50 protein-coding genes and 1 pseudogene (1 of these 51 running past the window's edge) are annotated in these 57,671 nt (G+C 69.9%); 16 read left to right on the top strand and 35 right to left on the bottom strand.

The annotated features are described in order from the left end of the window. Positions 1 to 68: 68 nt before the first annotated feature. A complete protein-coding gene (locus R4I43_RS09395) occupies positions 69 to 926 on the bottom strand; it encodes an SDR family oxidoreductase (RefSeq protein WP_324265175.1) in 858 nt (285 codons plus the stop codon). A gap of 96 nt (positions 927 to 1,022) precedes the next feature. On the opposite strand from R4I43_RS09395, the gene R4I43_RS09400 reads away from it, so the two are divergent. From R4I43_RS09400 to R4I43_RS09410, 3 genes are read left to right on the top strand one after another with little or no spacing between them, the layout of a single operon-like run. Next, on the top strand, positions 1,023 to 1,409 hold the full coding sequence (locus tag R4I43_RS09400; RefSeq protein WP_324265176.1) for a winged helix-turn-helix transcriptional regulator: 387 nt from the start codon (positions 1,023 to 1,025) through the stop codon (positions 1,407 to 1,409). A gap of 47 nt (positions 1,410 to 1,456) precedes the next feature. Next, positions 1,457 to 2,962 (top strand): YibE/F family protein, encoded by a 1,506-nt coding sequence (locus tag R4I43_RS09405; RefSeq protein ID WP_324265177.1) that lies wholly within the window; start codon positions 1,457 to 1,459, stop codon positions 2,960 to 2,962. Between the two features lie 39 nt (positions 2,963 to 3,001). Then, a complete protein-coding gene (locus R4I43_RS09410; RefSeq protein WP_324265178.1) occupies positions 3,002 to 3,391 on the top strand; it encodes a hypothetical protein in 390 nt (129 codons plus the stop codon). Between the two features lie 176 nt (positions 3,392 to 3,567). Here R4I43_RS09410 and R4I43_RS09415 read toward each other — a convergent pair whose 3' ends face one another. The 3 genes from R4I43_RS09415 to R4I43_RS09425 are packed head-to-tail and all read right to left on the bottom strand — an operon-like array spanning position 3,568 to position 6,167. Next, complete coding sequence (locus R4I43_RS09415; RefSeq protein ID WP_324265179.1) at positions 3,568 to 4,200, bottom strand: hypothetical protein; 633 nt, start codon at positions 4,198 to 4,200, stop codon at positions 3,568 to 3,570. Next, positions 4,197 to 5,465 carry a histidine--tRNA ligase gene (gene hisS / locus R4I43_RS09420; protein ID WP_324265180.1) on the bottom strand — a complete coding sequence of 423 codons (1,269 nt, stop codon included), beginning with the start codon at positions 5,463 to 5,465 and terminating at the stop codon, positions 4,197 to 4,199. The genes R4I43_RS09415 and hisS overlap by 4 nt, the downstream gene beginning before the upstream one ends. A 21-nt stretch (positions 5,466 to 5,486) precedes the next feature. Continuing rightward, complete coding sequence (locus R4I43_RS09425) at positions 5,487 to 6,167, bottom strand: MBL fold metallo-hydrolase (protein ID WP_324265181.1); 681 nt, start codon at positions 6,165 to 6,167, stop codon at positions 5,487 to 5,489. A gap of 156 nt (positions 6,168 to 6,323) precedes the next feature. Here R4I43_RS09425 and R4I43_RS09430 point away from each other — a divergent pair, with 156 nt between their 5' ends. Then, positions 6,324 to 7,151 (top strand): peptidylprolyl isomerase, encoded by an 828-nt coding sequence (locus R4I43_RS09430; protein WP_324265182.1) that lies wholly within the window; start codon positions 6,324 to 6,326, stop codon positions 7,149 to 7,151. Between the two features lie 299 nt (positions 7,152 to 7,450). On the opposite strand, the gene R4I43_RS09435 is transcribed toward R4I43_RS09430, so the two are convergent. The 12 genes from R4I43_RS09435 to pdxS form a co-directional block, all read right to left on the bottom strand. Next, positions 7,451 to 9,763: a RelA/SpoT family protein gene (locus R4I43_RS09435; RefSeq protein WP_324265183.1), complete on the bottom strand. Its 2,313-nt coding sequence runs from the start codon at positions 9,761 to 9,763 to the stop codon at positions 7,451 to 7,453. Between the two features lie 189 nt (positions 9,764 to 9,952). After that, complete coding sequence (locus tag R4I43_RS09440) at positions 9,953 to 10,501, bottom strand: adenine phosphoribosyltransferase (RefSeq protein ID WP_324265184.1); 549 nt, start codon at positions 10,499 to 10,501, stop codon at positions 9,953 to 9,955. Then, positions 10,501 to 11,673, bottom strand: coding sequence for a protein translocase subunit SecF (secF, locus tag R4I43_RS09445; protein ID WP_324265185.1), 1,173 nt, complete (start codon positions 11,671 to 11,673; stop codon positions 10,501 to 10,503). Before secF ends, R4I43_RS09440 begins: the two co-directional genes overlap by 1 nt. Next, a complete protein-coding gene (gene secD / locus R4I43_RS09450) occupies positions 11,670 to 13,223 on the bottom strand; it encodes a protein translocase subunit SecD (protein WP_324265186.1) in 1,554 nt (517 codons plus the stop codon). Before secD ends, secF begins: the two co-directional genes overlap by 4 nt. A gap of 341 nt (positions 13,224 to 13,564) precedes the next feature. Further along, entirely contained in the window at positions 13,565 to 13,942 is a 378-nt protein-coding gene (gene yajC / locus R4I43_RS09455; RefSeq protein ID WP_324265187.1) for a preprotein translocase subunit YajC, read from the bottom strand. Between the two features lie 163 nt (positions 13,943 to 14,105). Next, positions 14,106 to 15,176 (bottom strand): Holliday junction branch migration DNA helicase RuvB, encoded by a 1,071-nt coding sequence (gene ruvB / locus R4I43_RS09460; protein ID WP_324265188.1) that lies wholly within the window; start codon positions 15,174 to 15,176, stop codon positions 14,106 to 14,108. 8 nt (positions 15,177 to 15,184) lie between these two features. Further along, entirely contained in the window at positions 15,185 to 15,784 is a 600-nt protein-coding gene (ruvA, locus tag R4I43_RS09465; protein WP_324265189.1) for a Holliday junction branch migration protein RuvA, read from the bottom strand. Further along, on the bottom strand, positions 15,781 to 16,374 hold the full coding sequence (gene ruvC / locus R4I43_RS09470; RefSeq protein ID WP_324265190.1) for a crossover junction endodeoxyribonuclease RuvC: 594 nt from the start codon (positions 16,372 to 16,374) through the stop codon (positions 15,781 to 15,783). The genes ruvA and ruvC overlap by 4 nt, the downstream gene beginning before the upstream one ends. Positions 16,375 to 16,588: 214 nt before the next feature. Further along, positions 16,589 to 17,056: a DUF4262 domain-containing protein gene (locus R4I43_RS09475; RefSeq protein WP_324265334.1), complete on the bottom strand. Its 468-nt coding sequence runs from the start codon at positions 17,054 to 17,056 to the stop codon at positions 16,589 to 16,591. Between the two features lie 346 nt (positions 17,057 to 17,402). After that, positions 17,403 to 18,155 carry a YebC/PmpR family DNA-binding transcriptional regulator gene (locus R4I43_RS09480; protein ID WP_324265191.1) on the bottom strand — a complete coding sequence of 251 codons (753 nt, stop codon included), beginning with the start codon at positions 18,153 to 18,155 and terminating at the stop codon, positions 17,403 to 17,405. 34 nt (positions 18,156 to 18,189) lie between these two features. Continuing rightward, positions 18,190 to 18,834, bottom strand: a complete 645-nt coding sequence (pdxT, locus tag R4I43_RS09485; RefSeq protein ID WP_324265192.1) for a pyridoxal 5'-phosphate synthase glutaminase subunit PdxT — start codon at positions 18,832 to 18,834, stop codon at positions 18,190 to 18,192. A 69-nt stretch (positions 18,835 to 18,903) separates the two neighbouring features. Then, entirely contained in the window at positions 18,904 to 19,806 is a 903-nt protein-coding gene (gene pdxS, locus R4I43_RS09490; RefSeq protein ID WP_324265193.1) for a pyridoxal 5'-phosphate synthase lyase subunit PdxS, read from the bottom strand. Between the two features lie 199 nt (positions 19,807 to 20,005). Between pdxS and R4I43_RS09495 the strand changes: the two genes are divergently transcribed. After that, on the top strand, positions 20,006 to 22,114 hold the full coding sequence (locus tag R4I43_RS09495; RefSeq protein WP_324265194.1) for an elongation factor G-like protein EF-G2: 2,109 nt from the start codon (positions 20,006 to 20,008) through the stop codon (positions 22,112 to 22,114). 61 nt (positions 22,115 to 22,175) lie between these two features. Here R4I43_RS09495 and pgsA read toward each other — a convergent pair whose 3' ends face one another. Next, positions 22,176 to 22,778 carry a phosphatidylinositol phosphate synthase gene (gene pgsA, locus R4I43_RS09500; RefSeq protein ID WP_324265195.1) on the bottom strand — a complete coding sequence of 201 codons (603 nt, stop codon included), beginning with the start codon at positions 22,776 to 22,778 and terminating at the stop codon, positions 22,176 to 22,178. A 216-nt stretch (positions 22,779 to 22,994) separates the two neighbouring features. On the opposite strand from pgsA, the gene R4I43_RS09505 reads away from it, so the two are divergent. Continuing rightward, positions 22,995 to 23,519: a YceI family protein gene (locus tag R4I43_RS09505; protein WP_324265196.1), complete on the top strand. Its 525-nt coding sequence runs from the start codon at positions 22,995 to 22,997 to the stop codon at positions 23,517 to 23,519. 66 nt (positions 23,520 to 23,585) lie between these two features. Here the strand turns inward: R4I43_RS09505 and R4I43_RS09510 are convergent, their stop codons facing one another. From R4I43_RS09510 to R4I43_RS09530, 5 genes are all read right to left on the bottom strand, one after another. After that, positions 23,586 to 24,065, bottom strand: coding sequence for an HIT family protein (locus tag R4I43_RS09510; protein WP_324265335.1), 480 nt, complete (start codon positions 24,063 to 24,065; stop codon positions 23,586 to 23,588). An 83-nt stretch (positions 24,066 to 24,148) separates the two neighbouring features. Further along, complete coding sequence (gene thrS / locus R4I43_RS09515; protein ID WP_324265336.1) at positions 24,149 to 26,173, bottom strand: threonine--tRNA ligase; 2,025 nt, start codon at positions 26,171 to 26,173, stop codon at positions 24,149 to 24,151. 158 nt (positions 26,174 to 26,331) lie between these two features. After that, entirely contained in the window at positions 26,332 to 28,446 is a 2,115-nt protein-coding gene (locus tag R4I43_RS09520; protein WP_324265197.1) for a putative bifunctional diguanylate cyclase/phosphodiesterase, read from the bottom strand. Between the two features lie 163 nt (positions 28,447 to 28,609). Then, positions 28,610 to 29,419, bottom strand: a complete 810-nt coding sequence (locus R4I43_RS09525; RefSeq protein ID WP_324265198.1) for an SAM-dependent methyltransferase — start codon at positions 29,417 to 29,419, stop codon at positions 28,610 to 28,612. A 181-nt stretch (positions 29,420 to 29,600) separates the two neighbouring features. Beyond that, positions 29,601 to 31,649, bottom strand: a complete 2,049-nt coding sequence (locus R4I43_RS09530; RefSeq protein ID WP_324265199.1) for a putative bifunctional diguanylate cyclase/phosphodiesterase — start codon at positions 31,647 to 31,649, stop codon at positions 29,601 to 29,603. 421 nt (positions 31,650 to 32,070) lie between these two features. On the opposite strand from R4I43_RS09530, the gene R4I43_RS09535 reads away from it, so the two are divergent. Next, positions 32,071 to 33,420: an FAD-dependent oxidoreductase gene (locus tag R4I43_RS09535; RefSeq protein ID WP_324265200.1), complete on the top strand. Its 1,350-nt coding sequence runs from the start codon at positions 32,071 to 32,073 to the stop codon at positions 33,418 to 33,420. A gap of 343 nt (positions 33,421 to 33,763) precedes the next feature. Continuing rightward, entirely contained in the window at positions 33,764 to 34,270 is a 507-nt protein-coding gene (locus R4I43_RS09540; RefSeq protein WP_324265201.1) for a hypothetical protein, read from the top strand. Between the two features lie 433 nt (positions 34,271 to 34,703). Here R4I43_RS09540 and R4I43_RS09545 read toward each other — a convergent pair. Further along, positions 34,704 to 35,699, bottom strand: a pseudogene (locus R4I43_RS09545) (IS481 family transposase); the annotation flags it as partial. Then, positions 35,696 to 36,880, bottom strand: coding sequence for a Cmx/CmrA family chloramphenicol efflux MFS transporter (locus tag R4I43_RS09550; RefSeq protein WP_324265202.1), 1,185 nt, complete (start codon positions 36,878 to 36,880; stop codon positions 35,696 to 35,698). The pseudogene R4I43_RS09545 and the gene R4I43_RS09550, both read right to left, overlap by 4 nt. A 273-nt stretch (positions 36,881 to 37,153) precedes the next feature. On the opposite strand from R4I43_RS09550, the gene R4I43_RS09555 reads away from it, so the two are divergent. The 3 genes from R4I43_RS09555 (at position 37,154) to R4I43_RS09565 (ending at position 38,451) form a co-directional block, all read left to right on the top strand. Then, a complete protein-coding gene (locus R4I43_RS09555; protein ID WP_324265203.1) occupies positions 37,154 to 37,690 on the top strand; it encodes a WXG100 family type VII secretion target in 537 nt (178 codons plus the stop codon). 296 nt (positions 37,691 to 37,986) lie between these two features. After that, the gene (locus R4I43_RS09560) at positions 37,987 to 38,244 is read left to right on the top strand and encodes a hypothetical protein (protein ID WP_324265204.1); all 258 of its coding nucleotides are present in this window, start codon (positions 37,987 to 37,989) and stop codon (positions 38,242 to 38,244) included. Next, positions 38,245 to 38,451, top strand: a complete 207-nt coding sequence (locus tag R4I43_RS09565; protein ID WP_324265205.1) for a hypothetical protein — start codon at positions 38,245 to 38,247, stop codon at positions 38,449 to 38,451. A 141-nt stretch (positions 38,452 to 38,592) separates the two neighbouring features. On the opposite strand, the gene R4I43_RS09570 is transcribed toward R4I43_RS09565, so the two are convergent. From R4I43_RS09570 to ureA, 4 genes are read right to left on the bottom strand one after another with little or no spacing between them, the layout of a single operon-like run. Next, complete coding sequence (locus R4I43_RS09570) at positions 38,593 to 39,879, bottom strand: MFS transporter (RefSeq protein WP_324265206.1); 1,287 nt, start codon at positions 39,877 to 39,879, stop codon at positions 38,593 to 38,595. A gap of 22 nt (positions 39,880 to 39,901) precedes the next feature. After that, positions 39,902 to 41,530 carry an amidohydrolase gene (locus tag R4I43_RS09575; RefSeq protein WP_324265207.1) on the bottom strand — a complete coding sequence of 543 codons (1,629 nt, stop codon included), beginning with the start codon at positions 41,528 to 41,530 and terminating at the stop codon, positions 39,902 to 39,904. Positions 41,531 to 41,546: 16 nt separating this feature from the next. Then, positions 41,547 to 43,220 (bottom strand): urease subunit alpha, encoded by a 1,674-nt coding sequence (locus tag R4I43_RS09580; RefSeq protein ID WP_324265208.1) that lies wholly within the window; start codon positions 43,218 to 43,220, stop codon positions 41,547 to 41,549. Beyond that, entirely contained in the window at positions 43,217 to 43,792 is a 576-nt protein-coding gene (gene ureA, locus R4I43_RS09585) for an urease subunit gamma (RefSeq protein ID WP_324265209.1), read from the bottom strand. Before ureA ends, R4I43_RS09580 begins: the two co-directional genes overlap by 4 nt. Positions 43,793 to 43,866: 74 nt before the next feature. Between ureA and R4I43_RS09590 the strand changes: the two genes are divergently transcribed. Further along, the gene (locus tag R4I43_RS09590) at positions 43,867 to 45,027 is read left to right on the top strand and encodes a PucR family transcriptional regulator (protein WP_324265210.1); all 1,161 of its coding nucleotides are present in this window, start codon (positions 43,867 to 43,869) and stop codon (positions 45,025 to 45,027) included. A gap of 99 nt (positions 45,028 to 45,126) precedes the next feature. Continuing rightward, complete coding sequence (locus R4I43_RS09595; protein ID WP_324265211.1) at positions 45,127 to 46,602, top strand: aldehyde dehydrogenase (NADP(+)); 1,476 nt, start codon at positions 45,127 to 45,129, stop codon at positions 46,600 to 46,602. A 111-nt stretch (positions 46,603 to 46,713) separates the two neighbouring features. Here R4I43_RS09595 and R4I43_RS09600 read toward each other — a convergent pair whose 3' ends face one another. After that, positions 46,714 to 47,529, bottom strand: coding sequence for a putative RNA methyltransferase (locus tag R4I43_RS09600; RefSeq protein ID WP_324265212.1), 816 nt, complete (start codon positions 47,527 to 47,529; stop codon positions 46,714 to 46,716). An 83-nt stretch (positions 47,530 to 47,612) separates the two neighbouring features. Here R4I43_RS09600 and R4I43_RS09605 point away from each other — a divergent pair, with 83 nt between their 5' ends. Further along, positions 47,613 to 48,998, top strand: a complete 1,386-nt coding sequence (locus tag R4I43_RS09605) for a lipase maturation factor family protein (RefSeq protein WP_324265213.1) — start codon at positions 47,613 to 47,615, stop codon at positions 48,996 to 48,998. On the opposite strand, the gene R4I43_RS09610 is transcribed toward R4I43_RS09605, so the two are convergent. The 5 genes from R4I43_RS09610 to R4I43_RS09630 form a co-directional block, all read right to left on the bottom strand. Continuing rightward, positions 48,999 to 49,481 (bottom strand): VOC family protein, encoded by a 483-nt coding sequence (locus R4I43_RS09610; protein WP_324265214.1) that lies wholly within the window; start codon positions 49,479 to 49,481, stop codon positions 48,999 to 49,001. A gap of 67 nt (positions 49,482 to 49,548) precedes the next feature. Then, complete coding sequence (locus tag R4I43_RS09615; RefSeq protein WP_324265215.1) at positions 49,549 to 50,778, bottom strand: cyclopropane-fatty-acyl-phospholipid synthase family protein; 1,230 nt, start codon at positions 50,776 to 50,778, stop codon at positions 49,549 to 49,551. Between the two features lie 43 nt (positions 50,779 to 50,821). Beyond that, positions 50,822 to 52,201: an FAD-binding protein gene (locus R4I43_RS09620; RefSeq protein ID WP_324265216.1), complete on the bottom strand. Its 1,380-nt coding sequence runs from the start codon at positions 52,199 to 52,201 to the stop codon at positions 50,822 to 50,824. Between the two features lie 238 nt (positions 52,202 to 52,439). Continuing rightward, on the bottom strand, positions 52,440 to 53,405 hold the full coding sequence (locus R4I43_RS09625; RefSeq protein WP_324265217.1) for an adenylate/guanylate cyclase domain-containing protein: 966 nt from the start codon (positions 53,403 to 53,405) through the stop codon (positions 52,440 to 52,442). Next, positions 53,386 to 53,838 (bottom strand): universal stress protein, encoded by a 453-nt coding sequence (locus R4I43_RS09630; RefSeq protein WP_324265218.1) that lies wholly within the window; start codon positions 53,836 to 53,838, stop codon positions 53,386 to 53,388. Before R4I43_RS09630 ends, R4I43_RS09625 begins: the two co-directional genes overlap by 20 nt. A 363-nt stretch (positions 53,839 to 54,201) precedes the next feature. On the opposite strand from R4I43_RS09630, the gene R4I43_RS09635 reads away from it, so the two are divergent. Together R4I43_RS09635 and coaA are read left to right on the top strand one after the other, a co-directional pair. Beyond that, entirely contained in the window at positions 54,202 to 55,596 is a 1,395-nt protein-coding gene (locus R4I43_RS09635; protein WP_407691222.1) for an amino acid permease, read from the top strand. Positions 55,597 to 55,786: 190 nt separating this feature from the next. Then, complete coding sequence (gene coaA, locus R4I43_RS09640; protein ID WP_324265220.1) at positions 55,787 to 56,719, top strand: type I pantothenate kinase; 933 nt, start codon at positions 55,787 to 55,789, stop codon at positions 56,717 to 56,719. Between the two features lie 224 nt (positions 56,720 to 56,943). On the opposite strand, the gene R4I43_RS09645 is transcribed toward coaA, so the two are convergent. Beyond that, positions 56,944 to 57,671: the 3' portion of a PucR family transcriptional regulator gene (locus tag R4I43_RS09645; RefSeq protein WP_324265221.1), read on the bottom strand. Its footprint extends 928 nt past the window's final position; only the last 728 of its 1,656 coding nucleotides appear in the window; its start codon lies off the right edge, out of view; it ends in the stop codon at positions 56,944 to 56,946.

A 57,671-nucleotide genomic window follows, 5' to 3' on the forward strand; every position in this document is an offset into this window, starting at 1 on the left:
CCCCCCACGCCCCACCGCGCCCCGCGGGGGGGCCCCCCGCGGGCGGCGGGGCGGCCCCCACCGCGGGCTCACCGCTCCAGCGCGGCCGAGATCGACCGGGCGATCGGTGTCGTGGGACGGCCGATGAGGCGGGCGAGGTCGCCGCTGCCGCCCTCGAGGAGGCCCTGGGCGATCGCCGAGGTGTCCACGTCGACGAGGATGTCGGCGAAGGCCTCCGGGACTCCCGCGCCGGTGAGGATCCCCTTGAGGGTGTCCGGCGGGACGTCGGTGTAGCTGACCTCGGTGCCGGACTGGCGGGAGAGCTCCTCCGCGTACTCCGGCAGCGTCCAGGCCTGATCACCGCTGAGCTCGTAGCTGCGGTTCTCGTGCCCCGGCTCGGTCAGGACCGCGACCGCGGCCTCGGCGTAGTCCTCGCGCGCCGCCGAGCCGATCTTGCCGTCGCCGGCGCTGCCGACCACGCCGTGCTCGAGCTGGGTGGGGATCTGCTCGGTGTAGTTCTCGCTGTACCAGCCGTTGCGCAGGAATGTCCAGGGCAGGCCGGAGTCGAGGATGGCCTGCTCGGTGCCCTTGTGGTCCTCGGCGAGCGCGAAGTTCGCCTCCGGGCCGCCGAGCACGCCCGTGTAGACCAGCCGGGCCACTCCCGCTTCCTTCGCCGCGTCGATCACCGCGCGGTGCTGCGGGACCCGCCTGCCCGCATCGGGGCTGGAGACCAGCAGGACCACGTCTCCGTCGTTGAACGCCTCGCTGAAGGTGTCCGGCGTGTCGTAGTCGGCGATGCGCAGCTCCACGCCGCGCGCCGCCAGCGGAGCGGCCTTGGCCGCGTCCCGGACCACCGCGGCGACCTCGTCCGCGGGCACCTTTCGCAGCAGGCCCTCCACGACCAGCAACCCCAGCTTCCCGGTGGCCCCGGTGACGACGATGCTCATCTTCTCTGCCCTCCAGCCGATTGCGAACCGCTTCGGACCGACCGTAGCTACGCCACTAACTCCTGGTTAGTACCCACTTTGAAGTAAGGTAGTGGCATGCCGGTAAGCAACCAGGTCACCACCACCGAGCGACCCGATGTGAATGCGGCCACCTGCCCCTCGCGCAGCGTTCTCGAGCACATCACGAGTCGCTGGGGTGTGCTCGTCCTCGCCGCACTGCTGGATGACGGCCGCCGGTTCAGCGAACTGCGCCGGACCATCGGCGGGGTCAGCGAGAAGATGCTGGCCCAGACGCTGCAGACGCTCGAACGGGACGGTTTCGTGCACCGCGAGGCCCACCCGGTGATCCCCCCTCGCGTGGACTACTCGTTGACCGAGCTGGGTGAGCAGGCCGCGCGTCTGGTCTCCGGACTCGCCCGGTGGTCCGAGGCGCACGTGGACGACGTGCTGGCCTCGCGGGACGCCTACGACGCGCGAGCCTGAGCTGACGGGGTCCCGGACGCCGCAGGAGCGACCCGCATAATGCTCGGGTGACCGAGCCACCCGAGATTCCCGGACGTCGGCCTCGCCATCGGCAGCCGGGACAGGGCGCGTGGCAACCGCCGCCTCCGCAGCAGCCCGGCCGCCGGCCACCCCAGCCCGGGGACAACCAGACTCCCCGCGAGAACCCACCGCCCCGGCAGGGGCCGCCGCAGCGGCCGGAACCGCAGCGCACCCGGCCACCGCGCCCGCAGCCCGCCCCGACGCCGGAATCGCCGGAGGAACCGCGCTCGCACCGGCGTCGCGACGAACCCGCCGGGCACGGCCACGGGCACGGTCACGGACCAGCGACTCCGGCGTCGAAGCAGGTCAAGCGCCTGCTGGCGGCCCTGCTGATCCCGTTCGCGCTCGCCGCGATCGTCGGGGTCCTCGTGCTCTACCCGTGGGGGCACCACCAGAAGACCGGCGCCGACCTCGGCTTCGGCCAGTACCCGGTCAACGGCGAGGTCGTCTCCGCCGGAGCGACCTCGTGCAACGAAGGCGAGACCGGTCAGGGCTGCGTCCAGCTCGCCGTGAAGATGCAGGACGGGCCGCGGCCGAACCAGACCATCGAGCAGGTCATGCCCACCGATCCGGGCACGCCGCGCTTCGCCGTCGGCGACCAGGTCGTGCTCTCCTACGCCGGGGACAACCCCGACGAGCCCACGTCGTTCCAGGTCGTGGACTTCCAGCGCGGCACGCCGCTGACGGTGCTGGCGCTGGTGTTCGCCGCCGCCGTGCTCGTGCTCGGCCGCTGGCAAGGACTGGCCGCGTTGGTCGGGCTCGGGCTGAGCCTGGTGATGCTGGTCGGCTTCGTGCTGCCCGCGATCCTCGCCGGGGAGGACCCGCTGCTGGTCGCGGTCGTCGGCGCGGGACTGATCATGTTCATCGTCCTGTACCTCACGCACGGGTTCTCCGCGCGGACCTCCACCGCCGTGCTCGGCACCCTGCTGAGCCTGGCCCTGATCGGGCTGCTCAGCAGCGCGTTCTCCGCCGCCACCAGCCTGACCGGGCTCGACGAGAACACCTCCAGCCTGATGGGTGCGCTGGGCGCGCCCATCGACGCGCGCGGGCTGCTGCTGGCCGGGATCGTCATCGGCGCGCTCGGCGTCCTCGACGACGTCACCGTCACCCAGACCAGCGCGGTGTGGGAGCTGCGGGCGGCGAACCCGACGCTGTCCTGGCGGCAGCTCTACGGAGCCGGTCTGCGCATCGGACGCGACCACGTGTCCTCCGCCGTCAACACCCTGGTGCTGGCCTACGCGGGCGCGGCGCTGCCGATGCTGCTGGCCTACACCCTGTCGGGTCGGACCTTCGGCCAGATCGTCAGCTCGCAGGCCGTGGCGCAGGAGGTCGTGCGCACCCTCGTCGGCAGCGTCGGCCTGGTCGCGGCCGTGCCCATCACGACGGCCATCGCGGCGCTGGTGGCCGTTCAGGAACCGGCCGAACGGTCCGGCGACGGCGGTGCCGAACGGGCGAAAAGGCGGCGACGTCCGGGTAAACCAGGTGGCAGGTAGGGCTGCGCGGCACGCCCGACCTGCAGCAGACTGGCGGACATGTCCACGCCGTTACCCGCGTTCGGCAGCGTCCTGAGCGTCCCCGGCCGCCTGCTCGGCGGCCTGACGTTCCTCGGCGGAGCGGTGCTCCGCGAGGCGACGGCCGTCCTCGCCGCGATCCACGCCCTGCCCCGCCTGGTGGTCGCGCTGGAGCAGCTCGGCCCGCTCGCCGACACCCTCGGCGAGACCCGGGACGCCCTGCGGGAACTCGCCGACAGCACCCAGGACCTGGGGCCGACGAACCTCCAGCTGCGAGCCCTGCACGAGCAGGTCGTCCAGCTGGCCTGCGACCTGCGCGCCTTCGAACCCGACCTGGAAACCCTCACCAAGACCACCGCCCAGCTCGACCAGACGGCCCAGCTCCTCATCACGGCCCTCAACCGAGCTTGAACGTCACCCCGCCGAGTGAGGGATTCGAATTTCGCGCGAAATTCGAGGCCGGGCCCGGGACCTGGCAGGTAGCGCCCCAAATAAAAAACACCCGTGTGTGGTCTCCAATTCTCGCGCACATTCCGCGCCGGGGGCGGGCCGGTCGAATTTCGCGCGAAATTCGAATCCCCCTGGGGTCAGAGGGCGGCGACGAACTTGGCGACGGCTTCCGGTTGGAGGCGCTGGGCCATGCGGCCCTGGGGCGCGAGGGACGCGATCTGGTAGAGCGGGCGGTTCGGCGGCGCCTCGCCGCGGGCTTCCGCGCGGAGCTGGGCGACGATGAGCTGGGAGAGCACCAGGCCGCGGGTGTCCTCGTTGCCGGCGAGGGCGTCGGCGAGGCGCCGCAGCGCGTAGATGCTCAGCTCGCGGCCACCGGTACCGGCGTACATGGCCAGCGAGACGCTGATCGCCTTGCCCTTGGGCGCACCACCGATGAGGACGTTGATGGTGCGGGCGCCGCGCAGGTCGGTGACGAACAGCTCCAGCCGCGTCGCCCGGTGCACGTCGACCACCCGGCTGCCCAAGGCGCGGGCCACGACCTCGTTCCCGCGCAGCGTGATGGTCTTGCGGGACTCGGTCCAGGCCAGCAGCAGCAGCGGCACGGCGACGATCACCAGCGTCGTGACGAACCCGACCGGACCGGCGAAGAGGCTGACGACACCGCCGAACGCGGCGGCCACGATGACCGCCGCGATCGCCACGTTGCGGGCCCGGACCCGCACGGTGCGCCGATCCAGCAGATCCAGCGGCACCGCCTCGGCTTCGCTCATCGGCTCTCCGCGACCGCCGCGCGCACGTCGTCGACCAGCGACTCCAGCGACACCTCGCGCTGCTCGCCGGTGGCCAGCTCCTTGAGCTGCGCGCTGCCCGACTCCAGGTCGCGCTCGCCCAGGACCAGCGCGAACCGGGCGCCGGAGCGGTCGGCGGCCTTCATCGCGCCCTTGAGGCCCTTGCCGCCGTAGGCGAGGTCGACGCGAACCCCGTGCGCCCGCAGCCCACCGGCGGCGGCGACCAGCTTGCGCTTGGCGGTCTCGCCCATCGGCACGCAGTAGACGTCGCAGCGGGCCGGGTCGCCGACCGGCAGGCCCTCGGCCTGGCAGGCCAGCAGGGTGCGGTCCACGCCGAGGCCGAAGCCGATGCCCGACAGCTCCTGGCCGCCCAGCTCGGCCATCAGCCCGTCGTAGCGGCCACCGCCGCCGATGCCGGACTGCGCGCCGAGCCCGTCGTGGACGAACTCGAAGGTCGTCTTGGTGTAGTAGTCGAGGCCGCGCACCAGCCGCGGGTTCTCCACGAACGCCACGCCCAGGTCCACCAGGTGCGCCTTGACGGCCTCGTAGTGCTCCTTGGCCTCGGCCGAGAGGTGGTCGACCATCAGCGGCGCGTCGGCGACCAGCTCGCGGACCTCGGGGCGCTTGTCGTCGAGCACCCGCAGCGGGTTGAGCTCAGCGCGGCGCTGGGTGTCCTCGTCCAGCGGCAGCCCGCGCAGGAACTCCTGCAGCTTCGCGCGGTAGGCCGGGCGGCAGGCGGCATCGCCCAGCGAGGTCAGCTCGATGCGGTGCCCGGTCAGCCCCAGCCGCCGGTAGCCCTCGTCGGCGATGGCGATGACCTCGGCGTCCAGCGCCGGGTCGTCCACGCCGATGGCCTCGACGCCGACCTGCTGCAGCTGGCGGTAGCGGCCCGCCTGCGGGCGCTCGTAGCGGAAGAACGCGCCGCTGTAGTAGAGCTTCACCGGCAACTGGCCGCGGTCGAGGCCGTTCTCGATGACCGAGCGCATCACGCCGGCCGTGCCCTCCGGGCGCAGCGTCACCGAACGCCCGCCGCGGTCGGCGAAGGTGTACATCTCCTTGCTGACCACGTCGGTCGACTCGCCGACACCGCGCGCGAACAGCGAGGTGTCCTCGAACAGCGGCAGCTCGACGTAGCCGTAGCCGGCGCGACGCGCCGCGTCGGACAGGGTCTCGCGGACCGCGAGGAAGCCCGCCGAGTCCGGCGGGAAGTACTCCGGGATGCCCTTGGGGGCGTTGAACGTGCTCATCAGGTGTGCGACTCGTCCTCGTCAGTGGGCGTCGGAAGCGCGCAGTTCCTGCAGGAACGGGTTGCCCGCGCGCTCGCGCCCGATGGTGGTGGTGGGTCCGTGGCCCGGCAGCACGACGGTCTCGTCGTCCAGCGGCAGCACCTGGTTGCTCAGCGACTCGAGCATCCGGCCGTGGTCGCCGCCGGGCAGATCGGTGCGCCCGATGGCGCCGGCGAAGAGGGTGTCGCCGGACAGCAGCAGCCGTCCGCCCTCCTCGGTGCCGACGCCGAACAGCACCGATCCGCCGGTATGGCCCGGGGTGTGGGTGACGTCGAAGCTCAGCCCCGCCAGTTCCAGCACGTCGCCGTCGGCGATCTCGCGGACCTCGGCCGGTTCTTCGCCCGCGATGCCGTCGCCGAACAGCTGGCGGCCCGCGGGGCCGAGCGCGGCGCCCGGGTCGGCGAGCATGAACCGGTCGTCGGGGTGGATGTGGGCGGGCACGTCGTGCTCGGCGCAGATCGCCGCGGCCGAGAGCACGTGGTCGAAGTGCCCGTGCGTGAGCAGCACGGCGGCGGGCGTGAGCCGGTGCTTGACCAGCTGCTCGGTCAGCGGCTCGACGGCGTCCTGACCCGGATCGACGATCACGCAGGGTTCGCCCTCGCCGCGCGCGAGCACGTAGCAGTTCGCCTGCAGCGGTCCTACCGGGAACCCGAGGACAAGCACGTCAGAAGGGCCTTTCGTCGAGGATTGGCGTCCCCAGGTTATCGTCCGCCGTCGATCGGCCTGCGCACACCGGTGCGGGCTCTCAGGAAGCGGTCTCGGGGCACCTCATAAACTCGCCGCACAACATCAGATCATGGAGTGCGGGGAGGGGAGCAAGTGCCCAGCAACGAGCAGCGTCGCCAGGCGGCCAAACGGAAGCTCGAACGCCAGATGCAGCGCCGTGCGGAACAGGCCAAGCGACGCCGGGTGATCACCATCGGCGCGACGATCGTCGTGGTCATCGCGATCGTGATCGGTGTCTTCTACTTCAGCCGCAGCGGCAGCGAGCCCGCGGCTCAGCAGCCGCCGCAGCCGCAGGTCAACATCCCGACCGAGCTGGCACCACCGCCCGCGCGCCCGGCCCCGCTGGCCGACCCCGTCTCGTGCACCTACCGGCCGGACGGGCAGGCGAGCAAGCCGGTGCAGCCGCCGGCCAACGGCGAGGTGTCGTCGAAGGGCACCGTGCAGGCCACCATCGAGACCAACCAGGGCAACATCCCGCTGACCCTGGACCGCTCGCTGGCCCCGTGCACCGTCAACAGCTTCGTCAACCTGGCCAAGCAGTCGTTCTACGACGGCACCAACTGCCACCGGATCAGCACCGACGGCCTGCAGATGCTGCAGTGCGGCGACCCGACCGGGCAGGGCTCCGGCGGTCCCGGCTACGCCTTCGACGACGAAACGTTCCCGGAGCTGAAGTACGGTCGCGGCTACCTGGCGATGGCGAACTCGGGCCCGAACACCAACGGCAGCCAGTTCTTCATGGTCTTCGGCGACGCCCAGCTCTCGCCGGACTACACGGTCTTCGGCACGATCTCGCCGGAGGGCCTGAAGGTCATCGACGACGTCGCCCGCGCGGGCCACGACGGCGCCTTCGACTCCTCCGCAGGCGGCGGCCACCCCAAGAAGCAGGTCACCTTCAACAAGGTCAACGTCCAGGCCTGACCCGGACCTGACCCACGCGATCAGGGGCACCGTTCCACCCGGAACGGTGCCCCTCTTCGCTGCCGCGACCGGATTGCTCCAGTAATCCGAACCCCGATTACGGCAGTAATCCGTCCCTCCCCCAGCCACTCCCGATCCGAAGACGGAATTCCGCAGTAATCGGAACCCCGAAAACCGGAGTAATCCGTCCCCTCCCCGGCCCCTCCCGACCCGGAGACGGAATACCGCAGTAATCAGGACCCCGAAAACCGGAGTAATCCGGGTGGGACGGGAGCGAGGGCGGGGGTGGGTGGACCTGGTCAGGTGGCGGAGGTGACTCGGTAGACGTCGTAGACGCCTTCGATGTTGCGGACGGCCTTGAGGACGTGGCCGAGGTGCTTGGGGTCGCCCATCTCGAAGGAGAAGCGGCTGACCGCGACCCGGTCCTTGGACGTGGTCACCGAGGCGGAGAGGATGTTGACCCGCTCGTCGGCGAGGACCTTGGTGACGTCGGAGAGCAGGCGGTGCCGGTCGAGGGCCTCGACCTGGATGGCGACCAGGAACACCGAGGACGACGACGGGGCCCAGTGCACCTCCACCAGGCGCTCCGGGGTCTTGCGCAGGTCGTCGGCGTTGGTGCAGTCGGTGCGGTGCACGCTGACCCAGCCGCCGCGGGTGACGAAACCGAGGATCTCGTCGCCTGGGACCGGCGTGCAGCAGCGGGCGAGCTTGGCCCACACGTCCCCGGCGTCCTTGACGACCACACCGGAATCGCCGCTGCTGCGCCGCTTCCCGCCGCCCTCCAAGGTGGACGGGGTCGAGCGCTCGGCGATCTGGTCGGCGGCCTGCTCCGGCCCGCCGATGTGCTGCACCAGCTGCTGCACCAGGTGCTGCGCGGAGAGCTGCTTCTCCCCCACCGCCGCGTACAGGGCGGTGACGTCGACGTAGTGCAGCTCGCGGGCCACCGCGCCCAGCGCCTCCGCGGAGACCAGCCGCTGCACCGGCAGGCCGAGCCGGCGGATCTCCTTGGTGATCAGTTCCTTGCCGGACTCGATGGCCTCTTCGCGGCGTTCCTTGGCGAACCACTGCTTGATCTTGGCCTTCGCGCGCGGCGAGGCGACGAACGACAGCCAGTCGCGGCTCGGCCCGGACCCCTCCGCCTTGGAGGTGAAGATCTCGACGACCTCGCCGTTCTCCAGCTTGCGCTCGAGCGCCACCAGCCGGCCGTTGACCCGCGCGCCGATGCAGCGGTGCCCGACCTCGGTGTGCACGGCGTAGGCGAAGTCCACCGGAGTCGAACCGGACGGCAGCGTGATCACGTCGCCCTTGGGCGTGAACACGAAGATCTCGCGGGTGGCCAGGTCGTAGCGCAGCGACTCCAGGAACTCGCCCGGGTCGGCCGCCTCCCGCTGCCAGTCCAGCAGCTGGCGCATCCAGGCCATCTCGTCGACCTCGACGCCGCCGCCGCTGTTGCGGCCCTTGGTCTCCTTGTACCGCCAGTGCGCGGCGATGCCGTACTCGGCGGTGCGGTGCATCTCGTGGGTGCGGATCTGCACCTCGAGGGGCTTGCCCTCCGGGCCGATGACCGTGGTGTGCAGCGACTGGTAGACGCCGAAGCGCGGCTGGGCGATGTAGTCCTTGAAGCGGCCGGGCATCGGCTGCCAGAGGGCGTGCACCACGCCCATCGCGGCGTAGCAGTCGCGGATCTCGTCGACCAGGATCCGCACGCCCACCAGGTCGTGGATGTCGTCGAAGTCGCGACCCCGCACGATCATCTTCTGGTGGATCGAGTAGTAGTGCTTCGGCCTGCCCTCGACCTTGGCGGCCAGCCGGGCGGCGTCGAGCTGCGTGGACAGCTCGTCGATCACCGTGCGCAGGTAGGTGTCGCGGGACGGCGCGCGGTTGGCGACCAGGCGCACGATCTCGTCGTACTTCTTGGGCTGCAGGATGGCGAAGGCCAGATCCTCCAGCTCCCACTTGATCGTGGCCATCCCGAGCCGGTGCGCCAGCGGTGCGAGCACCTCGAGGGTCTCGCGGGCCTTGCGGGCCTGCTTCTCCGGCGGCAGGAAGCGCATGGTGCGCATGTTGTGCAGCCGGTCCGACAGCTTGATCACCAGCACCCGGGGGTCGCGGGCCATCGCGATGATCATCTTGCGGATGGTCTCGGCCTCGGCCGCCGCGCCCAGCTTGACCTTGTCCAGCTTGGTGACGCCGTCGACCAGGTGGGCCACCTCGTCGCCGAAGTCGGAGCCCAGCCGCTCCAGTGAGTAGTCGGTGTCCTCGACGGTGTCGTGCAGCAGCCCGGCGACCAGCGTGGTGGTGTCCATGCCCAGCTCGGCCAGGATCGTGGCCACCGCCAGCGGGTGCGTGATGTAGGGGTCGCCCGACTTGCGCTTCTGGCTGCGGTGCTTCTCCTCGGCGACGTCGTAGGCACGCTGCAGCAGCGTCAGATCGGCCTGCGGGTGCAGTTCGCGGTGGACCGCGGCCAACGGCTCCAGGACCTGCTTGACCTGGGCGGCGCGCTGGGCGGTGATCCTCCTGGCCAGTCTGGCGCGCACTCGGCGCGTGGCCGAGGTCGCACGCGGCTCGGCAACCGGATCGGTTGCCGAAGGAGAATCAACGTGGTGGCTCACCGCACGCTCCCGGGCTCAGGCGTTGCTTAGTCCCAGGTCCGGGGGACCCGGACACTGAGAATAACGCCGACGGGTCATCGACCCATCCCTAGTGTGGTCGTTGATACGCCCAGCGGTCACCTCATGCGGTCGAGATGACCTTGGAAGTTCGGCCGAACCGATCACCGATCGTTGTGACGCTGCTGGTTGTCAGGACCGCAGCAGGGCTCGGACGTGCTCGCCGACGATCTTGTCGCGGCCCTCCAGGGCCGTCAGCTCCATCACCACGGTGGCCGTGGTGACCTCGGCACCCGCCTGGCGGATCAGCCGGCACGCCGCGCCGAGGGTGCCGCCGGTGGCCAGCACGTCGTCCACGACGAGGACGCGCTGACCGGTGCGCAGCGTGTCGGCCGGCAGCTCCAGGGTCGCGCGGCCGTACTCGAGTTCGTAGGAGATCCGGTCGGCGACCTCGGGGAGCTTGCCGGGCTTGCGCAGGCCGATCACGCCGGTGCCGAAGGCCTGGGCGACGGCGGCGCCGAGCAGGAAGCCGCGGGCCTCCACGCCGGCGACGACGTCGAACTCCAGGCCCCGGCCCAGCGCATCGGTGATCGCCCGCAGCGCTGCCGGGTCGGCCAGCATCGGGCTGATGTCGCGGAACAGCACGCCCGGCTCCGGGAAGTCCGGGACTTCCCGGATCAGCCGGATCGAATCCTTGAGCGCGAGGTCGTCGCCGTCGGTGACTTCGATTCCAGGAGCCATCAACGACGTCGCTTCCCGCTCGGACGCGCGGCCTTGCCGGCCGGGCGCGCCGCGGGCTGCTGGCGCGTGGCACCGGCGGGGACCGGGCTCTTGGGCTCCTCCGGGACCTCCTCGCCGGCCTCGCGGGCGGCGGCCCTGGCGCGGCGCTGCTCGACCTTCTTGGCGTGCGAGCGGTACTTCGACTCGCGCATCTTGAAGTCCACCAGCAGCGGCGTCGCCAGGTAGATCGACGAGACGACACCGGCGATCATGCCGACCAGCTGCACCAGCGCCAGGTCGCGCAGCACGCCGACGCCCAGCAGACCGGCACCGACCACGAGCAGGCCGAGCACCGGCAGCAGCGCGATGATCGAGGTGTTGATCGAGCGCATCAGCGTCTGGTTGACCGCCAGGTTCGCCGCCTCCGGGTAGGTGCGTCGGGTCATGCTCAGCAGACCCCGGGTGTTCTCCTTGACCTTGTCGAAGACCACCACGGTGTCGTACAGCGAGAAGCCGAGGATCGTCAGCAGACCGATCACGGTGCTCGGCGTGACCTCGAAGCCCACCAGCGAGTAGATGCCCGCGGTGACCACGACGTCGTGCAGCAGCGCGATCAGCGCCGCCACCGCCATCCACTTCTCGAAGTAGAACGCCAGGAAGATCGTCACCAGCACCAGGAACACCGCCAGCGCGATCAGCGCCTGGGTGGTGATCTCCTCGCCCCAGGTGCCGGAGACCGCGCTGTCGCTGATCACCTGCTGGCTGGGCTTGCCGGTGGCGTCCAGCGGCTGGGTCTCGGTGAAGATCTGCTGCTTGGCCTCGAGGACCTGGTCCACGGTCAGCGACGAGGACCTGATCTGGATGCTCTGGTTCGCACCGGCACCCACGACCTGGACCGTCTCGGCCGGGTGCCCGATCGCCTCGCTGAAGGCGGACTGCACCTGGTCGGTCTCGATCGGGCCCTGCGCGCCGACCGCGGGCATGGAGATCTTGGTGCCGCCCTCGAAGTCGATGCCGAGGTTGAACCCCTTGAACCCGATCGCGCCGATGCACACCAGCACCAGCAGACCGAGCGCGATGTACCAGCGGGAACGCTTGCCGATGATGTCGAAGGCACCAGTACCGGTGTAGAGCCGGTGGAAGACGCTCTCGCGCTTCTGGGCCCCTTCGGTGGCAGGAGTCGTCACCTTCACGCCTCCTTGGAGGTGGTCGCGGCGGCCTTGCGCGCGGCGCGGTTCCGGTTGCCGATGCGCTGCACGGCGCCCAGCCCGGAGACCGACGGCTTGGACAGGAACTTGTTCTTCGAGGCCATCGCCACCAGCGGGTGGGTGACCAGGAAGACCACCACGAGGTCGAGCACGGTGGACATGCCGAGGGTGAACGCGAAGCCCTTCACCTGGCCGACGGCCAGCACGTAGAGCACCGCGGCTGCCAGGAAGCTGACCGCGTCGGCCGACAGGATCGTGCGCCGCGCCCGGACCCACGCCCGGGGCACCGACGAGCGGAAGGTGCGGCCCTCGCGGATCTCGTCCTTGAGCCTCTCGAAGAACACGATGAACGAGTCGGCGGTGATGCCGATGGCGACGATGAACCCGGCGACACCGGCGAGGTCGAGGGTGAAGCCGATCCACCGCCCGAGCAGCACCAGCACGCCGTAGACCACGCCGCCGGACAGGACCAGCGACAGGATCGTCAGGAGGCCCAGCACCCGGTAGTAGGCCAGGCAGTACAGGCCCACCAGCAGCAGACCGATGCCGCCTGCGATCAGACCCGCCTCCAGCGAGGCCACGCCCAGGGTCGCCGAGACCGTCTCGGCCTCGGACTGGTCGAAGGCCAGCGGCAGCGAACCGTACTTGAGGATGTTGGCCAGGTCCGTGGCGGACTGCTGGTTGAACTGGCCGCTGATGCTGGCGTTGCCGCCCAGCAGCGGCTCGTTGATCGAGGGCGCGGAAACGACCTCGCCGTCCAGCACGAACGCGGCTTGTTGGCCGACGTTGGCCGAGGTGAAGTCCGCCCAGGTCTTGGCGCCGACCGACTTGAAGTTCAGGTTGACCGTCCAGCCCTGCTGCCCGGCCTGCGGGTTCGGCGGCTGGGCCATCGAGTCGGCGATCTCCTTGCCTTCGAGGAACACCGGCTCGAGGACGTACTTCGCGGTGCCCTCCCGGTCGCAGGCGACCAGCGGCAGGCTCGGGTCGTCGTTGCCGCGCAGCGGGTCCTCGGCCTTGCAGTCCAGCGCCTGGGCGGCCTGCATCAGCACGTTCGGGTCGTTGCTCTGGCGGGTCGCCTTCGCGGCCTCGATCGCCTGCTGCGCATCGCCCGGCGGCTGCGCCTGCTGCGGCGTCGTCGGCGCCGGGGGCTGCGTGGCGGGGAGCTGCTGGACGACCTTGCGGAAGTTCAGCTCCGCGGTCTGGCCCAGCTGCTTGGCCTGCTCGCCGCCCTCACCGGGCACCGTGATGACCAGGTTCGAGCCGTCCAGGGCGACCTCGGAACCACCGATGCCCATGCCGTTGACCCGGGTCTCGATGATCTGCCGCGCCTGGTCGAGCGATTCCTTGCTGGGAGGCTGCCCGTCCGGGGTGCGCGCGGTCAGCGTGACGCGCGTTCCTCCCTGCAGGTCGATTCCCAGTTTCGGGTTGGGCTTGCCATCACCGGTGAAGAACACCAGTGCGTACAGCGCCACCACGATCAGCGCGAAGATCGCGAGATAACGCCCTGGGCGCAGCTGCCCGGCCGGAGGTGCCACGGTGCGTCGGTCTCCTGTTCAGGGTCTGTTCGGATGCGCGACCCGGCCGAGGCCGAGAGCGCGAGCGGCGAGCGGCGAGCGGTTTCGCCCTCGACAACGTACCGCCGGTTGTACCGCGTTCCGCCGATCGATGCGATCTTGTGGCGATCTTCGCCACCACCGCCTGCCACGTACGGCAATCCAGTCTCGCAGGCCCGGGACGGGCCACGACTACGTGGGGTGGCCGAAACGCAGCGACGCGGGACCGGAGCGGTTCGGCCCCGGTGCCCGCGTCGCGGTGACGGCATGCGGTCCCCCGGCGGGCCGCCTGCGGCGCCGTCGTCGGGGTCGACCCAGCTGCGTCAGCTGGTCTTCTGCTTCTCGGCCGACTCGGTGGCCTCGGTCTTGTCCTCGACCTTGGTCTCCTCGGCCGCGGTCTCCTCGGCGGGGGCCTCCACAGCCGGGGCCTCGGCGGCCTCGGTGTTGACCTTCTCGCGGACCGCCTGACGCACCCAGGTGGTGGTCGTGCCCGGGGCGATCTCGATGTCGATGGTGTCGTCGCTGGTCGACACGACCGTGCCGAAGACACCCGAGGTCGTCATCACCCGGTCGCCGGCGGTGATCGAGTTCTGCAGCTTCTGCTGCTCGGCCATCGCGCGCTTCTGCTTGCGGGCCTGCAGGAACAGCGGCACCGCCAGCAGGACGATCAACAGCGGCAGGATCAGGGATTGGAGTTGCATCATGCTCCGTTCAGCGGGCGCACGACAGGACCAACCACGCAGTCCGCGCCCGGTTTGTTCGGATGTTCTAAGCCCCAGTCTGCCAGGTCAACGAAAGTGCCAGGTTGACGCGTGGCATTCGGCTGGTCCGCCGCCACCGTAACGGCGGATTGTCACCATTTGGTCACTCCGCGAAGAGCGATGGCGGTCCATCGCCGGGGGCGTTCGCAGGTGGCGTCATGCCCAGGTGGAACCAGGCGGCAGCGGTGGCCACCCGACCTCGGGGCGTGCGGGCCAGCATCCCGGCTCTGACCAGGTACGGCTCGCACACCTCCTCCACCGTACTGGGTTCCTCGCCCACCGCGACGGCCAACGTGGAGATGCCCACCGGCCCGCCGTGGAAGGACTTGATCAGCGCCCGCAGCACCGCCCGGTCCAGCCGGTCCAGGCCCATCTCGTCGACGTCGTAGACCTGCAGCGCGGCCCGGGCGACCTCGCGGGTCACCGCTCCGTCGGCGCGGACCTCGGCGTAGTCGCGAACCCGGCGAAGCAGCCGGTTGGCGATGCGCGGCGTGCCGCGGGATCGGGCCGCGATCTCGGCCGCGCCGTCGTCGCGCAGGTCGACCCCGAGGATCCCGGCCGAGCGGCGAACCACCTGATCGAGTTCGTCGGGCGTGTAGAACTCCATGTGCGCGGTGAAGCCGAAGCGGTCGCGCAGCGGCCCGGTCAGCGCTCCTGACCTGGTCGTGGCCCCGACCAGCGTGAACGGCGCGAGCTCCAGCGGGATGCTGGTGGCACCCGGGCCCTTGCCGACGACGATGTCGACGCGGAAGTCCTCCATCGCCAGGTACAGCATCTCCTCGGCCGGGCGGGCGATGCGGTGGATCTCGTCGATGAACAGCACGTCGCCCTCGGTGAGGTTGGACAGCATCGCCGCCAGGTCGCCAGGCTTCTCCAGCGCGGGCCCGGAGGTGACGCGGATGGCCGAGCCCAGCTCGGCCGCGATGATCATCGACAAGCTCGTCTTGCCCAGCCCGGGCGGACCGGAGAACAGCACGTGATCGGGTTGATCACCGCGCCGCAGGGCGCCGTGCAGCACGAGTTCGAGCTGTTCGCGCACGCGCGCCTGGCCGACGAACTCGCTGAGCTTGCGCGGGCGCAGCGTCATCTCGACGTCGCTGTCGCCCTCGTCTTCGTGCGGCGCCAGCGAGACGGAGTCCGCCGGCACCGACGACCAGTCCTCTTCCTCGTACATCGGCTACCTCACTTGGGCCCGAGGATGGCCAGGGCCTTGCGCAGCACCGCCGAGGTGTCCAGGTCGCCGCCGCCGTTGGCCAGCACGGCTTCGACGCTCTGGTCGGCCTGCTTGGCGGAGAAGCCCAGGCCGACCAGCGCCTCGGAGACCTCGCTGCGGACGCGGCCCCGATCGACGGTGGCCGTCGGCTCGATCGTGGTGCCCGCGACGACGCCGACCTTGTCGCGCAGCTCGAGGATCAGCCGCTCGGCGCTCTTCTTGCCGATGCCCGGGACCTGGGTGAGCACCGTGAGGTTGCCGTCGGCCAGGGCCGTGCACAGCTGGTCCGGCGAGAGCACCGCGAGCGTGGCCAGGGCGAGCCGGGGGCCGACGCCGGAGGCGGTCTGCAGCAGGCCGAACAGGTCGCGGGCCTCGGCGTCGGCGAATCCGTAGAGGGTCAGCGAGTCCTCGCGCACGATCAGCGAGGTCCACAGCCGGGTCTCCTCGCCGCGGCGCAGCCCGGCCAGCGTGGCCGGGGTGGCGTGCACCGCCATGCCGACGCCGCCGACCTCGACGACGGCGTGGTCGAGGCCGATCGACAACACCGGTCCGCGCACCGTGGAGATCATCGCGTCTTGCCTCCTGTCCTGGGGGTGGCCTGCTTCTGCTGGGCGGCCTTGAGCTTGGCGCGGTGGTTGCGCGCGAGTTCGGCGGCCCGCGCCTCGGCCTGCGCCAGCCGGTCCATCATCGGCGCCCGCCACAGGTGGCAGACGGCCAGGGCCAGCGCGTCGGCGGCGTCGGCCGGTTTCGGCGCTTCGGCCAGCCCGAGGATCTTGGTGATCATCGTGGTGACCTGCTTCTTGTCGGCGCGGCCGGAGCCGCTGATGGCGGCCTTGACCTCGCTCGGCGTGTGGAAGACGACCGGCAGGCCGCGGCGCGCGGCCGCGAGCGCGACCACGCCGGAGACCTGGGCGGTGCCCATCACGGTGCGCACGTTGTGCTGGCTGAACACCCGCTCGATGGCCACGACCTGCGGCTGGTGGACGTCCATCCAGCGCTCGACCTCGGTGGACACGGCCATCAGCCGGGAGGCGAGCTCGTCCTCCTGCGGACTGCGCGCCACCCCCACGGCCACGCAGGCCACGGTGCGCCCCTTGCCGCCGTCGACCACGCCGAGCCCGCAGCGGGTCAGCCCCGGGTCGACTCCCAACACGCGCACGACGCCACCCACCAAGCCGAAGCCACCAAGAACACTCGTTCGAACCCTAACGAACCCCGCCCCAGGAGCCACACCCGACACGCCCTCCCCGTCACCCAGGAGGGTGGGGCATTCGAATTTCGCGCGAAGTTCGAGTCCCGAAGTTCCCAGTCGAATTTCGCGCGAAATTCGAATTCCCGGCGCGCCCGGCCTCGAGGTGCGGGGGCGTCCGAGGTCAGGGGCCGTCGACTCCGGGGGTCCAGGACTCGGGGAGGCCGGAGTCGGTGAGGACCGGCTGGTACTCGCGGAAGCCGCCGGGGGCGTCGGGCTGCCAGGGGAACTTGGCGTCGTCCGGGCTGGAGGCGATGAGCTGCAGCGCCGGGAAGTCCGGCCCGTTGTAGACCAGGAACGCCGAGCCGAGGTACTCCGGGTAGTGCTGCAGCGCGATCTTCTCGAAGGTCACCGGGCAGCCCTGCAGGAAGCCCTCGTAGAGCTGCCCGGGCTGGAAGCGCTCGCCCTGCCCGGAGCGCTGCACGTAGGTGTTGACCACCGAGTGCGCGACCTCCTGCGGGAGCCCGATCACCACGACCTCGGGCTTGCCGAAGCGGCGCCACGCACCCACCGAGAAGGCGTAGGCAGGGCCGCTGTCGTCCCCGGCCACGTGCATGACCGCGGCGCCGTGCTGCTCCGCGGTGTTGACCATCCACTTGCGCAGTGATTCATCGGTGTCGACCACGGCGTCATTCTGCACGTCGAAGCAAGAACCGCTCCCGCCGACGCCCGATTTCACGAGCGCGAGCAGGAGCGGTTGGTCCGACCTCGCGCTCGATGATCCCGTGCAAGCGGCGCAGCCGCGAGCCGTGAGGACCACCCTCGCAGCCCGCGCCGCCGCGGGTTCTGACACGTCTTCTGGCGAGTACGCCGCGACGCCGATGTCCACCCCTGGGGTAAGCGGCATGCATAAGTCGTGGCGCACGGAGTCCAGAAGGCGTGTCAGGTTCCGCTACCCGCACCGCCGAGCAAAAGGACCACGAACATCGTGGTCCGGATCAGGCGTTGACTTCCGCCATCACGGAGTCGCTGACGTCGAAGGCCGCGTAGACGTTCTGGACGTCGTCGCAGTCCTCGAGGGCGTCGATCAGCTTGAAGATCTTGCGCGCGCCCTCGGCGTCGAGCTCGACGTTGACCGAGGCCAGGAAGTTGGTCTCGGCCGAGTCGTACTCGATGCCCTCGGCCTGCAGCGCCTTGCGGACGTCGACCACGTCGGAGGCGTCGCACAGGATCTCGTAGCTCTCGCCGAGGTCGCTGATCTCCTCGGCACCCGCCTCCAGGACGGCCGCGAGAACGTCGTCCTCGCTGAGGCCGTTCTTCGGCAGCAGCACCACGCCGCGACGGGTGAACAGGTACGCGACCGAGCCGGCGTCGGCCATCGAACCGCCGTTGCGGGTCATGGCCGTGCGGACCTCGCCCGCGGCACGGTTGCGGTTGTCGGTCAGGCACTCCACCAGCACGGCGACGCCGTTGGGGCCGTAGCCCTCGTACATGATCGTCTGCCAGTCGGCGCCGCCGGCCTCTTCGCCAGCTCCGCGCTTGCGCGCGCGTTCGACGTTGTCCATCGGGACCGAGTTCTTCTTGGCCTTCTGGATCGCGTCGTAGAGGGTCGGGTTGCCCTCCGGGTCACCACCGCCGGTGCGGGCGGCGACCTCGATGTTCTTGATCAGCTTCGCGAAGAGCTTGCCGCGCTTGGCATCGACGGCGGCCTTCTTGTGCTTGGTGGTGGCCCACTTGGAGTGGCCGCTCATCTCTCCTCCGTCTTTCCACGCCCGCGGCGGGGTGTCACCGCCCGCGGACGATCCGTACGAAATAGCGGTGCACTCGCTCGTCCCCCTCGACCAGTTCCGGGTGGAAGGCCGTGGCGAGCACCGCTCCCTGCTGAACCGCGACGATCCTACCGGCGAGCCCTTCGCGCTCGGTGGCGTCGGGGGTGGTGGCCCCGTCGGGACCCTCGGGCACCGTGGCCAGGACGGACACCCCGCCGCCGATTTTCTCCACCCAGGGCGCGCGGATGAACACCGCGTGCACCGGCTCGTCGATCCCCTGGAAGTCGAGGTCGGTCTCGAAGGAGTCGACCTGCCGCCCGAAGGCGTTGCGGCGCACGACCACGTCCAGCGCTCCCAGCGGCCGGACGCCCGCGGTCCCGGCATCGTCAACGCTGCTGGCCAGCATGATCATTCCCGCGCAGGAACCGTAGGCGGGCAGCCCGCCGGCCAGCCGCGCGCGCAGCGGTTCGTACAGCTCGAAGACGTCCAGCAGCCGGGTCATGGTGGTCGACTCGCCGCCGGGCAGCACGATGCCGTCGACCGCGTCGAGCTCCTCGACCCGCCGCACGGGCAGCGCCCGCGCACCGCAGCGCTCCAGCGCGGCGAGGTGCTCGGCCACTCCGCCCTGCAGCGCCAGCACGCCGATGACCGGCTCACCCATCAGTTGCTCCTCCTACCCGTGGTGAAGCCGGGTGGTGCGCCGCCACGCACCACCCGGCCGCGAAAGACGTCACCAGCCGCGGCTGGCCAGGCGGTCCTTGTCCGGCAGATCGTCGAGGTTGATGCCGACCATCGCCTCGCCGAGACCGCGGGAGACCTTGGCGATCACGTCCGGGTCGTCGTAGAAGGTGGTGGCCTTGACGATGGCCTCGGCGCGCTTGGCGGGGTCGCCGGACTTGAAGATGCCGGAGCCGACGAAGACTCCCTCGGCGCCGAGCTGGCGCATCATGGCCGCGTCCGCCGGGGTGGCGATGCCGCCCGCGGTGAACAGCACGACGGGCAGCTCACCGGTGCGCGCGACCTCGCGGACCAAGTCGACCGGGGCGCGCAGCTCCTTGGCAGCGACGTAGAGCTCGTCGGCCTCCAGGGTGGACAGGCGGCGCATGTCGGCGCGGATCTGGCGCATGTGCCGGGTGGCCTCGACGACGTTGCCGGTGCCGGCCTCGCCCTTGGAGCGGATCATCGACGCGCCCTCGGCGATCCGGCGCAGGGCCTCGCCGAGGTTGGTGGCGCCGCAGACGAACGGGACCGTGAAGGCCCACTTGTTGATGTGGTTGGCCTCGTCGGCGGGCGTGAGGACCTCGGACTCGTCGATGTAGTCCACGCCGAGCGACTGCAGCACCTGGGCTTCGACGAAGTGGCCGATGCGGGCCTTGGCCATCACCGGGATGGACACCGAGTTGACGATGCCCTCGATCATGTCCGGGTCGGACATCCGGGCCACGCCGCCCTGCGCGCGGATGTCGGCGGGCACCCGCTCCAGGGCCATGACCGCGACCGCGCCCGACTGCTCGGCGATCTTGGCCTGCTCGGGGGTGACGACGTCCATGATCACGCCGCCCTTGAGCATCTCGGCCATGCCCCGCTTCACGCCGTCGGTGCCGGTGGGAGCGGTGTCCGCTGCGGTAGTCAACTTTGATCTTCCTTCACATTCCGGTGCTGTTCCCGTAACCAACCTAGACGCGAACTGGACCACCGACACGGTCCACTGAACCCCGATTTCAGTAGTCCACTTCGTCCGCGCTTCCCCCGGGCGCGGCCTTGCACGAGGAAAACTCCGGGTGTGTGATCGGAGACACATCTCGTCCTCACGGGTAGCGCAGGAGCTCGTCATGGGAAGCAAACAAGCCGGCACAGCAGGCGGGCCGGGAATCCCGGCCCCGTCAGATCCCGCTCAGATCCGCAACGTCGTCCTGGTCGGCCCCTCCTCGGCCGGCAAGACCACCCTCGTCGAAGCGCTGCTGGAGGCGACCTCGGCCATCCCGCGCACCGGTGCGGTCACCGAAGGCACCACGGTCTGCGACCACGAACCGGCCTCGATCGAGCAGCAGCGCTCCATCGCCCTGTCGATCGCCCCGGTCCAGCACGGCGACATCAAGATCAACCTGATCGACACGCCCGGCTACGCCGATTTCGTCGGCGAGCTGCGCGCGGGCCTGCGCGCCGCCGACGCCGCGCTGTTCGTGGTGGCCGCCACCGAGGGCGTCGACGCCGCGACCCGCGCGATCTGGCACGAGTGCGCGACCGTGGGGATGCCCCGCGCGGTGGTCATCTCACGGCTGGACCAGCCGCGCGCGGACTTCGACACCGCGCTGCTGACCTGCCAGGACGCCTTCGGAGGAGGCGTCCTTCCGCTGTACGTGCCGCACCTCGAGGGCGGCGAGGTGACGGGCCTGCTCGGGCTGGTCACCGAGAGCGTCTACCGCGGCGGCGAGACCGAGCCCGCCGGCGAGGCGCTGCGCGCGGACGTCGAGCAGCAGCGCGGCGAGCTCATCGAGGCGATCATCGCCGAGAGCGAGGACGAGACGCTGATGGACCGCTACCTCGCCGGCGAGCGGATCGACGAGGACACCCTCATCAGCGACCTGGAGACCGCGGTGGCGCGTGGCGGGCTGCACCCGGTGCTGCCGGTGTCGGCGCTGACCGGGGTGGGGATCCCCGAGGTGCTCGACGGGATCCGGCGCGGCTTCCCGTCGCCGCTGGAGCACGAGCTGCCCGAGTTCACCGATCCGCACGGCCGCGACCCCCGGCTGCTCACGCCCGATCCGGACGGGCCGCTGGCGGCCGAGGTCGTGCACACCTCGGTGGACTCCTACGTCGGTCGCGTCTCGCTGGCCAGGGTCTTCTCCGGCACGATGCGGCCGGAGCGGCCGGTGCACGTCTCCGGGCACGGCATGGCCGAGCGCGGGCACCCCGACCACGACGAGGACGAACGCGTGGCCCACCTGTACTCGCCGCTGGGGGCCAACCTGCGCGAGGTGCCGCACTGCGTGGCGGGCGACCTGTGCGCGCTGACCAAGATCGGTTCGGCGGAGACCGGTGACACGCTGTCGGACCCGTCCGACCCGCTGCTGCTCACGCCGTGGCCGATGCCCGAGCCACTGCTGCCGATCGCCGTGACCGCGCACAACCGCAGCGACGAGGACGCGCTGGCCCGCAACCTCAACCGGCTCATCGCCGCCGACCCGAGCCTGCGGCTGGAACGCGACAGCGAGACCCACCAGCTGGTCCTGTGGTGCATGGGCGAGGCGCACGCCGACGTCGTGCTGCAGCGGTTGCGCGAAGGCGGCGCCGAGGTGGACACGGTGCCGGTCCGGGTCCCGCTGCGGCAGACCTTCACCAAGCGCGCCAAGGGGCACGGTCGGCACGTCAAGCAGTCCGGCGGGCACGGCCAGTACGCGGTCTGCGACCTGGAGGTCGAGCCGCTGCCGGCGGGCTCTGGCGTGGAGTTCACCGAGAAGGTGGTGGGCGGTGCGGTGCCGCGCCAGTTCATCCCCAGCGTCGAGAAGGGCGTGCGCGCCCAGCTGGAGAAGGGCATCACCGAGGGCTGCCCGGTGGTGGACGTCCGGGTGACGCTGGTGGACGGCAAGGCGCACAGCGTCGACTCCTCCGACGCGGCGTTCCAGGCGGCCGGCGCGCTGGGCGTGAAGGCCGCGGCCGAGCAGGCGGGGCTGACCACGCTGGAACCGGTGGACGAGGTCGCGGTGCACATCCCGGACGAGCACCTCGGCGCGATCCTCGGCGACCTCTCGGGGCGGCGCGGCAAGGTCGTCGGCACCGAGCCCGAGGACGGCGGGTGGACCGTCGTGCGCGCGCACGTGCCCGCCAGCGAGCTGATCCGCTACACGGTCAACGTGCGGTCGCTGACCTCCGGCAGCGCCACGTTCACCCGGCACTTCGAGAGCTACGAGCCGATGCCGGAGAACCTCGTGCCCAAGTGAGCGGCGAGAACTGCCCCCATGCCGAGGCCGACGCTCGCGCTGAGCCGTCGGCGCCTCGGCGTCACCGCCGAGCCGAGGCGTGCACCGAGCCGAGGCGCTGGGCGATGGTGGCGAGGGTGAGGACCACCAGGACCCAGATGGCCACGTCGAGGACGTGCGGCACGCCGAGCCCGTGCAGGCCCGCCCCGGTGAGGACGATCAGGAAGCGCTCGGCTCGCTCGGCGAGGCCGCCGTCGGCGTGCAGGCCGTTGGCCTCGGCGCGGGCCTTGACGTAGGAGATGACCTGCGCGCCGACCAGGCAGATCAGCAGGCCGAGGCCGCGATCGCGGTCGCCGTCGACGATCAGCGCCCACCACATCAGCGAACCGAACAGGACGCCGTCGACGATGCGGTCGCAGCTGGCGTCCAGCACCGCCCCGAAGCGGGTGACGCGGCCGCCGACGCGGGCCATCGCGCCGTCGAGGATGTCGAAGAGCAGGAACAACGCGGTCACCACGGTGCCGATGAACAGCTCACCGCGCGGGAAGAACCACAGCGCCGACGCGGCGGAGGCGACGGTGCCGATGACCGTCACCGCGTTCGGCGTCAGACCGATGCGGACCAGGCCGAGCCCGATCGGATTGGTCAGCCGGGACAGGGACGCCCGCGCGAAGATGTTGAGCATGTGCCTTCAGGTGCCAGCCGTGGGTTGCAGTGGTGTCCGCGCACGCGACGCGTTCTTGCAGATTAACCGGGTCTGGATCGCCCGCGTTCCGCTGGTGCGACGATCACGCGACCGGGGAGTGATCCAGCGCACACCCAGGAATGGTTGAAGCTTCAACGTAGTTGGTCCAGGGTGAAAGCAACACACCAAACCCGCTCCCCCTGGAGGTACGCGATCATGACGGCCACCGCGCAGATCCCCGGCTACACCGTCGGAACCTGGGACATCGACCCGGTGCACTCGGACGTCACCTTCTCCGTGCGCCACATGGGCGTCGGCAAGTCCCGGGGCCGCTTCGGCTCCTTCTCCGCCGAGATCGTCACCGCCGAGGACCCGCTGCAGTCCTCGGTGAGCGCGACCATCGACATCTCGTCGATCGACACCCGCAACGCCGACCGCGACGCCCACGTGCGCAGCGCCGACTTCTTCGACGCCGAGTCCCACCCGACCGCGACGTTCCGCTCCACCGGCATCCGCCAGGACGGCGAGGACTACCTGATCGACGGCGAGTTCACCCTCAAGGGCGTCACCAAGCCGGTCACGCTGACCGCCGAGGTCAACGGCTTCTCCGAGAACCTGCTGGGCATCTCGGCCACCACCACGATCAACCGCACCGACTTCGGCATCGGCCAGGCCGGCGGCGCCGTCATCGGCGAGAAGGTCTCCATCACGCTGGACATCGAGGCCCAGCTGCGCAGCTGACCCCCGCGACGAGAAGAGGGGCAGGACCGGCACCACGCCGGCCCTGCCCCTCTTTCCGCGTTCGAATCAGTCCACTTCAGACCACGCCGTGGCCAGCATCTTCCAGGTGTCCCCCAGCAGCTGCGGGAGGACCTTGGTGTGGCCGATGACCGGCATGAAGTTGGAATCGCCGCCCCAGCGCGGCACCACGTGCTGGTGCAGGTGCGCAGCGATGCCCGCACCGGCCACCGGCCCCTGGTTGAGGCCGATGTTGAAGCCGTGCGGCGCCGAGATCGTGCGGATCACCCGCATCGCGCGCTGCGTGTACTCGGCCACCGCCACCGTCTCCTCGGGCGTGAGCTCGGTGTAGTCCGCGACGTGCCGGTACGGCAGCACCATCAGGTGCCCCGGGTTGTACGGGTACAGGTTCAGGATCGCGAACACCAGGTCGTCGCGGGCCACGATCAGCGAATCCTCGTCGGGCTGACCGGAATCCAGCAGCCGGCAGAACGGGCAGCCGTCGCTGTCGTCGCCGACCGGCTTGTTCTCGCCCTGGATGTAGGCCATCCGGTGCGGGGTCCACAACCGCTGCAACGCGTCGTCGACCCCGACCCCCTCCTGCTGCGTCAGCTCAACGCCCTCGGGACCGCTCACGCCTGCCCCGTCCGGAAGTTCTCCGCCGTCGGCGAAGCGTTCTCGCGCCGCTGCACCCAGTCGACCATCGCGCTGACCGCCTCGTCGACCGGAACGCCGTTGACCTGCGAGCCGTCGCGGAACCGGAACGACACCGCGTCGGCCTCGACGTCCTTGCCGCCGGCCAGCAGCAGGAACGGGACCTTCTGCGTGGTGTGGTTGCGGATCTTCTTCTGCATCCGGTCGTCGCTGGTGTCGATGTCGACCCGGATCCCCTTGGCGCGCAACGCCTTGCGCACCTTCTCCAGGTGCTCGACGTGCTCGTCGGCGATCGGGATGCCCACCGCCTGCACCGGCGACAGCCAGGCCGGGAACGCGCCCGCGTAGTGCTCGGTGAGCACGCCGAAGAACCGCTCGATCGAGCCGAACAGCGCGCGGTGGATCTTGATCGGCCGCTGCTTGCCGCCGTCCGGGCCGGTGTACTCCAGGTTGAAGCGCTCCGGCAGGTGGTAGTCGACCTGGATGGTCGACATCTGCCAGCTGCGGCCCAGCGCGTCCTTGGCCTGCACGGAGATCTTCGGGCCGTAGAAGGCCGCGCCGCCCGGGTCCGGGACCAGTTCCAGGCCGGAGGACTCGGCGGCCTCGCGCAGCGCGTTGGTGGCGACCTCCCAGCTCTCGTCGTCACCCACGTACTTCTCCTCGTTGCGGGTGGACAGCTCGAGGTAGAAGTCGTCGAGGCCGTAGTCGCGCAGCAGGTCCAGCACGAAGCCCAGCAGCGACTTGAGCTCGTCCTGCAGCTGGTCGGGCATGCAGTAGATGTGCGCGTCGTCCTGCGTCATGCCGCGCACGCGGGTCAGGCCGTGCACCACGCCCGACTTCTCGTAGCGGTAGACCGACCCGAACTCGAACAACCGCAGCGGCAGCTCGCGGTAGGACCGACCGCGCGAGCGGAAGATCAGGTTGTGGAACGGGCAGTTCATCGGCTTGAGGTAGTAGTCCACCCCGGGCTTGCGCAGCTCACCGTTGGCGTCGCGCTCCTCGTCGAGGTGCATCGCCGGGAACATGCCGTCCTTGTACCAGTCGAGGTGACCGGAGGTCTGGAACAGCGTCTCCTTGGTGATGTGCGGGGTGTTGACGAACTCGTAGTCCGCCTCCTCGTGCCGCTTGCGGGAGTAGTCCTCCAGCTCGCGGCGGATGACGCCGCCCTTGGGGTGGAACACCGGAAGACCGGAACCGATCTCGTCCGGGAAGGAGAACAGGTCCAGCTCGGCGCCGAGGCGGCGGTGGTCGCGGCGCTCGGCCTCGGCGAGCCACTCCAGGTGCTCGTCGAGCTTCTCCTTGGACTCCCACGCGGTGCCGTAGACCCGCTGCAGCTGCTGGTTGTTCTGGTCGCCGCGCCAGTAGGCGGCGGCCACCCGCATCAGCTTGAACGCCGGGATGAACCGGGTGTGCGGCACGTGCGGACCGCGGCACAGGTCGCCCCAGACCCGCTCGCCGTGCCGGTCGATGTTGTCGTAGACGGTCAGCTCGCCGCCGCCGACCTCCATGACCTCGGAGGTGTCCACCGAGTCGTCACCGGACTTGAGCTCGACCAGCTCCAGCTTGTACGGCTCGCTCGCCAGCTCCTCCTGGGCGGCCTCGACGGAGTCCAGGCGGCGGCGGGAGAACTTCTGGCCCGACTTGAGGATCTGCTTCATGCGCTTCTCCAGCGCCTGCAGGTCCTCCGGGGTGAACGGGTTGTCGACGTCGAAGTCGTAGTAGAAGCCGTCCTTGACCGGCGGTCCGATGCCCAGCTTGGCGTCCGGGAACAGGTTCTGCACCGCCTGCGCCAGCACGTGCGCGGCGGAGTGGCGGATGACGCTGCGGCCGTCCTCGGTCTCCGCGGCCACCGCCTCGACCTCGGCGTCGGACTCCGGCGCCCAGTCCAGGTCGCGCAGGTTGCCCTCGGCGTCGCGGACCACCACGACGGCCTCCGGGCCCTTCGACGGCAGCCCCGCCTCGGCGACGGCCGCACCCGCGGTAGTGCCCGCCGGAACCTTCACCCGGGGTGCTTGCTGGGCGTGGGAAGGCTGTACGGACACGATCACTCCTAGACTGGGCCGGTTCACCGGCGCGGACACGCTTCGCAACCCGATGCTATCGGGGCGCACCAATCCTTTGGCGCCCAGCCCAGAGGCGGGCGGTCACTCCTCGTGACCGCTCACTCCGAGTCCGCGATGAGCTCTTCCAGTTCCAGGGCCGACACCCGCTCACCTGCGAAGGCGCCGATCGCGGAGCGCACGCCGAGGGCGCGCAGCCGCTCGGCCTGCAGCTCGTCGTGGACACCGCCGGCCACGACCGGGAGGTCCATCAGCGCCGCCGCCCCGGCCGCGGCGCCGAGCAGGTACTCGTCGAGCGGGTCGGGCCCCTCGGGATCGGCGAAGCCCGCCAGGTGCGGGCCGTCGATGCGCACCCCGAACAGCGGCAGCCCGCGCAGCCGCGCGACCCGGGTGTAGTCGTCGCCGAACTGGTAGACGATCAGCTTGATGCCCATCTCGGCGAAGATCTCCACGGTGTCCACCGCGTCACCCTGGTGGTCGAACAGCGCCGACTCGGGCATGCCCAGCGCCAGCGACTCCGGGGACAAGCCGGTCTCGCGCAGGATCTGCTGCACGTCGTTGACCAGCTCGGGGTCGCGGCAGTGCCGGTGCGAGAGGTTCATCGCCGCGATCGGCCCGCGCTCGCCGAACCGCTCGAACCAGTGCGCGGCGTGCCTGCAGACCTCCTCCAGCGCCCAGCTGCCGAGCCGGGTGATCAGGCCGGTCTCCTCGGCCAGGTCCAGGAACGACTCCTCCCCCAGCTCGCCGAACTCCGGGTGGTCCCAGCGAATGCCGGCCGCGGCGGCGAACAGCGCGCGGTCGTCGAGCAGCCGCACCGGCTCGTACTCGACGAACAGCTCCCCCTGGTCCAGTGCGGCGGGCAGCGCCGCCGAGAGCTTGAAGCGGTCGCGGGCCTCGGCGTTGAGGTCGGCGTCGAAGAGCACCCACTGGGCGCGACCGTCCTGCTTGGCCCGGTAGAGGGTGACGTCGGCGTCGCGCAGCAGCGATTCGGCATCGGCACCGGCCACCGGGCGTTCGACGACGCCGACGCTGGCCGAGGCCGCCAGTTCGTGGGCGCCGATGCGGGCCGGCCGGGTGACCTCGGCCAGCATCTTCTCCACCTTGCTGACCAGCCCGGCCGCCCCGGCGGTGTCGGGCACCAGGACCACGAACTCGTCGCCGCCCATCCGCGCGGCCAGCGCGCCGAACTCGGCGGTCAGGGCCTGCAGGCGCTGGGCGACCGCGCGCAGCAGCTGGTCGCCCACCGGGTGGCCGAGGCTGTCGTTGACCGCCTTGAACCCGTCCAGGTCGAAGAAGCACAGGCCCACCCGGCGGCCCGGGTGGGTGGGGTCCAGCGCGCGCTCCATGCTGGTCTGCAGCTGGGTCCGGTTGGCCAGACCGGTCAGCGGGTCGTGCACGGCCTGGCGGCGGAACTGCTCCTGGAGCATGTGCCGATCGGTGATGTCCTCGTAGAGCATCACCAGGTAGTCGGGCGCGCCCCGGGCGTCGCGCACCAGCGAGGCCGACAGCTGGGTCCAGATGTGCGAGCCGTGCTGCTCGGTGAAGCGGATCTCCAGCTGGTAGCGGTCGACCTCGCCGCGCACCAGCTCGGCGTTGGCCGCCACCAGCTCCCCGATCCACGCCGTGTCGGCCAGGTCGAAGATCGTCCGGCCCACCAGCGAGCCGTTCCCGAGCTGGAAGATCCTGGTCATCGAGGGGTTGATCTCGTCGATGACGCCGTCGAGCCCGGCGATCGCGATGCCCAGCGCCGAGGAGGTGAACACCGCCCGCGACCTCGCCTCCGAGGCCCGCAAGGCCTCCTCGGCGGCGTCGCGGGCGTCGAGCACCGACTGCTTGATGATCTCCTGCTCGTCGAGGGTCTGCTCGCGCAGCGCCCCCGCGAAACCGGACCCGACCGCGCCGAGCACCTGGACCAGCCTGGCCTGGTCCACTTCGCGGTAGCGGAGCAGCACCGAGGCCAGGTGGTCGAGCGTCTTGCGCACGACGACGGGGTTGGTGAAGTGCACCTCGACGAGGCGCTCACCGACCAGGCGAGCCGACTCCAGCGGACCGTCGCAGGCGGCGAGCACGTCGTCGAAGCACTTCGCCAGGAACGCCTCGATCTCGGGACGGCCCATCGCCACGTAGCTGGTGTGGATGATCTCGCGCGTCCACTGCGCGGCCACGTGGCTTCGGTCGGCCATCTCGATGTCGGGGTCTCCCACGGTTTCAGGCATCGCTCACACCTTCTGCCCGGCGTCGCCGGTCACGATGTACACCCGTCGCGCCGGGGCGAACACCGCAGGATTCGTCAGGGCGAACACCGCGGTTCTCGCCCGGGCGGGTGAAGTCGGTGATCAGTCTGGCGATCTCGCCGCGACCTCGCAGGGCGAGGAGATGTCACGCCTTGCGGCCGACCAGGCCGTAGACGATGGATTCCTCGGGGCGTTCACCGACGTCCTCGGGCGAGTCGGGGTGCCACTCGGGGACGTAGACGACACCGGGCTCGACGAGTTCGAAGTCGGAGACGAGCTCGGCGACCTCGGCGCGGGTGCGCAGGGTGACCGGGTTGGTGCTGTTCTCGTAGAGCTTGACCAGGCCCTGCACGCCTTCGGGGAACTCCTCGCCGGTGACGTGCGAGAAGCCCAGGTAGCTGCCGGGGGCGAGCTTGTCGTAGTACTGCAGGATGACCTCGCGCGGGTTGGCGCTGTCGGGCACGAAGTGCAGCAGCGCCACCATCATCACCGCGACCGGCTGCGAGAAGTCCAGCATCCGCCGGGTTTCGGCGGCCTCCAGCACGTCGGCGACGTCGAGCAGGTCGGCTTGCACGATCGTGGCGTTGTCGTTGCCCTCCAGGATGGAGCGGCTGTGCGCGACGGCGACCGGCTCGTTGTCGACGTAGACGACGCGGGCCTGCGGGTCGACGGCGTGCACGATCTCGTGCACGTTGCCCGCGGTCGGGATTCCCGAACCGATGTCGAGGAACTGCCGGATGCCCTGGTCGAGGCAGTAGCGCACCGCGCGGCGCAGGAAGGCGCGGTTGTTGAGCGCGACCTCCTTGACGTTGGGCACCACTTCGAGGACCTTCTTGCCCAGTTCGCGATCCGCGGCGAAGTTGTGCGCGCCGCCTAAGTAGAAGTCGTAGCAGCGGGCGGCGCTGGGCTTGTCCAGGTCGACGCCCTCCGCCAGCCAGTCGGCTCGCTGCTCCATAGGTTCAGCCTCCTGCACTTGAGTTTTCAGTTCAGCACCCGAAACGTGATCAAGAAGGCCATCGTACTGTCACGGACAGCGCCCGGTCATGCACCCAGAGTGGATATCCGGAACCGCCTCGTACCCAGCTCCTTCAGGATTTCGTCGGGTTTTTCGTGGTTCCGGAGAGCCGCTTCGGCTCTCAGGAAGCGCCGCCCACGAGACCGGCGACCTCCATCGCCGAAACTCGATCGCTGACATGCGACCCCTGGATCAAGCGCACACCGATCTCCCCCAGCCGGTGGGCCTGCTCCGCACTCGTCACACCGGTGGCCAGCACCGGGAGATCCATCAGTTGCGCCGCCCCGACGGCGCTGCGCACCAGGTACTCGCTGATCGGCTCCGGCCCGCCGGGGTCGGCCAGGCCCTGGATGTGCGGGCCGTCGATGAGCACGCCCGCCAGCGGCAGGTCCTTGAGCCGGTCGACCCGCGTGTAGTCCGAGCCGAATTCGTGCACGAACAGCCGGATCCCCATCTCGGCGAAGATCTCGACGGTGTCGACCGGGTCGCCCTGGTAGTCGAACAGCGCCGGTTCCGGCAGGCACAGCACCAGTGATTCTGCGGGCAGGCCGGTGGTTTCCAGCGCGTCTCGCACGCCGCGGACCAGCTCGGGGTCGCGGCAGTGCCGGGCGGAGAGGGTCAGCGCCAGCAGCGGCGCGTGCTCGCCGAGGTCGCGCACCCAGCGGGCGGCGTGCCTGCCGGCCTGCTCCAGGGTCCAGCCGCCGAGCCGGGTGATCAGCCCGGTCTCCTCGGCCAGCCCGAGGAAGCGGCCGGAGCCGAGCTCGCCGAACTCGTCGTGGTCCCAGCGAACGTTGGCCATCACGGCCAGGATCTCGCCGGTCTCCACGTCGGCGACCGGGTCGTACTCCACGAACAGCTCGTTCTTCTCCAGCGCGGCGGGCAGCGCCGCCGAGAGCCGGAAGTTCTCGTGCGCCACCGCGTTGCGCTCGACGTCGAACAGCACCCACAGGGCGCGGCCGTCGCGCTTGGCGCGGAACAGCGTGATGTCGGCGTCGCGCAGCAGCGAACCGGTGTCGGTGCCTGCGACCTCGCGTTCGACGATGCCGACGCTGGCCGAGGCGGTCAGCTCGTGCGCGCCGATCCACATCGGCTCGGTCATCTCGCGCAGCATCCGCTCGACCAGGTCGATCACGTGGGCGGCGTCGTAGGAATCCGGGATGACCACGGCGAACTCGTCGCCGCCGGTGCGCGCCACCACGGCGCTCTCGGTCGCGGCCAGCGACTGCATCCGGCGGGCGACCTCGCGCAGCATCCGGTCGCCGATGCCGTGGCCGAGGCTGTCGTTGACGGCCTTGAACCCGTCCAGGTCGAACAGGCACAGGCCCACCCGGCGGCCCGGGTAGACCGAGGTGAGCGCGGCGTCGAGGCAGGACTCCAGCTGCGCGCGGTTGGCCAGCCCGGTCAGCGGGTCCTGGACGGCCTGGCGGCGGAACTGCTCCTGGAGCATGTGCCGGTCGGTGATGTCCTCGTAGAGCACCACCAGGTGGTCGGGCCTGCCGAGGCCGTCGCGGACCAGCGAGGCGGTCAGCCGGGTCCACACCTGGCTGCCGTCGGCGGTGGTGAAGCGGGAGTCGAGGTTGACCGACTCGCCCGCGCCATCGGCGAGGTCGGCCAGGGCGCCGGTGAGTTCGGGACGCCAGCGGTCGTCGGCCAGGCGCAGCACCGAGGAGCCGGTCAGCGCGGCTTCGGAGAGGTGGAACATGCGGCGCAGGGCCGAGTTGGTCTCCTCGATGACGCCCGTGGTGCTGACCACGGCGACACCCAGGTTGGGCGCGTTGAACAGCACCTCCGAGCGGGCGCGCAGGTTGCGGGCCGGGCGGTCGACGGCGCTGGTGCGCAGCTCCTCGGCGAAACCGGCGGCGAGGTGTCCGAGTGCGGCCACGATCCGGTCCGGCGGGACCTCGGGGAGCAGCACGGGCAGCTCGGCGGCGAGCAGCTTCAGCGTGCCGGGCAGGACCACGGGGTTGTCGCGGTGCAGCGGCACCAGCTCCACGGCGGCGTTCTTGGCCTCGCCCGCGCGGTCGGGGCAGGCCAGCTCGCCGAGCAGGTGCTCCAGGCAGTTGTTCAGCAGGTCCTCGACCTCGCCACGAGGTAGCGGGGTGTGGCTGTTGTGCGCGATCTCGCGCTTCCACCGCTGGATGAACTCGTGGCGATCCAACCTGGTGATCACGGTTCGGCTCCGTCGGCGCTCCGGTGTGGCGTTCGACGCACTCGCCCACCCTGTCTTCGGCAACTTCGGCACCGCGTGTGACCGGCCCTGCACGGTGAGTGCCGACGCGGTTGATCGGGTTCAGATCCTACTGTCACGCACCGCGTCCGGTCACGCACTCAGCGCTGAATATGTGCGCCCGGGATGTCCCCTTCACCCGCGAGGACCGGGAGAAGGATCTTGAGTGGCCTGGTTCACCGAGGTCGCGGCCGAGATCGGTTATGAGGATTGTCACCAGCCCGCATCGCGGGATCGGGGGTAAGGCATCCCTAAGCTGGTACTGATTCCGCGCATGGCCAAGGACCCGGTCCAATTTCGGGTCCGATGCCGCGCGGCTTCGCAGTCGAGCGCGCCGAGCCCGGCGCACCCAGGAGGAGAGTGCATGACCCGCCCGTTGCGAGTCGCGATCGTCGGGGCCGGCCCGGCCGGCGTTTACGCCGCCGACATCCTGACCAAGTCCGAGACCCCAGTCGAGATCGACCTGCTGGACCGGATGCCGGCACCCTACGGGCTGATCCGCTACGGCGTGGCGCCCGACCACCCGCGCATCAAGGGCATCATCAACGCGCTGCAGCGCGTGATGGAGAAGCCCGAGATCCGCTTCCTCGGCCACGTCGAGTACGGCGTGGACGTCAAGCTCGAAGACCTGCAGCGCTACTACGACGCCGTGATCTTCTCGACCGGCGCCGACCAGGACCGCCCGCTGGACATCCCGGGCATCGACCTGCCGCACAGCTACGGCGCCGCCGAGTTCGTCTACTGGTACGACGGCTACCCCGAAGCGCCGCGCGACTGGACGCTGGACGGTGAGCAGGTCGCAGTCATCGGCGCCGGCAACGTCGCGCTGGACGTGGCCCGGGTGCTGGCCAAGCAGGCCGACGACCTGCTCAGCACCGAGATCCCGGACAACGTCTACCGGGGCCTGAAGGACTCGAAGGTCACCGACGTGCACCTGTTCGCGCGCCGCGGCCCGGCGCAGGCCAAGTTCACGCCGCTGGAGCTGCGCGAGCTCGACCACCAGGACGAGGTCGAGATCATCGTGCACCCGGAGGGCTTCGAGATGGACGAGGCCAGCGAGAAGGAAGCCCAGTCCAACAACCAGGTCAAGACCATCGTCAAGACCCTGCAGGACTGGGCGCTGCGCGACCCGAAGAACAACACCGAGCGCCGCCTGCACCTGCACTTCCTGCGCGCCCCGGTCGAGGTGGTCGGCACCGACCGCGTGGAGGGCTTCAAGGTCGAGGTCATGGAGCTCACCGGCGACGGCAACGTGCGCGGCACCGGCGAGTACGAGACCTACCCGGCCCAGCAGGTCTACCGCGCCGTCGGCTACCTCAGCTCGCCGGTCGCCGACCTGCCCTTCGACGCCAAGAAGGGCACGGTGCCCAACGACGGCGGCCGCGTGCTGGACCTCGACGGCGACCACATCCCGGGCGTGTACACGACCGGCTGGATCAAGCGCGGCCCCGTCGGCCTGATCGGCCACACCAAGGGCGACGCCCTGGAGACGATCAACAACCTGCTCGAGGACCTCGACAAGCTCCCCGAGGCCGAGGAGCCCGACTCCCACAGCATCATCGAGGTGCTGGAGGAACGCGGCATCGAGTACACGACCTGGGACGGCTGGACCCGCCTGGACGACCACGAGAAGTCCCTCGGCGAACCCCACGGCCGCGAACGCATCAAGGTCGTCGCCCGCGACGAAATGGTCAAGATCTCCCGAGCGGAGTGACACCGCACCTTCTCAGGAACGTCCCTGCGCAACCGTTGCGCAGGGACGTTTCTCGTCACACGACCCGCCGGGAAAGCTCGCCGGGCGGAGAACCGTGAAGCATCAGTGCGGACTCTTTCGAACGTCGAACCTGACCAGTCGGGTTCCGTCGGCATTTGCAACGGAACCCGATTTGGCGTGTTCAACACCGCCCCTGGGTGAGGGCGTGCCTGATAGCCTTCACTGCGGATGAGCAGCCGAGCCTGGGACAACTGTGACTCAGGCGCAGTTCTGAACCGAGCCGCTTCCGAAGCAAACCTGTGCCGCCGGCACGATCAGCAGCTTTGCTCCATGAGGTGATGCGATGGGCCTGTTCGACTTCTTCACCGGAACGAAACGGCCTGCTGAAGGTGTTGCACCTCAGCCCGCAGAGACCGTGTACGCGGCTCTGCTGAGCGTGAACAGCCCGGATCGGCCATTCGTGATTCGTGACGGCCGGGCAGAGGGCGTCGATTTGATCGCAGAGTGGAAGATCGCCGATGCTCGTTGTTTCGGGTACTTCGGTAAGACCACGAAGACGAACCGGACACTCATGCGTCTCGATACCTCCAAGAACGAGGTTCGGTCTCTTGACGAGGAGTTCCTGGTCACCTGGGCTGGTCAAACTCCTCAATTGACCGTGGGAAAGCGCTACGAACGTGGCCAGATCAATAAGAAATCGTACAGCGCTACCTTCTCCAGGGACGAGAACGGGAAACTGGTCAAGGAGACTCAGAACACCTTCTCCTCGGCCGAGCTGAAGGGACCGTTGCAGGAAGTCGTTACCGGAGTCGGCTGGACCTGGCGGGGCGTGGCGTTCGGCTCGCTCTGAACTTCCCGAGGGTGCGTCCAGCCTTCGTCGAACCTGCTGTCGTCGCGAATTCGTGCTGGGACGCAAGGATGATCCGTGCAGTCCGAGCTTTGAGGAGAGCCGAATGGGCGACGAGTTCGACGTCGATCCAGCTGCGTTGGGGGACGCAGCAACACGAATTGCCGATGCGGTGGCGGACATGGTCCGCGGCACGCTTGGTGATCTTGCGAGCTCGACAGGCGAGTTCGGACATGTGGACTTGCAGCAGGCGTTGATGGACTTCTGTTCTGGCCTTGAGTTATCTGCTCAAATCCTCGCGCAGACATCCGAGTCGGCGAGTGACGCGCTGAAAGAGACGCTCGGTCCTACGTCGAACGGGATCTTCAGGCCAAGGAGGCGGTGCAGAAGGCGGTCGGCGATGTATCGCCGCATTCCGGATCGATCGCTGGATGCATGAGGGCAGGACGTTGGCGACGCCTTCCTGCAAGCGCGAGGCTGGTGGCTGACAGCCCGCACCGGAGTGAGGTCGGTGATAGTTGTAGTGAATGTTCCAGACGGCGATTGCTGCTGAGCGGGCGTCTTCGCTGGTGAAGTCCCGGGCGTAGAGCAGTTCCTCGGCGAGGATTCGCTGGTAGCGCTCCACCTTTCCGTTGTGGCGTGGGGTGTACGGCTTGGTCTTCTGGTGTCGGGGCTGATTGCCGACGATTCGGGCGAAGTCGCCCGAGCGGTAGCACGCGCCATTGTCGGTGACGATGCGATGGATGTGGGTGATGCCGTGGGCGGCGAACCAGACTTTCGCTCGGGCCAGGAAGGCCGCAGCGGTTGCTCCCTTCTCGTCGCTGAGAGGTTCGGTGTAGGAGAGCCGGGAGAACCCGTCGACGGCCGAGTGCAGGTAGGTGTAACCGCGTTTCGCACCCGCTGATTTCGCCCGGTCTGCGGCTTTGGCTTGGTCGCTGCCGCGGCCGTGGATACGCCAGCCGCCGCCGTCGGGGATTCGGCCGACCTTCTTCACGTCGAGGTGCACCATGTGCCCGGGCCAGCGGGCGATGATCTCGCCCGGTTTGCGGTTGTTGTCGCCGTCAGGGTCGATGAATCGGCGGCGACCGAGCCCGAGTTGGGTGACGTGCCGAGTCACGGTGCGCCGGTTGACGTCGTGGCCCAGGCCGGCGAGTTCGTCGGTGATGCGCTGGGCTGACCACTTGTGCTCGCGTCGCCAGGTCTCGATCTGCTCGATGACCGATGCGGGCGTCGCGTTGGGGCTCCGGTGCGGCGTCGAGGGCCGGTCGAGGAGTCCGGCCTCACCCTGCCGTCGCCACCGGTCGACCCATTTTGAAGCGCAGGCGCGCGAGATGCCCATCTCCGCGGCGACGTGAGCGATCGGTCGAATCCGGCATCGGTTGATAAGTCGGCGACGCCCTTCGAGGCTCAGCGGAGCGTTCGCGTGAGTCACCGGACGACCTCCACAGTCCGGTCCCGCGGCGCGATGAGCCCCAGCGATGGCAGTAGCATGAGCAACGCGATCCCGGTCAAGACAGTTGCCACCCACACAGGACCTAGGTCAGCGGAACCCGACAGCGCTACAGCCCCGATTGCCGGACCGGCGGCAGCACCGATGTTGAGCGCGGCGGTTGCATAGGAACCACCCATGGTGGGAGCTTCGGACGCCGCATAGAGGACCCGCGCGATCAGCGTGCTTCCCACCGCGAACGCCAAGACGCCCTGGACAAAGACCAGGATCAGAAGCGGTAGGGGGTGTGCCGCGAGTAGTGCGAAAGCCAGCCACCCCAAGAGCAGGATGGGCGCGGCCACGCCGAGAGCCAGGCGAGGGTGCTGGTCGGAGAGTCTCCCGGCGGCAGTGACTCCGACGAAGGATCCAATGCCGAACAGCACCAGCGCCAGCGGCACCCACACCTCATTCAGCCCGGCGGTCCCAGTCACGACGGGTGCGAGAAAGGTAAATGCGGAGAAGGTGCCACCGTTGACCAGCGCGCCGAGCAGCATTGCCATGAGCAGACGGGGCGCTCGGAGCTGGGCCAACTCGGAAACCAAGGAAGGGCCACCCCCGGGCCCTTCCGGTGCTGATTCCGGGCGGGGGCGGATTCCGGTGAGGATGCCGATTGCTGCGGGGACGCACAACAGCGCGACTGCCCAGAACGTGCTCCGCCAGCCCATTGCCGTACCGAGCAGCGCTCCCGCTGGGACGCCAGCGACGGTAGCGATCGTCGTACCGGATAGAAGGACCGCCAGGGCACGTCCCTTCTGGTCCGAGGCTACAAGACGGTTCGCGGCACTCAGGGCGACCGCCAGAAAGCCGGCATTGGCAACGGCAGCCAAGACGCGGGTTGCGAAAAGCACGGAGAAGAACGGGGTGATCGCGGCGACTACGTGGCAGAGGGCAAAGACCACCACGCAACCGAGGAGCGTGGCACGTGCGGGCCACCGGCGGGCGAAGGCAGCCATCGTGGGAGCGCCGACGATCATCCCGACCGCGAAGGCCGAAGTGAGCAGTCCGGCCGTTCCAACCGAGACGTCGAGGCTGGTGGCGATGTCCGGCACGAGGCCGGCGAGCATGAACTCTGAGGTGCCCATGGCGAAGACCGCGAGGGCAAGCAAGTAGAGAGCGAAAGGCATCGAGCAACTCCGAGGCAAGACACGAACAGAAGGCGTCTCGTCACCACGGCCAGCCCGATTGAATGCCCAAACAGCCGCCCACGCATACAGAAGCTGGGCGGGAAGGCTAGTGGTTCAGGGGGCTGACGGCGTGACCGAAAGCCCCCACAGTGTCCGATTCGGGGCTCGACACGGACTTCACTTTAACTGATGACCACCCGGCACCGCACACCCGTTTAGGCGAGCCACGCCATCGTCATCAACGTCCTGCCCCGCAACAGCTGGAGGTCAGTGATGGCCGAACTCGGCCAGACCAGTGATCCCAAGGCCTTGATTCCAGGTGAGGCCGATTCCGTCGACGACACCGTCAGAAAACTCCGCCGGCAGAGCGAGGAGTTCGGCGCTGTAGGAGACAGGCTCAAGCGCGTCGACGTCGTCGGCTGGACAGGCGAGGCAAGCCACGCGTTCATGGACCTGTTCTCGAAGGAGCCACCGAAGTGGCTCAAGGTCAGCGATCTGCTTGACTCCGCCTCGAAATCGTTGACCGAGTACGCCTCGACGCTGCGCTGGGCTCAAGGGCAGGCAGCCGAAGCCATTGCCAGGTGGGAAGAAGGCGAGTCAGCGACTGCGAAAGCTGTGGCCGAATACAACGCGGCCGTTGATCAGGCCAATGCGCAGAACCAAGCCAACGCAGCTGCCGGTAGGCCGGGGGGTGTTTTAGGAAGCGGTCGAACTCCTCAAGCGTGCGCGCCAGCAGCTAGAGGATTTTGGGAAGCTAGTCGCAGAACAGATTGGGCGGCAACAGTCGCGGGAACGTGGCCTTCTCGATGAACTCGTCGAACTCGCCACTCGTGATCAGAAGTCGACCGGGAAGGTCGATCTAAGCGGTCCCCGCGCAGGCGTTGAGGCGAAAGGGCCAGCGGACGGCAAGCTCGGCGAGCTCAAGGCATTCGCGCAGCTGGGCAAGGCGACTGCCGAGGGAACAGCCGGAAACGATTTCTTGAAGCGCTGGCAAGGCGGAGTTGGTTGCCGAGGCCGCGGGAACCACAGCGGCGTCTGTCACCGATGAGGGGCTTAAAGCGAGGGTTGAGGCATCCGCTGGCGGGAAAGCCACGTTGGAGGGTCGAGTGGACGCAGGGCCCCTTGGCGCCAACGCCAAGGGGGAAGTGTTCGCCGGCGCTCAAGCTGGCGCCCAGGCAATGGCCGGTCGAGATGGCGTCCACGCATCCGCGGATGCCTTCGTCGGCGCGAAGGAGACAGGCAAAGCCGGCGCGGACGTCGGTGGCATCGGTGTGAACCTCACGGGGGAAGCGTGGGCCGGAGCTGGAGCCGAGGCCGGTGTCACCCTTGGTAAGGAAGATGACGGCAAGTGGCACATCGGGTGAGTGACGACCTCTGGCGGTAACAGCCGCCTTGAACTCGTGCAGTGCCAGGTCTACCTGCTGATGTCCGACGTCCTCCGGCCCGCCGAGCAGGCCGTGATCAGGTTGGCGCTTACCGCCACCGAGGAGAACTTCAACTCCGTCGTGGGCGACTTCCAGGAGTTCGTCGGCTCCGTGCGTCCTGAGCGCTCGGGGCAAAGCGACGCATGACGTCTGTGGCCTGGCAACTCGGGATTGAGAAGGTAATCGCCGCTCCGCAGCTGAGTCCAAAATCGGATAGAAGCCGCCCGAATCAGGAGTCCCCATCGCCGCAGTCGGCGACGGGGACCCCTGACTGTGCGGAACCGTCGGTCAGGGCCGGGCTGCTCGGTGGCCGAGGAGGCCGCCCAGTGCGGTGATGAGGGCCAGGACCAGCAGGAGGGTCGCTGCGGACCAGGACTGTTCGCCGCTGGCGATGAGCAGGGCGCTGGCGGCCAGCGGGACGAAGCCGCTGATCGTGCCGCTGAGGTTGGACGAGATGGCCACGCCGCTGTAGCGCAGGTGCACCGGGAACAGGCCGGCGAGCAGCGAACCCGAGACCGCGTACGGGATCGACAGGCAGTTGATGCCCAGCGTCACCGCGATGATCACCAGCGCCGGGTTGCGGGTGTCGATCATCCAGAACACCGGGAACGCCATCACCGCCGACAGGACCCCGCCCCACAGGCAGACCTTGCCGGGGCTGAACCGGTCCGCGAGCCTGCCGCCGAAGATCAGCGTCACCACCTCGCACGCGGCGGCGACCAGCGTCGCCGCCAGCATCAGCGACTTCGGCAGTCCCAGCTGCCCGGATCCGTAGCTGATCACGAACGTGGTCAGCAGGTAGAAGCCGCCGATGCCGATCAGCGACGCCGCGATGCCGATCAGCACCTGCCGCCACGCGGTGCGGAACAGCTCCACCGCGGGCACCGAGGCGCGGTCGTGCTCGGCGAGCATCTGCTCGAACAGCGGCGACTCCCCGACCCGGCGCCGCAGGTAGATCGCCACGCCCAGCAGCGGGAACGCGGCCAGGAACGGCAGCCGCCAGCCCCACGAGTCGAACGACTCGTCGGGCAGCATCGCCACCAGGTAGAACCCGCCCGAGGACAGCAGGGTGCCGACCGGCGAACCGATCTGCGGCAGCGCCGCGAACCGCCCGCGCTGCTCCGGCGGCGCGTGCTCCACGGCGAGGGTGACCGCGCCGCCCCACTCGCCGCCGACCGCGATTCCCTGCAGCACCCGCAGCGCGGTCAGCAGCAGCGGCGCGGCCAGGCCGATCGCCACGAAGTCCGGCAGCAGACCGATGAGGCCCGTGACGATGCTGATCATCGTGACCGTGATGAGCAGGCTGCGCCTGCGCCCGATCCGGTCGCCGAGGTGCCCGAAGACCACCGCGCCGATCGGCCGGGCGACGAAACCGATCGCGAACGAGGCGAAAGCGGCCAGGGTGGCCACCGCCGGGTCCTCGGTCGCGAAGTACAGCCGGTCGAACACGATCGACGCGGCCGTGCCGTAGAGGAAGTAGTCGTACCACTCCAGCGCGGTACCGACGAATGCGGCGAACGCGACCTTGCGCGCCTCTGCGGGTTCGATGCGTTCCGTGCTCGCTGTCTCGGTCACGGAGCCTCCCTGGTGTGCCGGATCAGGTGGGGACTTCTGCGAACTCCTCCGCGCCGTGCACCGCTCGACCGGCGACGAACGTGGCGCGCACGTCGATGTCGCCGATCGCCGAGGCGGGCGCGGTGGTCGGGTCGGCGTCGAGCAGCACGAGGTCGGCGAACATGCCCGCGGCGATGCGGCCCCGCTCGTTCTCCTGCCCCGCCGCCCACGCCGCGTGGGTGGTGTAGGCGCGCAGCGCCTCGGTCGCGTCGACCCGCTCGTCGGGGCTGAGCACCCGCCCGGCCTTGGTGGTGCGGTCGACCATCGAGCGCATCCCGAGCAGCGGCGCGCCGTTGGACACGCACGGGCGGTCCGAGCTGCCGGGCACCACCAAACCGGCGTCCACGAAGGACTTCTGCCGGTACAGCCAGGGCTCCCGCTCCTCGCCGACCGCCTCGATCATGGTGTCGCCGATCTCGTAGAGGAACCGCGACTGCGGCACCGGGATGACGCCCAGCGCGGCCATCCGGGAGAGCTGGTCGGGGCGCACCATCGCCGAGTGCTCGATGCGGTGCCGCGCGTCCGGTCGCGGAACCTCGCGCTGGGCGGCCTCGAAGGCCTCCAGCGTCAGGTCGATGGCGCGGTCGCCGATGGCGTGCGCGGCGATCCGCCAGCCGCCGCGGTGCGCGGTCAGGATCCGCTCGTGCAGCACGTCGGGATCGTCGCCGAGGACACCGAGACCGCCGTGCCCGTGGAAGGGTTCGGTGACCGCGGCGGTGCGGCTGGACAGCGCGCCGTCGGTGAAGATCTTCATCGGCCCGATGCGCAGGAAGTCGTCGCCGAACCCGCTGCGCAGCCCCAGGTCCAGGCCGAACGCGTCCGGCCCGACCTGGTGCAGCACCTCGGTGGCCGGCATCAGCTCGACCCGCAGCGGCAGGTCGCCGCGCTGCCGCGCCAGCTGGTACGCAGCGGCCTCGGCCGGGCTGTGCCCGATCCAGCCGCCGCCGACACCGGCCTCGGTGACGTGCGTGAGCCCTTCGGCCGCGTAGCGCTTGGCCGCGCGGGCGATCGCGGCGGCCAGCTCCTCGACCGGGTAGGGCTTGACCAGCGCGTCGACCAGCTGCTGGGCCTGCTCGGCGAGCAGGCCGGTCGGGGCGCCGTCGGCGTCGCGCTCGACCACGCCGCCTTCCGGAACGCGGGCGGATCCGTCGAGAACGCCTGCCTTGTCGAGGATTTCGGTGCTGGCCACGCACATGTGCGCGGAGCGGTGCTTGAGCCACACGGGCCTGCCGCCACCGGCCCGGTCGAGCTTGGCGCGGTCGGGGTGCCCGCCGATGACGAAGTCGTCGTAGCCGGATCCGATCACCCAGCCGTCCGACGGCAGTTCGGCGGCCTTGGCCGCGACGAGGTCGTAGAGCTCCTCGGCGGATCCGCAGCCCGACAGGTCCAGCTCGGCGAGCGAAAGCCCGTACCAGACCATGTGGTTGTGCGAGTCGGCGAAACCGGGCGTCACGACCGCGCCGCCGCCGTCGATCACCCGGCGCGCGGGCAGGTCGGCGACTTCCTCGTCCACCCCGACGATGCGCCCGCCGAGCACGCCGATGGCGTGCGCGGTGGGGCGCTGCGGGGTCATGGTCAGGGCGCGGACGTCGCGCAGCAGCAGGTCGAGCACTGATGTTTTCCCTTCCTCAAGCCAGGTTGTGCATCCGGGTGAGCGGCAGCGTGGCAGCTCGGTGCACGTCGACCTCCACCCCGTCGACCGACACCGGACCCGGTTCGCGCGGAACCTCCACGCGCGGGGTCGCGGTGTTGCGCACCATGTCCGCCCTGGTCAGACCCCTGCTATCGCGCACGGGCGCGTAGTTCGGGCCGCTGGGCAGGCGCGCTCGGTCGGCGGCGTCGGCGACGAACACCGTGGACAGCCTGCGGGGCGCGGCCCCGAGTCCGCCGAAGAAGGGCCGCATGACCCTCGGTTGGGTGAGTCGGGTGGAGCCGGATCCCGACCCGCTGGCGCCCCAGGCGACGAAACCGGACTTGATGACCAGATCGGGTTGCGCGCCGAACCAGGCGGGTTGCCACAGCACGATGTCGGCGAGCCTGCCGGGCAGCAGCGAGCCGACCTCGTGGGCCATGCCGTGCGCGATCGCCGGGTTGAGGGTGATCTTGGCGAGGTAGCGCAGCACCCGCTCGTTGTCGACGTGCTCGGGCCCGGTCTCGCCGGCGAGCGCGGCCTGCACGTGCGCGAGTTGCCAGGTGCGGCGCGCGGTCTCGGCGATGCGCCCCATGCCCATGGAGTCGGAGTTGACGATGCTGATCGCCCCGGAGTCGTGCAGCGCGTTCTCCGCGGCGATGCCGTGCTCGCGGACCCGGCTGCCCGCGATGCCCCTGTCGCTGTCCACCGACGAATGTCCCCTGTGGACGGTCATGGTCATCGGGAACAGCTCGGACACCGCGGCCGGGGTCAGCGGCAGCGTCGGGGTGGTCGAGGAGGTCAGCACGTGCGGACTGCCCACGATCTCCAGCAGGTCGGGATGCCCGCCACCGCCCTCGACGTGGTAGGCGTGCACCGTGCGGCCCCTCGTGGCCTCCAGGGTGTCGGCGAGGAAACCGGATTCGTTGAGCGTGTCGGTGTGCAGCGCGACCGGCAGGTCCGCCTGCTCGGCCACGCCCAGGCAGGTGTCCACGATGTGCGGGGTCGCACCCCAGTCCTCGTGGATCTTGAACCCGCCCGCGCCCGAGAGCACCGCCCGCTCCAGCAGGTCGTTCGACGAGGACGAGCCGCGCGCCAGGAACGCGACGTTGATCGGCACGTCCCGCCACGCCTCGATCATCGAGTGCAGGTTGCAGGCCGGGTTCGCGCCGACGTCCCACACACCGCCCATGCCCATGCCCACCAGCGAGGTCACCCCGGCCGCCAGGGCGGCGGGCACCACCTCGGGGCTGGACAGGTGCACGTGCGAGTCGACCACGCCCGGCGTGGCGATCAGGCCCTCGCCGGTGATCATCGCGGTGTGCGAGTCGACGACCAGCTCCACGTCGTCCATCGCCTGCGGGTTTCCCGCGCGACCGACGCCGACGACGCGGCCGTCGGAGATGCCGATGTTGGTCTTGCGCACGCCCAGCACCGGATCGAGCAGCAGCACGCCGAGGATCACCATGTCCAGCGCGCTGTCCCGACCGGCCTTCGGCGCGACCAGCAGCCCATCGCGGGTGGTCTTGGCGCAGCCGCCGAGCAGTTCCTCACCGGGCTCGGAGTCGTCGTCCTCCACACGCACCCACAGGTCGGTGTCGGCCAACCGCACCAGGTCGCCCGTGGTCGGCCCGTACAGCGCCGCGTAGCGCTCGCGGGACATGCGGGTCATCGCCGGCCTCCCATCGCCACGACTTCGAGCTCCCTGCGCTCTCCCGCTTCCAGCTGCACCGCCATGCCCGCCGGGATCGCCAACCGGAACCCGGTGAGCTCGACGTCGCTGCGCACCGCCGGGTTGAGCTGGTCCAGCGGGAAGTGCGAGGAGATCCACACCGAGCGCTCACCGGTGTTGTGCAGCCGCGCCGTCCGGCGCTCACGACCGGCGGCCAGCTCGACCTCGCCGTCGGCGGGGCGCACCGACCCGGGCGCGTCCGGTCCTGGCGGGCCGAACGGTTGCGGCACGTGCACCAGCGAACTGCCGTGCGGGAACAGCGCTTCGACCTGGATCACCGGGACGGCCGCGGGCACCCCCGGTTGCACCTGGTCGGGACGCAGCAGCTCGCCGGCGCGGCGCACGATCTCGTCGATGTCCACGCCGTCCCAGGCCAGTTCGCAGATCTCGTCGCACACGTAGGCCACGGCGTCGGGTGCGCCGAGCAGAGCGCCGCGCGCCAGCCTGCGACGGGCCAGCTCCGCGGCGGTGAACAGGTTCAGCCGCTCCTGCTCGCGGGGCGTCAAGTGCATGAGAGCACAGTCCTCTGGTCACCGGCCCAGCACAATGATGGATCCACGCCATCTGATCGCCCTAGATTGGGCGAATGCACACTTCGCTTCACGCGCCGGTCACACCCAACGGACCGCTGCGCAGGCTGGTGCACTCCTGCCTGGACGATCTCGACGAGCTGGTCGCGGTGTTCCTGGCCGAGCTGCGCTCGATGGAGCCCTACGCCAGCGACGCCGTGCCGTGGGCGGAGCTGCGCGAGCACGCAGAGGGCAGCATGGAGCTGCTGCTGCGGCTGGTCGGCGGGCTGGCGGTGCCCGACCGGCTGGCGGACCTGTGCGAGCGGATCGGGCGCAGCCGCGCGCAGGCGGGCGTGCCGCTGGAGGTGCTGCTGCACGCGGTGCGCTTCGACTTCCGGGTGCTGTGGGACGCCTTCACCCGCCGGGTGTCCGAGGACGAGATGTCCTCGCTGGTGCGCAGCGCCTCCCGGGTGTGGGCCGCGGTCGACCACCACACCACCCGCATCCACCTCGCCTACCTGGCCGAAGCGGCGGTGGTGGCGCGCGAGCAGGAGCACGAGCGCTCCCAGCTGGTCGCGCGGCTGCTGGCCACCGACGCGCGCGACGCGCAGGTCGTCGCGCAGGTCGCCACCGCACTGGACGTGTCCACCGAGGCGGACTTCGCGGTGGCTGCCGCGCCGCTGTCGGCGACCCGCCCGCTGCGCGACGCCGTCGACGGCCTGTCGGCCCGGGGCATCGCGGTGCACCTGCAGGACGTCGACCGGCGGCCGGTGCTCATCGCGCAGCTGCCCGCCGGGGTCTCGGCCGTGCCGTCGCGCTGGCTGCAGGACGTGCCGTGCGGGCTGGCGCCGGTCGCGCGCACGCTCGCGGGCGTGCCCCGCGCGGTGCGCATCGCCGCCGAACTCGCCGGAACCGGTGCGGCCGAAGCCGGCCCGCGCACCCTGACCGACGCCTGGACCTCGGTGGTGGCCGGACGGCTGGGCGAACCGGGCACCGCGCTGGCCGCGGCGGTGTTCGGCCGGATGCGCGGCATCGGAGCGGGCGAGCGCGCCCGGCTGCTGGAGACCGCGACGGCCTACCTGCGCACCGGTTCGGCGGGCGCGGTCGCCGCGGAGCTGTACTGCCACCGCAACACGGTGCTCAACCGGCTGCGCCGCATCGCCGAGCTCACCGACTGCGACCTGACCTGCCCGGACCAGGCGGCGCTGTTCGTCGTGGCGCTGGGTTGCGATTCGTGATGTCGGACCATGCGCAATGTCGAACACCGTGCGGCGCGCCGACCATCCGGCGTACTACGGTGGTGGCGGACTTCTCTCGATCGCGCAAAGGATGGGACGTTGACCGCGACGCAGATCCCGGACACCACCCGAGCCGAACTCGACGCCGCGCTGCAGCGGGCCGCCGACGCCGCCGAGCCCTTCGGCGAGCAGGCCCCCGCCGAGCGGGCCCGCCAGCTGCGGGCCGTCGCCGACGCGCTGGACGCCGCGGCCGGTGAGCTCATCCCGCTGGCCATCAGCGAATCGCACCTGTCCGAGGGCCGCCTGACCGGCGAGCTCAAGCGGACCACCTTCCAGCTGCGCCTGTTCGCCGAGACCATCGAGACCGGCGAGCACCTGCAGGTGACCTTCGACCGGGCGGACCCGGACTTCGCGCTGGGCCCCAAGCCGGACCTGCGGCGGATGCTGCTGCCGGTCGGCCCGGTGCTGGTGTTCGCCGCCAGCAACTTCCCGTTCGCCTTCTCCGTCGCCGGTGGCGACACCGCCGCCGCGCTGGCCGCCGGATGTCCGGTGGTGCTCAAGGGCCACCCCGGTCACCCGGAGCTGTCGGTGCGCACCGGCGAGATCGTCGCCGAGGCGCTGCGCTCGGCGGGTGCGCCGGAGGGCACGTTCAGCGTCGTGCTCGGCTTCGAGACCGGCACGGCGGCGCTGCGCGACGAGCGGATCAAGGCGGCGGCGTTCACCGGTTCGGTGCCGGCCGGGCGGGCGCTGTTCGACATCGCCAACTCGCGGCCGAAGCCGATCCCGTTCTTCGGCGAGCTGGGCAGCCTCAACCCGGTGTTCGTCACGCCGGGCGCGGTCGCGGCGCGCGGCGCCGAGATCGCCAAGGGGTACGTGACCTCCTACTCCGGCAACGCCGGTCAGCTGTGCACCAAGCCCGGCCTGCTGTTCCTGCCCGCCGACCACGACCTGGAGGGCGCGCTGGCCGAGGAGTCGGCAGCGGTGTCCGCGCACCGGCTGCTCAACGACCGGCTGCACCACGGCTACTGCGGGCGCCGCGCCGTGGTCACCGAGGTCCCGGGGGTGCGGGTGCTCGCCGAGGGCGCGGCCGACGACTCCGACACCGAGCAGGGCGCGGTGCCCACGCTGCTGGCCACCGATGTGGAAACCCTGCTGGAGCACCGGGATTCGCTGTTGGAGGAGGTGTTCGGCCCGCTGTCCATCGTGGTCACCTACTCCTCGGAGGACGAGGCCCGGCGCGCCGCCGAGGCGTTCGAGGGCAACCTCACCGCCACCGTGCACGCGGAGGACTCCGACACCGACTTCGTCGCCACCCTGCTGCCCCGCCTGCGGGAACGCGCCGGTCGCGTGCTGTTCAACGGCTGGCCCACCGGCGTCGCCGTCTCCCACGCGATGCAGCACGGCGGGCCCTACCCGGCCACCACGGACGCCCGCTTCACCTCGGTCGGCACGGCGGCCCGGGACCGCTTCCTCCGCCCGGTCACCTACCAGAACGTCCCGCCGGCCCTCCTCCCGCCGGCCCTCCAGGACGAGAACCCCTGGAACATCCCCCAGAAGACCCACACCCCGAACTAACTCCACCGGGGCCACGCCCCATTCGAATTTCGCGCGAAATTTGAACCCCCTCCGCCGGGTTCGAATTTCGCGCGAATTTCGAATTTCGTCGCCCGTTCGGGTGGTGAGGGGTCAGGGGGTCCGGCGGTAGCGGGCGACCGTGACCGAGGCCGTGGGGGCGAGCGGGGACGGCAGGGCGGCGATCCCGGCTTCGAGGGCGTCGGGAGTGGTGTGCCAGGCGCTGGGGCCCATCGCGATGGCCGCGCGGGCCTCGGCGCGGGTCAGGGTGAGCGGGAACTCGACCGTCCGCCGGTCCAGCGGGGTGAAGTGCTCCGCGAGCTGCTCGGCGAGGCGTTCCGGTTTGGACTCGTCGACGTTGAGCAGCCCGAGGTGGTCGACCAGGCCGGTCAGGTGCCCGGGGTTGGGGATGACGACCACGAGCTCACCTCCCGGCCGCAGGATCCTGCGCATCTCCGGGGCGTTGCGGGGCGCGAAGACGTTGAGGACGGTGGCGGCCGCGCCGGTGCGGATCGGCAGCGGCTGCCACGCGTCGGCCACGGCCGCACCCACGCGCGGGTGAACCTTGGCCGCCCGGCGGCAGGCGTACTTGGAGACGTCCAGGGCCGCACCGATCCGGTCGCCCAGCGCGCGAGCGAGGTAGAAGCCGGTACCGGCGCCGATGTCGACGACCGGGCCGTCGCCGGTCACGGCCGAGGCGACGGCCTCGGCGATCGGGTCGTAGTGCCCGGCGTCCAGGAACTCGGCGCGGGCGGCGACCATCTCCGCGGTGTCGCCGACGACCTTGCTGCGCCCGGACAGCAAGCTGACGTAGCCCTGCCGCGCGAAGTCGAACACGTGGTTCGACGAGCAGCGCAGCGAGTTCCCGCTTCGTCCCAGGTCACGGCCGCAGTGCGGGCAGGCCAGCACCTCCACCACTTCGTCCAGCACAGCCTTGCCCTCCACAGCGTTCGCAGATGCGCGATTCTAGTCGGCGGCACACCTCGCGAAGCGGCGTGGAAGGAGGCGCGGCGATGTGGCACTGGATGAGCGCACCCGACTACCAGGCGGCTCGGTTCGCCGTCACCCACCTGATCGCCCTGGTCTACCTGATCGGCTTCATCAGCTTCCTGCGCCAGTTCCCCGGTCTGCTCGGCGAACGCGGCCTGACCCCGGTCGCCCGGTTCGTCGAGCGGGTGCCGTTCCGGCGGGCGCCGAGCCTGTTCCACTTCCGCAGCTCGGACCGCTGGCTGGCGGGCGCGGGCTGGACGGGTGCGGCGGCGAGCCTGCTGGCTCAGGTGGCCGACTTCGCCCCGGTGTGGGCGTGGCTGGTGCTGTGGGCGCTGCTGTGGGTGCTGTACTCGTCGATCGTCAACGTCGGCCAGGTCTGGTACGGCTTCGGCTGGGAGTCGCTGCTGCTCGAAGCCGGTTTCCTGGCGATCTTCCTGGGGCCGGCGCACATCGCCCCACCAGCGCCGGTCCTGTGGTTGCTGTGCTGGCTGCTGTTCCGGGTGGAGTTCGGCGCCGGTCTGATCAAGCTGCGCGGCGACTCCTGCTGGCGCGACCTCACCGCGCTGTATTACCACCACGAGACCCAGCCGCTGCCCGGACCGCTGAGCCGCTCCTTCCACTGGTTGCCGCGGCCGCTGCACAAGGTCGAGGTGCTGGCCAACCACGGCACGCAGCTGGTCGTGCCGTTCCTGCTGTTCGCCCCGCAGCCGGTGGCGTCCGTCGCCGCGATGATCATCATCGTGACGCAGCTGTGGCTGATGCTCAGCGGCAACTTCGCGTGGCTGAACCTGCTGACCATCACCCTGGCGTTCGCCGCGATCAGCGGACCACCGGCCGCGCTGCCCGATCCCCCGGGCTGGTTCGCGGTGCCGGTGCTGGCGGTGACGGCGCTGTTCGTGGTGCTGGCCTACTGGCCGGTGCGCAACATGCTGGGCAGCGGACAGGTGATGAACCGCAGCTTCAACCGGCTGCACCTGGGCAACACCTACGGCGCGTTCGGCAGCATCACGCGGGTCCGCTACGAGGTCGTCGTGCAGGGCGCCGAGGACCTGGACGGCCCGTGGCGGGAGTACCAGTTCAAGGCCAAGCCCGGCGATCCCGCGCGCCGACCACCGCAGGTCGCGCCGTACCACCTGCGGCTGGACTGGCTGATGTGGTTCGTCGCCATCAACCCCTCCTACGGCCGCGGCTGGCTGCCGAGGTTCCTTCGCGCCCTGCTCCGCAACGAGCCCCAGGTCCTGGCGCTGCTCCGGCACAACCCGTTCCCCGGCGAACCGCCGAAGCTGGTCAAGGCCGACCTCTACCGCTACCGCTTCAACAGCCGCCGGGACCGCCGCGAGACCGGCGCCCACTGGACCAGGACCCGGTCCTCGGACCTCGTCCCGCCCCTGAGCCTCGACGACCTGTGATCAACCCCGGGCGGCGGCCTCGAGTTCGGCGATGTCGAGCTTGCCCATGCTCAGCATCGCCTTCATGACCCGGTCGGAAACCGCGGGATCCGATGAGGTGATCAGCTCCAGCAGGCGGCGGGGCGTGATCTGCCAGGACAGGCCGTAGCGGTCCTTGAGCCAGCCGCAGGGGCCGTGCTCGCCGCCCTCGCCGAGCTGCTCCCACAGCCGGTCGATCTCCTCCTGCGACTCGCAGGTGACCTCCAGCGAAACCGCCTCGGTGAACTTGAACTGCGGTCCCCCGTTGAGGGCGACGAACTGCTGCCCGAACAGTTCGAACTGCACCACCAGCACCGTGCCGGGCTCGCCCGGGCCGGCCTCGCCGTGGTGCATGACGTGCACGATGCGCGAATCCGGGAAGATCGAGCAGTAGTACTTCGCGGCGTCCTCGGCCTCGGTGTCGAACCACAGGTTCGGGGTGATCTTCTGGTTGAACTCGTACATGGGTCTATCCCTCCGTCGCGGAAACCAGACTGAAGGGATAGACCCGCTCACGCAGCGGAACTCATCGCTAGAACGCGGGACGCAGCGGCATCCGGGCGTCAGTGCCGTCGAGTTTCACGCCCAGCACCTGGTGCAGCTGCACGTTGTTGCGTTCGAAGCCCAGCCGGCAGGCCGCCATGTACAGCCGCCACACGCGCGCCCGGGCGAGACCGGCCTCGGCGACCGCGGCCGACCAGTTGCGGTCGAGGTTCTCGCACCAGTGGGTGAGGGTCAGCGCGTAGTGCTCGCGCAGGTTCTCCTCGTGCCGCACCTCGAAACCGTTGTCGTTCATCGCCGACACCAGGGTGCCCACCGGTTCGAGCTCGCCGTCGGGGAACACGTAGCGGCCGATGAACTTGCCCGGCCGTGCCTTCTGGTGGCCGTGCGGGCGGGTGATGCAGTGGTTGAGCATCCGGCCGCCGGGAACCAGCTTGTCCTGCAGGAACGAGAAGTAGTGCGGCAGCTGCTTGACGCCGATGTGCTCGGTCAGCCCGATGGAGCTCACCGCGTCGAACCCGGTTTCCCGCACGTCGCGGTAGTCCATGTGGCGGACCTCGGCGAGGTCGGCCAGGCCGCGCTCGGCGATGGCCTTCTGCGCCCACTGGGCCTGCTGCCGCGAGAGGGTCACGCCCAGCGCGCGCACCCCGTAGCGCTCGGCGGCGTGCATGACCATGCCGCCCCAGCCGCAGCCGACGTCGAGCAGCCGCTGGCCCTCGGAGAGGTCGAGCTTGCGGGCGACCAGGTCGTGCTTGGTGAACTGCGCCTGCTCCAGGCTGGCGTCCTGCCCGGGGTAGACCGCGCAGGTGTAGGCCATCGACGGGCCCAGGACGTGCTCGTAGAAGCGGTTGGAGACGTCGTAGTGGTACGAGATCGACTGGCTGTCGCGGCTCTTGGAGTGCCGCCAGCCGCGCGAGCGGTGCTCGACCTCGGGCACCCGCACCGGCCACCAGAACCGGTACCCGGCGAGCTTGAACGTCAGTTCGCGGCGCAGCTCCGGTGGAACGTCGTTGAGCGTCACCGCGGGGAACGCCGCGAGCGCGGTGTACATGTCGCCGTGCACCTCGAGCGCTCCGCTGACGTAGGCGCGGCCGAGCCCCAGCTCACCGGGCGCGGCGGCCAGGTGCGACAACGCCAGCGGCGAGCGGACTTCCACGCACACATCGGCCCCGGCGGCGCCTGCCCGGCTGCCGTCGAAAGCGCGGATCTCCACCGACAGGTCGCCGCCGAGAATCCGCTCGAACACCCCTGCCCATCCCATCAGAGGTTCTCCTCTCCAGTTTGATGTGTCGTTCCCCCGCGAGTCAGCGCTCGCGAACGCACTTCTCGTACAGCCCCGGCAATCGGTCCTTCGGGTCGTAGGTGTCCTTCAGCCGCTGGTAGGCCGGTCGGTTGTACAGCCGCCAGAACTCGTCCTCCTCGAAGTAGGAGTTGGAGTACAGCGACTTGTGCCCGTCGAGCTCGGTGACCTGGCGCTCGATGGCGCGGTTGTGCCTGCCCGGCGCCTCGCCCGGGCGCAGCGGCACGGTCGCCCAGAAGCCGACGTTGACGTAGAGCGTGTCGGCGTCCATCGGGTACAGCGGCCAGCCCTGCTCGTCCCGCAACGTGACCGGGCACAGCCAGATCGGCGAGATGCCGATGTCGCGGTGGAAGAACTCCAGGAACTCCGGCAGCCGGTCGACCGGGATCTCCACGTCCTGGATCACCGGTTCGTTGAGGCCCTTGCCCTGCAGCACGGCGAGCCGGTCGGTCACCGAGTGCCGCCGGTCCCAGGCCACGATCCGCCGGTAGACGTCGGAGCGCTTGTGCTTGGCGGGCCAGAACCGGCGGATCAGCGGGTGCTGCACGCCGATGGCCCGCGAGCACCAGAACCAGTCGGTGTCCCAGCGCCACAGGTAGTCGCGGATGCTCAGGTAGTCGACGCGCCGCCGCTGCAGCGACCGGTAGTAGATCTGGGTCCCGGTGTAGTCGCTGGTGAAGGGCGCGGAATCCACATAGGACCCGAGCGTGAGGTAGTGCTCGCTCGGGGTGAACACGGTGCCGTCGATGAAATCGACCTGCTCCCCGTCGAATTCACCGTCCGCGCAGATCCGGGCGATGGCCTCGGCGCACTCGGCGGCGGTGGCGAACGGGACGTGCCGGAGCTTGACGAAGGGTTTCACCGCCTCCAGCTCGATCTCCAGCCGCAGCGCGTAGCCCAGCGTGCCGTAGGAGTTCGGGAACCCCCGGAACAGCTCGGCGTGCTCGTTGTCCGGCCGGGCCACCACGACCGAACCATCGCCGGTGAGGATCTCCATCTCGCGCACCGATTCGTGCGGCAGCCCGTTGCGGAAGGACGTCGACTCGATGCCCAGCCCGGCCACCGCGCCGCCCAGCGTGATGGTCTTGAGCTGCGGCACGACCTTCGGGATGTGCCCGGTGGGCAGCAGCGCGTCCACGATCTGCTCGTAGGTCGCCATGCCCTGGACCTGCGCCGTTGCCGCCTCGGCGTCGACGTCGAAGACCTTGGTGAAGCGACCGACGTCCAGTCCCGGCGACTCGTTGGGCGCGCGGAACCGGAAGAGGTTCGAGGTGGGCTTGGCGAGCCGGACCGGTGCTCCGGCCGGCAGTTGTGCGTACTGCGCGACCAGTTCGGCCACGTCGTCGGAATGCTCGCCGATCATCGGCGTTACCCGATCCGCCATACCTCGACCGTAATGCCGGATCCGGACGCAAGCACCCCCTTTAACCGGCCACCGGAAACCGCCCGCAAGCCGACGAACAGCCCAAAACCCGGTGGCGAAGGGTGGTTCCGCGATCTTCGGAGATCGCAAAACCGCAGGTTGGAAACCCGAACGGGGCGTTCCCACCGCTGCTTGCGTGATACATGCAAGTTCAGCGATATTTCGATCACATTTGACGTGATCGGAGTAGTCGCGCGGCCTAGCGCCGCTGCAGGGCCCAGGCGCGCAGGCCGCGGAAGCTCTGCACCTTCGTGGGGCCCACCGAGATGAGCTTGTAGCTCTCGTGGCCGCGCAGCGAGGCGGCCAGCTCGCGGTCGATGAGCACCGAGGCGGGCCGGGCCACCGAGGTCAAGCGGCTGGCGATGTTCACCGTCGAGCCGTAGACGTCGCCGAAGCGGGCCAGCACCGGCCCCCGCGCCAGCCCGATACGCAGCGGCGGCAGCAGGTCGTTCTTGTCGATCTCCTCGTTGAGGGTCAGCGCGATCTCCGCGCCCTCCTCGGGGCTGTCGGCTACGAACAGCACCTCGTCGCCGACGGTCTTGATGACCCGGCCGCGGTTCTGCGCCACCACGCCACCGGCCAGCGACTCGAAGCCGTCGATCAGCCGGGTCAGCTCCAGCTCGGTGAAGTCGCGGATCAGCCGGGTGTAACCGACCAGGTCGGCGAACCCCACGACCTGCACGCGCTCGTCGATGCCGGGATCGCGCTCGTCGAGCTCGCGGGACACCGTGGCGGCCAGGTGCCGCCGCCACACGTAGTCCTGCATCTTCTCCATGACCGGCACGATCGCCGCCGCCACCTCGGAGGTGGTGTCCACGTCGGTGGAGAACTTCTCCCCCAGCAACGACTTGAACAGGCCCGTCTGCCACTCGGCCAGCCGCGACATGGTTTGCGCGAGCGAGCGGGCCACGGCGGATTCGAGCTCGTCGGGGATGACGTCGGCCGACACCAGCGACACCAGGGCGCGCAGGGCCGCGACGTCGGCATCGGTGAAGATCACCTGATCGGGGTCGACGTGGGCGAAGCCCATCGCCTGCCACAGCTGCTCGGCGCGCTGAAGCGGAACACCGGCGGCCTCGGCGACCTCGTCCTTGGTGTAGAGCGGCGGCGAACCGAGGAGGATCTCCTCGATCCGCCGGATGCGGTCATCGCGATGTTCGGACAACGAGCACGTCGCAATCAGCTCGGCGGGACACTTCGGAAGGCACCGAGCCGAGGATGCGCCCCTTGAGGGTGTTGAGCCCGCGGCTGCCGACCACCAGCAGGTCGGCGCTGTGCTTGTCGGCCGCGTCCACCAGCACCGAGACCGGCTCACCCACCGAGGCGACGGTCTCGACCTCGGCGGCACCGGCCTGGCGAGCGGTGTCCGAGGCGGTCTGCACCGTGTCGTTGGCCGGGGCCGAGCCCATGACCTGGAAGGCCTCGTCGCCGAGCTCGTCGGCGGCGCGTTCCAGCTCCTTCGGGTCGGTCGGGTAGTAGGCGCAGACGATCACCAGCCGCGCCGACGAGGTGCTGGCGACCTCGGCGGCCCGGCTGACCGCGCGCAGCGAAGGCGCGGAGCCGTCCGTTCCCACGACGACGGTGCGATAACTGGACATCGCTCTCCCACTTCCTTTGGGGCCGACATTTCGACGCTCCGGGTGAGAACACTAACGATCGGACGCCCCCGCAGTCACGGCCCGTGCGCACCGACCTCACCATCCCCCGGCCCAGCCCCTCCCCCGTCCCTGACCCCCTCACGCTCCGTCGGGGCGAAACCGCAGGATTCGCCACCGCGGTTCTCGCCCCTGCCCGTGGGGGCAGGCGCGGTGGGTGGTTGTGCCATCGGACAACGCGAGGCCTGAACTGTCGTTCGAGAGCACAGCGCGACACTCGATCCTGCGGCGTACGTTTCGCCGCAACCTGTGATTTCGAACAATGGAGTCGATGTGTCAGCACCTAGCCTGCAACCCGGGCGGGGAATGTTTCGCCGCAAGCCGATCGAGACCATCACCTCGGACGGCGAGGAAACGGGCCTGAGCAAATCCCTGGGCCTGTGGCAGCTCACCGCCATCGGCGTCGGCGGCATCATCGGCGCCGGGATCTTCTCGCTGGCCGGCGCGGTCGCCAACGAGAAGGCCGGACCGGCGGTGCTGATCTCGTTCCTCATCGCCGGCGTCGCCAGTGCCGCCGCCGCGTTCTCCTACGCCGAGTTCGCGGGCATGATCCCCAAGGCCGGTTCCGCCTACACCTACGGCTACGCCGTGCTCGGTGAAGTGGTGGGCTGGCTGATCGGCTGGGACCTGCTGCTGGAGTACACCGCGATCGTCGCGGTCGTCGCGATCAGCATCTCCGGCTACTTCAACGAGTTGCTCAACTACGCCGGGATCGACCTGCCGGTGTGGATGCTCGGAGCACCCGGGACCGAGGAGGCCGGTGTCGCGCCCGGCAGCTACAAGGTCAACCTCTTCGCCGTGGTGCTGTGCCTGTTCATCGCGTTCATGCTGAACCTGGGCATGAAGTCGGCCGCGCGGTTCGAGACCTTCCTGGTCTACCTGAAGGTCGCCGTGGTGCTGCTGGTGATCGGGGTCGGCGCCTTCTACATCAACACCGGCAACTACACGCCGTTCCTGCCCTTCGGCGCCAGCGGCGCGATCACCGGTGCCGCCACGGTGTTTTTCGCGGTCTTCGGCTACGACGCCATGAGCACGGCCGCCGAGGAGTCCAAAGAGGCGCAGAAGCACATGCCCAAGGCGATCCTGTACTCGCTGGGCATCTCGATGGTGCTGTACGTGCTGGCCTGCCTGGTGCTGACCGGCATGATCCCGTTCCAGCAGATCAAGTCCGAGAGCGCGTTCGCCTCGGCCTTCGCCGACGTCGGCCTGCCGATGCTCGGCGCGATCATCGCCGTCGGCGCGATCCTCGGCATCCTCACCGTGATGTTCACCTTCATGCTCGGCGTGACGCGCGTGGGCTACTCGATGAGCCGCGACGGCCTGCTGCCCGCGTGGTTCGGCAAGACCCACCCGGTGCGCAAGGTGCCCACCCGCTTCACCTGGCTGATCGGCATCGCCTCGGCGGTCATCGCCGGTCTGCTGCCCATCGGTGAAGCCGCGGAGCTGACCAACATCGGCATCCTGCTGGCGTTCGTGATCGTGTGCGCCGCGGTGATCGTGCTCCGCTACAAGCGACCCGACCTGCCGCGCGAGTTCAAGACCCCGGGCATGCCGGTCGTGCCGCTCATCGGCATCGGCTTCTCGATCTGGCTGGTGACGTTCCTGGAGCCGTTGACCTGGGGCCGGTTCGCCCTCTGGTTCCTCATCGGCCTGGTCGTCTACTTCGTCTACGGCTACCGCAAGTCCAAGCTCAACTCCTGATCGCCGGCACCGGACCGGTGCGCGAATTGCGCCGGTCCGGTGTTGATCGGTTGAGTCGTGTCTACTGCGTCTCAGCGTGCACTGGATCACAGCGTTACCCGGTGCCGTACGCCTAGGGTTTTCCCGGGCGCCACCGGGGCTTTCCGGTGCTGCCGGGAGTATTACCGGGCCTCGATGCTGAGGGGTGCTTGTGACGCGCGTTCGCGAACTGAGCCCGTACGTGGAGCTGAACCGCGCGCAATGGCGGGAACTGCGCGATTCGCTCCCCCTCCCGCTGAGCGAAGACGAACTGGTCGCGCTGCGCGGCCTCGGTGAGCCGGTCGACCTCGACGAGGTCGCCGACGTGTACCTGCCGCTGTCGCGGCTGATCAGCTTGCAGGTGGCCGCCAGGCAGCGGCTGCACGAGAGCACCACCACGTTCCTCGGTGATGACGCCCCCGGCACCAAGGTGCCCTTCGTCATCGGCCTCGCGGGCAGCGTCGCGGTTGGCAAGTCCACCACCGCCCGCATCCTGCGCACCCTGCTCGCCCGCTGGCCCGATCACCCGCGCGTGGACCTGGTGACCACCGACGGTTTCCTCTACCCCAAGGCGGAGCTGGTGCGGCGCGGGCTGATGCACCGCAAGGGGTTCCCGGAGAGCTACGACCGGCGCGCGTTGCTGCGCTTCGTCACCGAGGTCAAGTCCGGGGCTCCCGAGGTCGCCGCGCCGGTGTACTCGCACGTCGCCTACGACATCCTGCCCGGTGAGCAGCACGTGGTGCGCCAGCCCGACATCCTCATCGTCGAAGGCCTCAACGTCCTGCAGTCCGGGCCGAGCCTCACCGTCTCGGACCTGTTCGACTTCTCGGTCTACGTCGACGCCCGCACCGAGCACATCGCCCGCTGGTACACCGACCGGTTCCTGGCGTTGCGCAGCACGGCCTTCGCCGATCCGGAGTCGCACTTCCACCACTTCGCCGAGCTCTCCGACGACGAGGCCCGCGCCGAGGCCGACCACCTCTGGCGCACCATCAACGAACCCAACCTGGTGGACAACATCCTGCCCACCCGCCCCCGCGCCACCTTGGTCCTCCGCAAGGACATCGACCACTCCATCAACAGGGTCCGCCTCCGCAAGCTCTGACCCGCCTGTCGAATTTCGCGCGAAGTTCGAGGCCAGAAGTCCCGCCCCAAATTTCGCGCGAAATTCGAATCCTTCACCCGGCCGAGTGGCGACGCGGGCCAGCGCGCTCCAGAGCCCCCGTTCTGACGTGGGGGTTTCGAATTTCGCGCGAAATTCGACTCCGGGGTTTCCGCGTCGAACTTCGCGCGAAATTCGAAGGGCGCCGGCTTGGCGGGTGTTCCTGGTCAGGTCGGGCGGTGTCGGGTGCGCTTGGTGAGCAGGAGTTGGAGGTGGGTGTTGAGGCGTTCCGTCGGGTCCGCCAGGTCGATGCCGGTGAGGTCCGTGGCGCGCCGGACGCGGTAGCGCAGCGTGTTGGGGTGGACGTGCAGCGCTGAGCTGGCGGCTTTGACGTCACCGAAGTGGTCCAGGTAGGCCAGCAGGCTGCGCGCCAGGTCCGCGGCGTGCTCGGCGTCGTGGTCGTGCAGCGCGGTGAGCCGGGCGTCGCGGTAGCGCTCGTTGCCCTGCAGGACGGTGAGGATCTCGCTGATCACCACCTGCGCCCGGACGTCGGAGATCGTCGCGACCTCGGCGTCGATGTCGTGGACCAGCGCGTCCAGCACCCGGTCGGCCTCCGCCCGGGACTCGGCGACCTCGTCGAGGGTCGGCACGGCCGAGCCGACACCGGCCTGAACGCGCGAGGTCAGGTGCTGCTTGGCGGCGGTGACGATCTCGCGGGTCAGCGACAGCGCCGACTGCGCGGCGGAGCGCTCCGGCAACTCCGGCAGCAGCACGTACACCCGCGATCCGAGGGTCGTGACCAGCGCGCTGCGCCGATAGGCGGAGGCGTGCACCGAGATCAGCCCGGTCATCTCGGCGCGCTGCAGCTCCAGCTCGGAGCGGTCCACGCTGCCCGCCGGCCGCAGCGTGAACACCGCGACCACGGCGGGCCGATCCGCGTCGGCGCCGATGTTGT

Source organism: Saccharopolyspora mangrovi (genome assembly GCF_035320975.1).
Lineage (GTDB): Bacteria > Actinomycetota > Actinomycetes > Mycobacteriales > Pseudonocardiaceae > Saccharopolyspora > Saccharopolyspora mangrovi.

Bases quoted from the DNA above. Each gene is read 5' to 3' on its own strand.
- R4I43_RS09395 (WP_324265175.1), bottom strand. From the start codon at position 926: ATGAGCATCGTCGTCACCGGGGCCACCGGGAAGCTGGGGTTGCTGGTC.
- R4I43_RS09400 (WP_324265176.1), top strand. From the start codon at position 1,023: ATGCCGGTAAGCAACCAGGTCACCACCACCGAGCGACCCGATGTGAAT.
- R4I43_RS09410 (WP_324265178.1), top strand. From the start codon at position 3,002: ATGTCCACGCCGTTACCCGCGTTCGGCAGCGTCCTGAGCGTCCCCGGC.
- R4I43_RS09415 (WP_324265179.1), bottom strand. From the start codon at position 4,200: ATGAGCGAAGCCGAGGCGGTGCCGCTGGATCTGCTGGATCGGCGCACC.
- hisS (WP_324265180.1), bottom strand. From the start codon at position 5,465: ATGAGCACGTTCAACGCCCCCAAGGGCATCCCGGAGTACTTCCCGCCG.
- R4I43_RS09440 (WP_324265184.1), bottom strand. From the start codon at position 10,501: ATGGCTCCTGGAATCGAAGTCACCGACGGCGACGACCTCGCGCTCAAG.
- yajC (WP_324265187.1), bottom strand. From the start codon at position 13,942: ATGCAACTCCAATCCCTGATCCTGCCGCTGTTGATCGTCCTGCTGGCG.
- ruvB (WP_324265188.1), bottom strand. From the start codon at position 15,176: ATGTACGAGGAAGAGGACTGGTCGTCGGTGCCGGCGGACTCCGTCTCG.
- ruvA (WP_324265189.1), bottom strand. From the start codon at position 15,784: ATGATCTCCACGGTGCGCGGACCGGTGTTGTCGATCGGCCTCGACCAC.
- R4I43_RS09475 (WP_324265334.1), bottom strand. From the start codon at position 17,056: ATGGTCAACACCGCGGAGCAGCACGGCGCCGCGGTCATGCACGTGGCC.
- R4I43_RS09480 (WP_324265191.1), bottom strand. From the start codon at position 18,155: ATGAGCGGCCACTCCAAGTGGGCCACCACCAAGCACAAGAAGGCCGCC.
- pdxT (WP_324265192.1), bottom strand. From the start codon at position 18,834: ATGGGTGAGCCGGTCATCGGCGTGCTGGCGCTGCAGGGCGGAGTGGCC.
- R4I43_RS09495 (WP_324265194.1), top strand. From the start codon at position 20,006: ATGGGAAGCAAACAAGCCGGCACAGCAGGCGGGCCGGGAATCCCGGCC.
- pgsA (WP_324265195.1), bottom strand. From the start codon at position 22,778: ATGCTCAACATCTTCGCGCGGGCGTCCCTGTCCCGGCTGACCAATCCG.
- R4I43_RS09505 (WP_324265196.1), top strand. From the start codon at position 22,995: ATGACGGCCACCGCGCAGATCCCCGGCTACACCGTCGGAACCTGGGAC.
- R4I43_RS09510 (WP_324265335.1), bottom strand. From the start codon at position 24,065: ATGGCCTACATCCAGGGCGAGAACAAGCCGGTCGGCGACGACAGCGAC.
- R4I43_RS09520 (WP_324265197.1), bottom strand. From the start codon at position 28,446: ATGCCTGAAACCGTGGGAGACCCCGACATCGAGATGGCCGACCGAAGC.
- R4I43_RS09525 (WP_324265198.1), bottom strand. From the start codon at position 29,419: ATGGAGCAGCGAGCCGACTGGCTGGCGGAGGGCGTCGACCTGGACAAG.
- R4I43_RS09535 (WP_324265200.1), top strand. From the start codon at position 32,071: ATGACCCGCCCGTTGCGAGTCGCGATCGTCGGGGCCGGCCCGGCCGGC.
- R4I43_RS09540 (WP_324265201.1), top strand. From the start codon at position 33,764: ATGGGCCTGTTCGACTTCTTCACCGGAACGAAACGGCCTGCTGAAGGT.
- R4I43_RS09550 (WP_324265202.1), bottom strand. From the start codon at position 36,880: ATGCCTTTCGCTCTCTACTTGCTTGCCCTCGCGGTCTTCGCCATGGGC.
- R4I43_RS09555 (WP_324265203.1), top strand. From the start codon at position 37,154: ATGGCCGAACTCGGCCAGACCAGTGATCCCAAGGCCTTGATTCCAGGT.
- R4I43_RS09580 (WP_324265208.1), bottom strand. From the start codon at position 43,220: ATGACCCGCATGTCCCGCGAGCGCTACGCGGCGCTGTACGGGCCGACC.
- ureA (WP_324265209.1), bottom strand. From the start codon at position 43,792: ATGCACTTGACGCCCCGCGAGCAGGAGCGGCTGAACCTGTTCACCGCC.
- R4I43_RS09590 (WP_324265210.1), top strand. From the start codon at position 43,867: ATGCACACTTCGCTTCACGCGCCGGTCACACCCAACGGACCGCTGCGC.
- R4I43_RS09605 (WP_324265213.1), top strand. From the start codon at position 47,613: ATGTGGCACTGGATGAGCGCACCCGACTACCAGGCGGCTCGGTTCGCC.
- R4I43_RS09610 (WP_324265214.1), bottom strand. From the start codon at position 49,481: ATGTACGAGTTCAACCAGAAGATCACCCCGAACCTGTGGTTCGACACC.
- R4I43_RS09615 (WP_324265215.1), bottom strand. From the start codon at position 50,778: ATGGGATGGGCAGGGGTGTTCGAGCGGATTCTCGGCGGCGACCTGTCG.
- R4I43_RS09620 (WP_324265216.1), bottom strand. From the start codon at position 52,201: ATGGCGGATCGGGTAACGCCGATGATCGGCGAGCATTCCGACGACGTG.
- R4I43_RS09630 (WP_324265218.1), bottom strand. From the start codon at position 53,838: ATGTCCAGTTATCGCACCGTCGTCGTGGGAACGGACGGCTCCGCGCCT.
- R4I43_RS09635 (WP_407691222.1), top strand. From the start codon at position 54,202: ATGTTTCGCCGCAAGCCGATCGAGACCATCACCTCGGACGGCGAGGAA.